At 52.7% G+C, this 57671-nt stretch carries 39 protein-coding genes and 1 pseudogene (1 of these 40 running past the window's edge); 27 read left to right on the top strand and 13 right to left on the bottom strand.

Going from position 1 to position 57671, the window contains the following annotated elements; translation table 11 throughout:
- Positions 1-26: 26 nt before the first annotated feature.
- Positions 27-3815, top strand: coding sequence for an NACHT domain-containing protein (locus JMI88_RS14220; protein ID WP_201362525.1), 3789 nt, complete (start codon positions 27-29; stop codon positions 3813-3815).
- Positions 3816-4012: 197 nt separating this feature from the next.
- Here JMI88_RS14220 and JMI88_RS14225 read toward each other — a convergent pair whose 3' ends face one another.
- Entirely contained in the window at positions 4013-4690 is a 678-nt protein-coding gene (locus JMI88_RS14225; RefSeq protein WP_201362526.1) for a hypothetical protein, read from the bottom strand.
- Positions 4691-5663: 973 nt separating this feature from the next.
- Between JMI88_RS14225 and JMI88_RS14230 the strand changes: the two genes are divergently transcribed.
- On the top strand, positions 5664-7421 hold the full coding sequence (locus JMI88_RS14230; RefSeq protein WP_201362527.1) for a serine/threonine-protein kinase: 1758 nt from the start codon (positions 5664-5666) through the stop codon (positions 7419-7421).
- Positions 7422-7525: 104 nt separating this feature from the next.
- Here JMI88_RS14230 and JMI88_RS14235 read toward each other — a convergent pair whose 3' ends face one another.
- Positions 7526-9616, bottom strand: a complete 2091-nt coding sequence (locus JMI88_RS14235) for a UvrD-helicase domain-containing protein (protein WP_201362528.1) — start codon at positions 9614-9616, stop codon at positions 7526-7528.
- 498 nt (positions 9617-10114) lie between these two features.
- Here JMI88_RS14235 and JMI88_RS14240 point away from each other — a divergent pair, with 498 nt between their 5' ends.
- From JMI88_RS14240 to JMI88_RS14280, 9 genes and pseudogenes are all read left to right on the top strand, one after another.
- Positions 10115-15325: a DEAD/DEAH box helicase gene (locus JMI88_RS14240; RefSeq protein ID WP_201362529.1), complete on the top strand. Its 5211-nt coding sequence runs from the start codon at positions 10115-10117 to the stop codon at positions 15323-15325.
- Positions 15322-18156, top strand: coding sequence for a DUF8741 domain-containing protein (locus JMI88_RS14245; protein ID WP_201362530.1), 2835 nt, complete (start codon positions 15322-15324; stop codon positions 18154-18156). The genes JMI88_RS14240 and JMI88_RS14245 overlap by 4 nt, the downstream gene beginning before the upstream one ends.
- A 36-nt stretch (positions 18157-18192) precedes the next feature.
- The gene (locus JMI88_RS14250; RefSeq protein ID WP_201362531.1) at positions 18193-22215 is read left to right on the top strand and encodes an Eco57I restriction-modification methylase domain-containing protein; all 4023 of its coding nucleotides are present in this window, start codon (positions 18193-18195) and stop codon (positions 22213-22215) included.
- 73 nt (positions 22216-22288) lie between these two features.
- Complete coding sequence (locus JMI88_RS14255) at positions 22289-22603, top strand: metal-binding protein (protein WP_201362532.1); 315 nt, start codon at positions 22289-22291, stop codon at positions 22601-22603.
- A gap of 91 nt (positions 22604-22694) precedes the next feature.
- Complete coding sequence (locus JMI88_RS14260) at positions 22695-23147, top strand: HNH endonuclease (protein WP_201362533.1); 453 nt, start codon at positions 22695-22697, stop codon at positions 23145-23147.
- Between the two features lie 279 nt (positions 23148-23426).
- A pseudogene (locus tag JMI88_RS14265) lies at positions 23427-24038 on the top strand (IS607 family transposase).
- Positions 24004-25419 (top strand): zinc ribbon domain-containing protein, encoded by a 1416-nt coding sequence (locus tag JMI88_RS14270; RefSeq protein WP_201362534.1) that lies wholly within the window; start codon positions 24004-24006, stop codon positions 25417-25419. Before JMI88_RS14265 ends, JMI88_RS14270 begins: the two are co-directional and overlap by 35 nt.
- A 172-nt stretch (positions 25420-25591) precedes the next feature.
- Positions 25592-27493 carry a sensor histidine kinase gene (locus JMI88_RS14275; protein WP_201362535.1) on the top strand — a complete coding sequence of 634 codons (1902 nt, stop codon included), beginning with the start codon at positions 25592-25594 and terminating at the stop codon, positions 27491-27493.
- A 234-nt stretch (positions 27494-27727) separates the two neighbouring features.
- Positions 27728-28696: an alpha/beta hydrolase gene (locus JMI88_RS14280; RefSeq protein WP_201362536.1), complete on the top strand. Its 969-nt coding sequence runs from the start codon at positions 27728-27730 to the stop codon at positions 28694-28696.
- Between the two features lie 183 nt (positions 28697-28879).
- On the opposite strand, the gene JMI88_RS14285 is transcribed toward JMI88_RS14280, so the two are convergent.
- Positions 28880-30460, bottom strand: a complete 1581-nt coding sequence (locus tag JMI88_RS14285) for a phytoene desaturase family protein (RefSeq protein ID WP_201362537.1) — start codon at positions 30458-30460, stop codon at positions 28880-28882.
- Positions 30461-31188: 728 nt separating this feature from the next.
- Between JMI88_RS14285 and JMI88_RS14290 the strand changes: the two genes are divergently transcribed.
- The 3 genes from JMI88_RS14290 (at position 31189) to JMI88_RS14300 (ending at position 35794) form a co-directional block, all read left to right on the top strand.
- A complete protein-coding gene (locus tag JMI88_RS14290) occupies positions 31189-32958 on the top strand; it encodes an ABC transporter ATP-binding protein (RefSeq protein WP_201362538.1) in 1770 nt (589 codons plus the stop codon).
- Positions 32959-33114: 156 nt separating this feature from the next.
- On the top strand, positions 33115-34272 hold the full coding sequence (locus JMI88_RS14295) for a hypothetical protein (RefSeq protein WP_201362539.1): 1158 nt from the start codon (positions 33115-33117) through the stop codon (positions 34270-34272).
- 151 nt (positions 34273-34423) lie between these two features.
- Positions 34424-35794 carry an MFS transporter gene (locus JMI88_RS14300; RefSeq protein WP_201362540.1) on the top strand — a complete coding sequence of 457 codons (1371 nt, stop codon included), beginning with the start codon at positions 34424-34426 and terminating at the stop codon, positions 35792-35794.
- Positions 35795-35896: 102 nt separating this feature from the next.
- Here JMI88_RS14300 and JMI88_RS14305 read toward each other — a convergent pair whose 3' ends face one another.
- Positions 35897-36709 (bottom strand): cyclase family protein, encoded by an 813-nt coding sequence (locus JMI88_RS14305; RefSeq protein WP_201362541.1) that lies wholly within the window; start codon positions 36707-36709, stop codon positions 35897-35899.
- A 289-nt stretch (positions 36710-36998) separates the two neighbouring features.
- Here JMI88_RS14305 and JMI88_RS14310 point away from each other — a divergent pair, with 289 nt between their 5' ends.
- Together JMI88_RS14310 and JMI88_RS14315 are read left to right on the top strand one after the other, a co-directional pair.
- Positions 36999-38315 carry an amidase gene (locus tag JMI88_RS14310; RefSeq protein WP_201362542.1) on the top strand — a complete coding sequence of 439 codons (1317 nt, stop codon included), beginning with the start codon at positions 36999-37001 and terminating at the stop codon, positions 38313-38315.
- A gap of 29 nt (positions 38316-38344) precedes the next feature.
- Positions 38345-39214: an FAD binding domain-containing protein gene (locus JMI88_RS14315; protein WP_201362543.1), complete on the top strand. Its 870-nt coding sequence runs from the start codon at positions 38345-38347 to the stop codon at positions 39212-39214.
- A 54-nt stretch (positions 39215-39268) separates the two neighbouring features.
- On the opposite strand, the gene JMI88_RS14320 is transcribed toward JMI88_RS14315, so the two are convergent.
- The gene (locus tag JMI88_RS14320) at positions 39269-39496 is read right to left on the bottom strand and encodes a hypothetical protein (protein ID WP_201362544.1); all 228 of its coding nucleotides are present in this window, start codon (positions 39494-39496) and stop codon (positions 39269-39271) included.
- 37 nt (positions 39497-39533) lie between these two features.
- Here JMI88_RS14320 and JMI88_RS14325 point away from each other — a divergent pair, with 37 nt between their 5' ends.
- The 3 genes from JMI88_RS14325 (at position 39534) to JMI88_RS14335 (ending at position 43346) form a co-directional block, all read left to right on the top strand.
- On the top strand, positions 39534-40109 hold the full coding sequence (locus JMI88_RS14325) for a (2Fe-2S)-binding protein (protein ID WP_236022920.1): 576 nt from the start codon (positions 39534-39536) through the stop codon (positions 40107-40109).
- A gap of 102 nt (positions 40110-40211) precedes the next feature.
- Entirely contained in the window at positions 40212-42590 is a 2379-nt protein-coding gene (gene cutA / locus JMI88_RS14330; RefSeq protein WP_201362545.1) for an aerobic carbon-monoxide dehydrogenase large subunit, read from the top strand.
- A 234-nt stretch (positions 42591-42824) separates the two neighbouring features.
- Positions 42825-43346 (top strand): hypothetical protein, encoded by a 522-nt coding sequence (locus JMI88_RS14335; RefSeq protein WP_201362546.1) that lies wholly within the window; start codon positions 42825-42827, stop codon positions 43344-43346.
- A gap of 149 nt (positions 43347-43495) precedes the next feature.
- On the opposite strand, the gene JMI88_RS14340 is transcribed toward JMI88_RS14335, so the two are convergent.
- The 3 genes from JMI88_RS14340 to JMI88_RS14350 form a co-directional block, all read right to left on the bottom strand.
- Positions 43496-43822: a GYD domain-containing protein gene (locus JMI88_RS14340; RefSeq protein ID WP_201362547.1), complete on the bottom strand. Its 327-nt coding sequence runs from the start codon at positions 43820-43822 to the stop codon at positions 43496-43498.
- A 133-nt stretch (positions 43823-43955) separates the two neighbouring features.
- Entirely contained in the window at positions 43956-44135 is a 180-nt protein-coding gene (locus tag JMI88_RS14345) for a hypothetical protein (protein ID WP_201362548.1), read from the bottom strand.
- Between the two features lie 39 nt (positions 44136-44174).
- Positions 44175-44636 (bottom strand): hypothetical protein, encoded by a 462-nt coding sequence (locus tag JMI88_RS14350; protein WP_201362549.1) that lies wholly within the window; start codon positions 44634-44636, stop codon positions 44175-44177.
- A 497-nt stretch (positions 44637-45133) separates the two neighbouring features.
- Here JMI88_RS14350 and JMI88_RS14355 point away from each other — a divergent pair, with 497 nt between their 5' ends.
- From JMI88_RS14355 to JMI88_RS14380, 6 genes are all read left to right on the top strand, one after another.
- Positions 45134-45523: a MerR family transcriptional regulator gene (locus JMI88_RS14355; RefSeq protein ID WP_201362550.1), complete on the top strand. Its 390-nt coding sequence runs from the start codon at positions 45134-45136 to the stop codon at positions 45521-45523.
- A 70-nt stretch (positions 45524-45593) separates the two neighbouring features.
- Entirely contained in the window at positions 45594-46418 is an 825-nt protein-coding gene (locus JMI88_RS14360) for an NAD(P)-dependent oxidoreductase (RefSeq protein ID WP_201362551.1), read from the top strand.
- A gap of 244 nt (positions 46419-46662) precedes the next feature.
- Positions 46663-47601: an NAD(P)-dependent oxidoreductase gene (locus JMI88_RS14365; protein WP_373323839.1), complete on the top strand. Its 939-nt coding sequence runs from the start codon at positions 46663-46665 to the stop codon at positions 47599-47601.
- 12 nt (positions 47602-47613) lie between these two features.
- Positions 47614-48375 carry an SDR family NAD(P)-dependent oxidoreductase gene (locus JMI88_RS14370; RefSeq protein WP_201362553.1) on the top strand — a complete coding sequence of 254 codons (762 nt, stop codon included), beginning with the start codon at positions 47614-47616 and terminating at the stop codon, positions 48373-48375.
- An 11-nt stretch (positions 48376-48386) separates the two neighbouring features.
- Positions 48387-49817 (top strand): four-carbon acid sugar kinase family protein, encoded by a 1431-nt coding sequence (locus JMI88_RS14375; protein ID WP_201362554.1) that lies wholly within the window; start codon positions 48387-48389, stop codon positions 49815-49817.
- Positions 49818-49833: 16 nt separating this feature from the next.
- Positions 49834-50697: a class II fructose-bisphosphate aldolase gene (locus tag JMI88_RS14380; protein WP_201362555.1), complete on the top strand. Its 864-nt coding sequence runs from the start codon at positions 49834-49836 to the stop codon at positions 50695-50697.
- Between the two features lie 219 nt (positions 50698-50916).
- On the opposite strand, the gene JMI88_RS14385 is transcribed toward JMI88_RS14380, so the two are convergent.
- The 5 genes from JMI88_RS14385 to JMI88_RS14405 form a co-directional block, all read right to left on the bottom strand.
- Positions 50917-51816 carry an aldo/keto reductase gene (locus tag JMI88_RS14385; protein ID WP_201362556.1) on the bottom strand — a complete coding sequence of 300 codons (900 nt, stop codon included), beginning with the start codon at positions 51814-51816 and terminating at the stop codon, positions 50917-50919.
- Positions 51817-51915: 99 nt separating this feature from the next.
- Positions 51916-52995 (bottom strand): cytochrome d ubiquinol oxidase subunit II, encoded by a 1080-nt coding sequence (cydB, locus tag JMI88_RS14390; RefSeq protein WP_201362557.1) that lies wholly within the window; start codon positions 52993-52995, stop codon positions 51916-51918.
- Between the two features lie 12 nt (positions 52996-53007).
- Positions 53008-54372 carry a cytochrome ubiquinol oxidase subunit I gene (locus JMI88_RS14395; protein WP_201362558.1) on the bottom strand — a complete coding sequence of 455 codons (1365 nt, stop codon included), beginning with the start codon at positions 54370-54372 and terminating at the stop codon, positions 53008-53010.
- A 411-nt stretch (positions 54373-54783) separates the two neighbouring features.
- Positions 54784-55230 carry a nitroreductase family deazaflavin-dependent oxidoreductase gene (locus JMI88_RS14400; RefSeq protein WP_201362559.1) on the bottom strand — a complete coding sequence of 149 codons (447 nt, stop codon included), beginning with the start codon at positions 55228-55230 and terminating at the stop codon, positions 54784-54786.
- 14 nt (positions 55231-55244) lie between these two features.
- Positions 55245-55949 carry an NAD(P)-dependent oxidoreductase gene (locus JMI88_RS14405; RefSeq protein ID WP_201362560.1) on the bottom strand — a complete coding sequence of 235 codons (705 nt, stop codon included), beginning with the start codon at positions 55947-55949 and terminating at the stop codon, positions 55245-55247.
- A 612-nt stretch (positions 55950-56561) separates the two neighbouring features.
- On the opposite strand from JMI88_RS14405, the gene JMI88_RS14410 reads away from it, so the two are divergent.
- A complete protein-coding gene (locus tag JMI88_RS14410) occupies positions 56562-57146 on the top strand; it encodes a winged helix-turn-helix domain-containing protein (protein WP_201362561.1) in 585 nt (194 codons plus the stop codon).
- Positions 57143-57671, top strand: partial view of an MFS transporter gene (locus JMI88_RS14415; RefSeq protein WP_201362562.1) — the beginning only. The gene runs 692 nt beyond the window's last position; the window shows 529 of its 1221 coding nt (coding positions 1-529); its start codon is at positions 57143-57145; the stop codon falls past the right edge of the window. Before JMI88_RS14410 ends, JMI88_RS14415 begins: the two co-directional genes overlap by 4 nt.

Genomic DNA, 57671 nt, shown 5'->3' on the forward strand with positions numbered 1-57671 from the left:
CTTTAAGTCGTTCAGGAGATAGTCCAATGGAAAAAGCCGACTTTGAAGAGTTTATTTTAGCACATATGCCTTCGTTCATCGCGGTCAATTACCAACGCCTGCTCGAGACACAAGAACCACAGGAACAAGTCACGTTGCAATTACATATCTACAACCTTGGGCTTCACATCTTAACCATCAATCTCGTGAGTCAATATCTTTTTCGCGACCGCGATCTGGTGAGAGATGCTTATTTAGACAAGCTCCTGGAGCAAAAATTTTCTCACTTAACTTCTGATACCTGGGAAAAGATTTTCTTTGCCACCTTGCGAGCCTACAAAGACAATCGCGATCTTATCTTCATGCCAGAGCTGTATGATTTCTACTGGGATACCTCAACTTACCCCCATAGAGAGCAAACTGAAGTAAAAGCGTCCTTCAAACGGCTGACCAGAGCAACCCAGGATCTCCTGTTGGAACATCCGTCGCAAGACAGCGCCTACTGGCAAATGTTAGCCCAAGAGTTACATGGACACCTGCGTAAAATCCTGAAGGCTCTCTCCTTCATTGGCCAATATGACTTCATCCTTGTGCTTGCTCAGGATGAACAGTCCTATACCTTCGAATTGCACAAAGGCATACAGGTTCTGAAGAGTCAAAGACCGTTGCCTCAACACACAGCTCTGACCAATGGGCAGTTCTACTTACGAGCAGCCACAGAAGAGTTTCTCTCCCTCCATCCGTTACTGGCCTTTTGGGACGATACCATCGAATCAATAAATATAGGAGTATTTGATCGCTGGATTGAGCGTCGATTAAAATATTTACTGCCTGCCCCAGCTCAAAGCCACTTCGACGAGAAGTATTTCAAGGATTTTGTTTATTTGATACTGGACGCCATAGAAAACACCAGGCAAGAACGTCAAAAAGCTGACAAGCTGACATGGGAAGATTTGCACGACATTTGCGAGAAGATTACCACTGGACGGATGGCAACCGTACAAAGCAAGTATCATCACAAACTCTATCTTCAACGTGACACAGTCCAACAACACATAAAGGCCTTCTTAGCAGATCCGAAGAAACGCGGTTTTGTCCTGGTCGGCAAGTCGGGGGTAGGTAAGAGCAACTTTCTGCTTGCTTTAGCCGAGGAACTACAACAAGTACGACAGGATGTCTGTGTGCTCATGTATGATGGGGCTAACCTGCCTGTGACCTCTTCCACACTCACGGACATTATCAGTCAGGATTTTAGTGATTACTTCCAGCAACCTATACCACAGATCTGGCAGGAGATCTCTAAGATCGATGGTATCAGTGATCGACAGGTCATTTTGTGTGTGGATGCCGTGAATGAGAATCCAGACGCCGCAAAATTGTTGCGCCAACTCGATGAACTTGTCCAAAAAAACTCCAGGCAGTGGCTCAAGGTTGTGTTGAGTTCTCGTCCTGAGACCTGGAAGGAGATCAAGCGGGGAGTAAAACTCGCCGAGGCACTCTATTATCGAGAGCCAGGCAATGGAACAGCGGTCGTGGGATTAGAATCGTTCAGTTATTCCGCACAGATGGACCCATTTACCCCGCAGGAACTCTCTGAGGTCTACAGCAAGTATGAACGGGAATTCGATCTTAAAACGCCATATCGAGTATTATCGCATCAATTACGGGAAGCATTGCGAGATCCGCTGCAGTTGCAATTACTCGCAAAGACTTACCGGGAACAAGCTATCCCTGAGCATGTGACCGTTTCCACCCTGATCGAGCAATATATACATACCGTCCTGGACAGGAAGGAGCAGCGGTTTTTAGAACAACAGTTGGTCTCACTAATGGTGAGAGAGAACTACTACAGTAATGCGATCACCGAGGCCGAGCTTGATGCGGCTGGTGGTGCTCTCTATGAAATGATCTACAATGACCAATTGAATCAGTCGTTTCGTACCTTGTTGGACGCCGACATTCTTGTGCTTCAGGAGCAGGGACGTGAACAAAAAATCGCATTCAAATACGAACGGTTCTATGAGTACTTCGCGGGTAAGAGACTCGCGAGCCTTAGTGAAACCCAGACTGATCGATACTCCTTTTTCCTGAAGTTGATTGATGAGATAAACGGCAAGAAAGAGACCACCAACAAACCATTTCTGTGGGGGGCGGTCAGAAATGCGCTGATAGAAGAGGCCAGGAAGTCAGACGTTGAGATATTTGTGAAGCTGTGCCACACAACAGAGCAACATGTAAAAGAAATAATGGTCAATGTACTCATTATCCTCGGGACTGGTGATCCCGAGCGGGTTGAAGATATTCTGAGGTACCTGCTCCCTCAGGAAGAGAAAACTGGCGAGATACAGAAAATTCGACAGATGGTAAGCAAGTCTACGGAGGGAGCCGATCTCCGAACACGCAATGCTCGAAAAATCGCCATCGAGGTTGCAAGCCAGTTGAAGTTGGGCTGGGTTCTGCAAACTGCAGCCCTACAAGCGGATTCAACTGTGAGAGCGGTGGCTGTGCGCTATAGTTACTACCTCTGGCAGCGCGATCAAGACGCAGGATTTGAGATCATTGAATACCTGGCGAAGAAGGCCATTACTGGTTTGCTTCCACATTTGATAGCTTGTGAGTCAGTGGTTGTCCTGTCGGTAGTCATCTTCTTCGACCACTACCAGAATGCAATGGTTCTCAGCAGATTACACGACATCTGGCATGCGATGATTGCCAGATTGTTTCGGATTCACGAGAACAGTAGTCCATGGAAGAACGTTACCCGAAACTTCATCCGCGAGCAGATTATCTCCTTCGCCATTACTGTTGCTTTCCGCCTGATTCGTGAGTTGCCCACCTACAATATGGTGAGCTATCCAGCCCTTGAGTCCTTTTTTAAGCTTGAGGTAGAAACAAAGGCCCTTTATAGAAATCTGATTCACTACCTGGATATCGATGGGGACTATGCCAGGGAGCAGATGGAGCAGGATTACCTTGCCGCGCTTAAGATTGACAATGTCCTGGTAATTCTGACTGTCACCCTGGGGCTTACAGCACATGCCTGCGCTGCCCCTCATAACTTTTTGCCTTTTCTCAAACAGCTCTTTGAAGCTGCGAAAAGCGATGTTGCATCCTACCCTTATGTGGCTATGATTAATCATGTGGCTCCCGATGTTTTAGATCGCGATCCAACGAATGATGAAATGTTTGACTTTTTCGTGTATACCACTGAGGTCGCCCGAGAATGCTACATGCGCCATCCTGAAAAGCACCATAGTCGTAGTGCTGAAGCTCCACAAATACTATCTACAGCACCTTATATCCTCCATCAGTATAGAAGAACAGGAACAGTCAGAACCGCCTGGCTAGAAGCCCCCATTCTAGCAGCGCTTTCCCAGCGCAATCTCAAATACTTTGAGATCATGCTTACCACGGATTTACCGTATGTAGGAATTGATAGGCAGGAACCACAAGCAGCCTTGGAGGCCTTGGAGGTGTTTTTCAAGAGCGGGGATGTTCAGATCGATCATATGATTCAAGTGTTTTTGTCTCGCTTGCATATCTACTATCCCGATGCAGTGGATGAGTTCCTGGAGGTGCAAGGAGCTTCAGAGGAGTTTTGCTTGCAGGTGCGCACACATGAGCCCAGCGAAAAGGTTGGTGACCTGATTGCACAAAAACCCTGGTTTTTCGCACGTGATGGTTTATTGTTGAGTCCATCGGGGCTGCGGTTGCAATTCTTAGATCTTTTTGAGAAAGCTGCTGAATGCAAAGATGCACGAACGTGGATAGAGTATATGTTTCGTGAGTTAATAAATATGGTTTATGGGAGCCAAATCTTACGCCAATCGAAATGAGAAGATGGGCAGCTTTATCCGCCGCCAAACGGTGTTGCCACAGCGCTAAAGAACTGAAAGAAGGCACGAGAACGAGCCTGGCAAGAGACGACAGCGGGAGGGAAAAGACGTGTTCCACTCCCTGTCTCTCTCATACGAGATATTGTGCAGAAAATATGCCATAATCAAGAAGGAGAACACAAATACAGGAATCATTATTAGAAGGATGTACTTCCATTAGCAACTGAAAAGCCTGGTGCCGCTACGGAAAACTGCCACTGACTCACCAGCCCTGAACACATTGGAAGATTCAAAAAGCTCTGCGTAAACGGCTGCCAGCTAAAATTCCCTGTTCCAGTAAACTCTCCATCTACAGGCACAAAATTGCTACACGTATAATAGTAGCGAAAGTTCCCCAGAGCTGCTGCCGGTGCTTCGACATTCACCAGCGGACCAATCCATTGCAACGAAATCAAACGATCCACTGGAACCTTTGGCGCAACGACAATATGTAGAGCAGGCACATGACCACCAAGAGGATCAAAACTGGTATAGATGTTCTGATTATCTTGCTTGTTTTTGACAAGGTGTATAAATCTTACAGCAAACGCTAACGTCATCGATCCACTCATCGTCAAAGGGAAATCCTGGAGTATAGAAACCGTTTGCCCAGGCTTCAAAGATGACATCATGGGAGGACAACTCATAAAGGCATTGTTGGACGGAATAAGATACTGAGGCTTACTTCCACCCGTAATAGCCACGCCAAGAGCACCAGTACATGGAGCGTTCGCAAGAACCCCCTGTACCTCAACACTCGTCTTGTTATGATTGGTTAATGTTAAACGCGCTTCAAGCAATTCGCTCAGGAAATAGGGGCCCGGTATAATTTGCATAGACTCCTCTATACCATTTTTCTGCGCAGTAATGGTTGTTGCTGGGCCTACGGCACCGATCGCCGCTGAAGTACCCAGTGTACTGGCCGGCGATGAGGAATGATAAAAAAAGAGCCAGGTACTGCTAAAAAGAAGAATTATTATAAGCAAAGTTATCCATAGTCGAAGGGGCATTACATTGCGCACACGTAGAAATGCTCTCTGCACATGCTGAAATACTGTTTTAAGCATCACCTCTGCTTCTCACTTTCGAGATTGTTTAAAGGACATTGAAATTTTACGATGCCCTCCTCACTACATGATATTTAAAATGATGCATAGCAACTCTGGAATAATACAATAAATTGACGAATTTCACAACAAATACAGAATTTTAATACATTTCGTAGCCACCACAATAAGAACAGAAGAGGTGGCAACCACCATTGGAGAAAACCCTCAAAAATGTTCCCGATCGAATCGGGAACCTCTCCCTATGACAACGAGAAAGCTCACCAGTTATGCTCCAGAAAGATTGGATTAGCCTGGCTCGGTTTTGAGGCGTGGTTGCACGCCCAGATGGCTCAGTACAGCGAGGACAGATTCCAGCTGCGACATATGCCCTGTTCGATAGGAACAGAGGTTAGCCTACGATGAGGTATGGATGGGAGTGGAGAGCGGTGATGCTGAACGAAAGGCAATTTGCATCTGCGTGCGATGAGCAAGCAAGAGGAGCCCTACGAAGCTAAGCGGGCTGGTTGCGAAGAGCGAAATGGTGCCTCCAAAAATAAGATAGATGAATAATAACCTCTACTTGCTCAAAAGTCAAGCCTGCCGCCTTATTTCATCTCTTAAACAGAACAATTAAACCTAATGCTCTTGAATAGTTACAAAAATGTTTTTCCTCTAGTATTGCATTTTACAATTCTATACTGTAAAATCATATAAGGGTGGATTGTATTGAAGTAGCAAAAAACATGCAAGGATTTATATTATGGAATCTTCCCGCATATTGTGCCATGTGTGTAAGGCGCCAAATACTCTCCATGATGAGTTTTGTTGTTCTTGTGGGGCTGCCCTATCACAGCAACATGATACTGATGATGATATTTATGCAGCCAAAAATGCATTCATATCTCATTCCGGTGCGGCAGATGAGCCTGTGGCTGGAATGCTTTTAAAGGGGCGTTACCGCATTCGCCAGACCATTGGACAGGGAGGCATGGGATCAGTCTACCGTGCAGAAGACACGCACCTCGGGAACCGGCTGGTAGCAATCAAAGAATTAATCTATACTGAACTATCTGCACAGGAAATGCACACTTCAGCAGAACAGTTTCAGCGTGAGGCCCATCTGTTAGCTGGTCTACAACACCCTAATCTTCCAAATATCTATGACTATTTTGAAGAAAATAGCCGTTGGTATCTGGTTATGAGTTTTATTGCAGGCGAGACATTGGAGTCTTATCAGCAAAAGGCTACACATGGACAATTGCCAGTGCGTGAAGTGATTGGGATTGGGATTGAGCTCTGCAAGGTGCTGGAATATTTGCACTCACACCATCCCCCGATTATCTTTCGCGATCTGAAACCTGCCAATATCATGCGTACTAGCAGTGGGCAACTCTACCTCATTGACTTTGGTATCGCACGCCACTTCAAACCTGATCAATCGCGTGATACCGTGAGCTATGGCTCAGCAGGATTTGCTCCCCCCGAACAATATGGAAGGGCTCAGACAACACCGCGCTCTGATATCTACAGTCTGGGTGCCACATTATATACGTTGCTCTCTGGCTATGATCCTTCCCTCTCTCCATTTCGTTTACCTCCATTGGAAACGTTGGTATCAGATGTGCCTCCTGCGTTAGTACAGCTCATTACTCAGATGCTGGAAATGCAAGAGGAGAAGCGCCCTGCAAATGTTGAGGCGGTACGGCAGATGTTGCAAGGAATCGACACACGGGTTGAACTTCCGATTGCGCCGCCATCTCCGTGGGCTTCACGCCAGCCGATTGCGCCGCCATCTCCGTGGGCTTCACGCCAGCCGATTGCTGAATACGTCCCAGTTGGAGCGCATGGACAACAACAGATGCTGATGCCAGCCTCGACCCAGGCACCAGTGAAGTCGACAGGAAATGGCTTTTTAAAGGCTTTGGGTTTTCTAGGCACCCTGGTCAGCTACGGACTACTAGGCTTTGGCATTCTAGGTTCATTTATGATATTCACAGCTTCTCCTAATTATGCTTTCTTTGCCACTGAACTATGGGTTTTGGCTTTTTTCATCATAGTAGGATGGATCTTGTTGCGCGTATCATTGTGGCCATTTCGTAAGCCAACGAAGCGTGATGCACCTGTTTCTTTTTGGCGTCATGCAGGTACCGAAGGTGGGATTTTCCTGGGTGGAGCTATGGTGCTAGCCGGAGTCGTATGTACGTTCTTTTTAATATATACATACTACCTCGTAAATCATAGAGGTGATGTGTATAGTGCCGGAGTTGGTGGCAGCGTACTCTATGCGACGAGTGGTCTGTATATTCTATTAAATTCCAGGCTCAAGCCACCTCGAATTGACTTCTCTTCTCAACGCCAGAAGGCTATCGCGCTCACAGGAAGCCTGATCGGTGCCAGTTTTGGGGTACCTGGCTTGTTGATGACGTTGTCCTTTGCGGGAGGAACGATGGTTCCTGGCGTTATTCTGCTAGTAATAGGGGTATTTTTGACTTTTATTACGCGCTTGCGCACAAAGTAAGGGCTATCGCAGAATATGCAGCCCTAAAGTTTTGCTATCACAGTTACCTGACCTGGATGTATAAAGTCCCAGTCGTGTGACTGTGATAGATAACTCTAAGCTTGCTATGATTGTTCACCGACATTCCAGTACTGCCTATCAAAGCCCTGCATGAGTGGTGAGGTGCTATCCTCGGGGGTGACCACCAGGAGGGCGCGCATGGCACGTGTCATGCCGACAAACATGGTGCGGCGTTCAAGTGAGAGATATTCTTCGCGTTCCTCATCACTGGGTGTGTGTGGCATCGTTGTATGCCAGGTGCTCTCCAGGAAACCGGCCAGGGCGACAATAGGAAATTCCAGGCCTTTGGCTGAGCGCAGGGTGATGACTTTGATGCAGGAGCGTTTGAGGTCGAGCTCCTGGCCAGTCATAAAGGTGGCATCCAGACCTTGCCGAGTGAAATCTTCGGCAATGGCGCGGCCGGACTTGATGGTGGGACACAGGACGGCGCAGGCTCCCGAGCTCATGCGGTAGGCGCTGCGAGCCTGCCGGAAGAAACTGACGAGCAGTTGTAATTGCTGACGTTGATCCTGGATGCGGCGCATGATGGGCTGGGGACCATTATTGACGTAGAGGCGCTCTTCGGTATCTGTATCTAACGCTCCTTCGGCAAGATAGTTCTGGGCCGCCTCGCCGATTTCACGTGTTGAGCGGTAGTTGGCGTGCAAAATAGCCGTACGGCCCTGGAATTTGAGATCCTGGTGAACGTCGCTCCAGTTGAAGCCGCTACCGTAGATAGATTGGTTGGCGTCGGCGGTCACGAAGATACGGTTGGACTGTTTGCAGAGATGAACGAGGAGCCGAAGGGAGCTAGGGTCGAGGTCCTGGGCTTCGTCGATGATGACGGCATCATAGAACTGCGTATAGGCTCCCTGCGCAACATAGGCCTCGGCCATTGCTCTGGCCTGGCGCCAGGTGATTTTGCCCTGTTGGGCTAGACTCTGCTGCAAGGTCTCGAAGATGCTCCAGACGGCGCGGCGCTGGATACCTCTGAGGGGAAGCTTACGGCCCGGTCTGGCTGCGGTGAGATAATCTTTGAGCGTGTGGAGCTGCCGGGCTACGATCACCTGGTTGATCTCCTGGAGCAGATAGTCCAGGCTCATCTGCTCAATCGTTTGCTTCTGGCTCTGTTTCTGCTGCTCGCTGCCATCAAAGCGCGTCTTCTGGATAGCATGCTGCAGCAGGGTATTCATTTCGCTGTCATTCATAATATGCGGAGTCCTGCCAGCGTGGCTCAAGAGCTTGATGGCGACTCTATCGGCGGTCTGGACATCGACGAAGCGTATGTCTGTACCCAGCAGTTGCTCGAGCAGTTGGAGAGAAGAGTTGATGAGAGCATTGGTGTAGGTGGTGAAGAGGATGCGAATATCGTCGCGTCCCTGTTTGCGTAGCTCGGCAATAATCGAGCGCACACGATAGAGAGCGATGGTGCTCTTTCCCGTTCCTGGCAGGCCTTTGAGAAGCGTCGGGCCGCTAGCCTTCATACCCCAGTTGACATATTTTTCTTGTTCCGGCGAGAGTTTCAGCAGAAAGCTGATTAACTCACCTTCTTTGAAGCGCAATAGATCGTCAAGATGCTGGACATGGAGGTCTGGCTGCTGCATCACCTGCTGGAGGGGACGTGGGAACATATATTCCAGCAATTTATCAAGCACAGCCGAGGGGACGTCAGGACAATCGAGCAGATCGTCTTCGGTTTGCAGATGAACCAGGCGCGGAAAATACTCTCCTGGTATCTGTAAGCGGGTGAGCAATTCTTCTGTGATAGGTTGGGGAAGGCGTTTGGCGGTAGGCTCGTTTGTGTATGGTGCTTCCCAGCCAGGGATGCCTGGTTGAGCAAGGCGCAGTTCTGGTACCAGGCCACCTAAAAACTCTGCGTCAATCTCTTCGTCATAGGTATCGTCATCTCGTCGCCGTAGCGCCAGCAAACTGACATGAGGCTTTTCAAAGGTATAGAAGATACGATAATGTCCACTACGGATACGATGCAGGCGTGGATGGAGATGCTTCAATTGCTTTTTCACTTTGGCATCCGGCGTGGGATCTTGTTCAAGGAGCTTGATCTTTTCGTGAATCTGCTGGACCTCTTTGTGTGGAAGGGCCATCCATTCATCTCTGAAACTGGGCTTCATAGTTGTATACCAGCCACTATCCATAGCATGTACCTCTTCATTATGTATTCGTTTTTGAAGCGCTCATGTCTCTGACGTGAGGAGGAGAAAGTAGATATGAGCAAGAATGAGCTGCTGATACCGTATTTTATCCGAAAAAGATAAATTTTGCAATGTATGGTATCTATAAATGCCGCTGGCAATTTTTAATTATGGAAGAGGATAACTCGTAAGAAATGCGTAGAGCATAGCTGGCTTTCTAGTGGTTTTGCAAGGGAACAGTGGAAAAGATAGCTGGACTATTAGCAACCAGACTTTTTTTGTATCTTCCTTGTTTTTCGTTCTTGAAAGAATTTAGTAAATTGCGGTGCTTTTTCGTCCTGCAACGAAATTTAGAAATTTTAAGGTTTTCTATTGACAAAGATGCATTAAAGCTCTAAAATGGCGGTGCACTACATACGTAATTATAGGTAGTTCCTGAACAATATCTTTTCACTCCTGAGTTTATTTCTTGTGCTTCGTGCATAGAAAGAACACCCGATCATGCCCAGTAAAACTATATTTCAATTTCGCGACCAGCTTATTCAGGATTATGCCTCTTATATTGATAGCTTTATCCAGATACGTGATACTACCATCAAGACCTTTGTGGAAGGGAAACTGCGTGAGGGGGTGCTCTGGCCGGAGCCATTGATTCAGCTTAACCCGCTTTTTGATCCAGGGGAGCCGATTGATGAGCTGGTGGCCCAGGGGATCTTGCATCGCGAATGCGCGCGCATCTTTCGCAATGGGAAATCTGCCTCTAACGATCTCGGGTCGCCACTACGGTTGCACCGCCACCAGTCCGAGGCTATTCGAGTCGCCCAGCAAGGAGCCAGCTACGTCCTGACTACCGGCACTGGCTCCGGTAAAAGTCTCTCTTATATCATCCCTATTGTTGATCATGTCTTGCGCCATGGCAGTGGTAAAGGGATCAAGGCCATTGTGGTCTATCCCATGAACGCGCTGGCCAATAGCCAGTTGAAGGAGCTTGAGAAGTTTCTTCAGTATGGCTATCAACATGGTAGGAGTCCAGTTACGTTCGCGCGCTATACCGGGCAGGAGTCCGATGAGGACCGTCAGCGGATCATTGCCCAACCACCTGATATTTTGCTGACCAACTATGTGATGCTGGAGCTCATTCTGACCCGTTCGGTTGAGCGTCCGCTTATTTCTTTCCCTACCTTGCAATTTCTGGTGCTGGACGAGCTCCATACCTATCGTGGCCGCCAGGGTTCCGATGTGGCGCTGCTGGTCCGGCGCGTGCGGGATCGCCTGGCGGCTGGCGAATTGCAGTGTATTGGCACGTCGGCGACCCTGGCCGGGGCTGGTCGTTATGAGGAACAACAGGCTGAGGTGGCGCGTATGGCTACGCAAATCTTTGGTACCCGGGTCAAAGCTGAGCATATCATCGGTGAGACACTGGTGCCTACGACCCGTGTAGCCGAGCGGGATGAGCAGTTTCAGCGCCGCTTAACGGAGCGTGTCCTCGATAGCTCCTATCAACCTGCAAAAGACTACCAGAGCTTTATCCAGGATCCGCTTTCGATCTGGATCGAGAGCACGTTTGGGATTACCGAGCGCGGCGGTCGCTATGTGCGCACGGTTCCGAAAAGTATTGAGGGCGAGCGCGGAGCGGCTATCGAACTCAGTAACCTTACAGGAGCACCGGTTGAGCGCTGTATTGAGGCCATTCAACAGACGCTGCTGGCAGGCTATGAGTGCGAGCCACATCCTGAAACCGGACGCCCTCCGTTTGCCTTTCGCTTGCATCAATTTATCAGCAAAGGGGATACGCTCTATGCCTCGCTGGAGGCGAAACGCCATCTGACGCTGCAGCGCCAGCAGTTCGTGCCGGGTACACGTGAGCAGATGCATGTGCTCCTCCCGCTGGTCTTTTGCCGGGAGTGTGGACAGGAATATTACTGCGTTCGCATCCGCGATAAACACTTTGTGCCCCGCGCCCTCAATGATCAGGTGGATGATGAGAGCCAGGTCGGCTTTCTCTACTATAGCCCTGAGCATCCCTGGCCGCAGGATGGCGAATCGCTTATGGAGCGACTGCCCGACGGCTGGATTGAAGAAGTCAGATCTGGCGTGCGCGTGCGCAGCAGCCGCCGGAAAGATCTGCCGCTGGCGCTGCGCGTGCGCCCCGATGGAACCTTTAAAGAGAGCAGCGATACCTCGCCCGATGGTGAGGAGCTGGCCTGCCATTTTGTGCCCGCGCCGTTCCGCTTCTGCCTGCATTGTGGCGTCACCTATGGCTCGCGCCAGTCGGATGATTTCGCGAAGCTGGCCTCGCTCAGTTCAGAGGGACGCAGTACGGCGACGACGATTCTGAGCCTTTCGGCTATCCGGCGCTTGCGCGAGGACCCGCAGCGAGCGATGCCCGCCAAGATGCTCAGCTTTACCGATAATCGGCAGGATGCGTCGCTGCAGGCGGGCCACTTCAACGATTTTATTGAGGTGGGCGTGCTGCGCGCCGCGCTCTATCACGCGGTGCAGCAACGCGGAAGCGAAGGTCTGCAGCATGATGAGCTGACCCAGATGGTCTTTACCTCCCTCGCGCTGCCGCTCGATCGCTATGCCAGCGACCCGGCCGTGAAATACCAGGCCTTAAATGATACCAAACAGGCCTTACGGCAGGTGCTTGGCTATCACCTCTATCGCGATCTCAAGCGCGGCTGGCGCATTACGTCGCCGAATCTTGAGCAGTGCGGTCTCCTCAAGATTCAGTATCGCTCGCTTGAGGATGTCTGCCAGGATGAAGAGGTGTGGAGCAAGTGTCATGGAGCCCTGAGCATGGCTTCGCCGCAGACGCGCGCCAAAGTGGGCAAGGTCTTACTCGATTATATGCGCCGGGAGCTGGCGATTAAGGTCGATTATCTGGACCAGGAATTTCAGGAGCGGATACAGCAGAGAAGCAATCAGTTCCTGGTCACGCCCTGGGCCCTTGATGAGAATGAAACCAAGGTCCATGCCTCGATCCTCTTTCCGCGTCCAGCTGGACACAAAGATTATGGTGGCAATGTCTTCCTGTCGGCGCGTGGTGGCTTTGGCCAGTATCTCCGTCGCCAGACGACCTTCCATGAGTTTAAAGAGAAGCTGCGCCTGGAAGATACGGATCAAATCATCTGTCATTTGCTGGAAGGGTTGCGCGTGGCTGGCCTGGTCGAGCGTGTGATTGAGCCACGCTCCAAGGATGATGTGCCGGGCTACCAGTTGCCCGCCTCGGCGATGATCTGGCTGGCTGGCGATGGGACGCAGGCGTTTCATGATCCGATCCGCGTCCCCCGCGCATCGAGCGCGGGACATGGTACCAATCCGTTCTTCGTGGAGTTCTATCGCGCGACGGCGACGAATCTCGAGAACCTGCGCGCCTATGAGCATACGGCCCAGGTCCCCTACGATTTGCGTGTGCAGCGCGAGGAGGACTTCCGGGAAAATAAGATCCCCATCCTCTATTGTTCACCCACGATGGAGCTTGGCGTGGATATCGCGGAGCTGAATGTAGTCAATATGCGCAATATTCCGCCAACGCCCGCCAATTACGCGCAGCGCAGTGGTCGCGCCGGCCGCAGTGGTCAGCCCGCGCTGGTCTTTACCTATTGTTCGACGGGTAGCCCCCATGATCAGTATTTCTTTAAGCGTCCCGAGAACATGGTCGCCGGGGCGGTGACGCCTCCGCGCCTTGATCTGGCGAACGAGGACCTGGTGCGCGCCCACATCCATGCTATCTGGCTCACCGAGACAGGATTGAGCCTGGGACGCTCGCTCAAAGATCTCCTCGATGTCTCGGGGGAAGAGCCGACGCTTGAGCTTCAGGACTGGGTACGCGATAGTATCGAGGATCTTTCGGCGAAGAAGCGTGCGCGCAGGCGGGCCGCGCATGTGCTGCTGATGCTGCGCAATGAGCTGAGTGGCTCGGGATGGTACACAGAGGATGAATGGTTGGAGCGCGTGCTCGACCAGGTGGCAAAGCAGTTTGATGATAGCTGCAAGCGCTGGCGCACCCTCTATCGGGCGGCGCTCGATCAGGCCAGGCAGCAGAGCGCGATTATGCTGGATGCCTCGCGCAGTCAGGCCGATAAGGACCAGGCGAAGCGGCTGCGAGCTGAGGCCGAGTCACAACTGGCGCTGCTGACCGATATCTCGAGCCTGGAACAATCGGACTTTTATAGCTACCGCTATTTCGCGACCGAGGGCTTTTTGCCGGGCTACAACTTTCCGCGCTTGCCGCTGTCGGCCTATATTCCCGGACGACGCGTGCGCCAGCAGGCACGCGATGAGTATCTCTCGCGCTCGCGCTTCCTGGCTATCTCCGAGTTTGGTCCGCGCGCGATTGTCTATCACGAAGGTTCACGCTACCTGATCAATCGCGTCATTCTCTCCCTGGATGATAGCGAGAAGCTCACCACGAGCGGTGTGAAACAGTGCGAGCACTGTGGCTATCTGCATCCGTTGCAAGATGGCGTGGGCGTAGATGTCTGTGAGCAGTGCGGCGCGCAGCTCCCCATCCCGCTGCGCAATCTCTTCCGCCTGCAAAACGTCGCCACCCAGCGGCGCGAGAAGATTAATTCCGATGAAGAGGAGCGCGTACGCCTGGGCTATGAGATCCGTACCGCGGTACGCTTCTCGCAGCACGAGGGACAGTCTTCGGTGCGCGTTGGTCTGGCGATGCCTGCCGCGGATGCGGCCAGCGGTGATGAGGCGGCCGAGGCACTGGCAAAGCTGACCTATAACCATTCGGCCCGGCTCTGGCGCATCAATCTTGGCTGGGTGCGACGCAAGAATAAGGAGCAGCATGGTTTCGTGCTGGACATGGAGCGGGGCTACTGGGCCAAGAGCGAGCAGGCGGTTGACGAGCCTGATGATCCGCTGTCGCCGCGTACGGCCCGCGTGATCCCGTATGTGGAGGATAGCCGGAACTGTCTGCTCTTTGAGCCGACACTGCCGCAAAGTCTCAAGGTGATGGCCTCGCTGCAGTCAGCGCTCAAGAGCGCCATTCAGATACGCTATCAGCTCGAAGATAACGAGCTGGCCGCCGAACCGCTGCCACACGAGATGATCCGGCGCTCCATCCTCTTCTACGAGTCGGCAGAGGGTGGCGCGGGCGTGCTTCAGCGCTTGCTTGAGGAGCCGGGCGCAATGCGTGAGGTGGCGCGGGAGGCTCTGCGGCTCTGCCACTTCGATCCCGATACGGGCGAGGATCTGCGGCGCGCACCCCGCGCACAGGAGGATTGCGAGGCCGCCTGCTATGATTGCCTGCTGTCCTACTACAACCAGCGTGATCATCTGCTGCTTGATCGCTTTGAGATTCGACCGTTCCTTATCCAGCTGGCTCAGGGCCAGGTGGCGATCTCGCCAACGGGGAATGTGCGCTCGGAACATCTGGAGCAGTTGTTGCGCCAGGCCGGTTCTGACCTGGAACGGGAGTGGTTGCACTTCCTGAATGATCGGGGCTGCCGCCTGCCCTCACATGCGCAGCAGCTCGTTGAGTCCTGCGGCACGAGGCCGGACTTCCTCTACGATAGCGAGGGGGTGGCGATCTATATCGATGGGCCGCACCATCTGTATCCCGAGCGCCGGGCGCGCGATACGATGGTGACCGAGTGCCTGGAGGATCTGGGCTATTTCGTTATTCGCTTTGGACATCAGCAGGATTGGGCGGCGATTGTCGCGCAGTATCCACATATCTTTGGGAGGCCGGAATGAACTTCGCGGTTGGGTCATTGGTTAAAGCACGCGGACGAGAGTGGGTCGTGCTGCCGGAATCGAGTGAAGAGGTGCTGCTCTTGCGTCCGCTGGGGGGCACCGAGGATGAGGTCACGGGTATTTCTCGCCATCTGGAGACGGTGGTTGAAGCATCATTCATGCCTCCCGATCCTGACCTTTTGGGCGATTATCGGTCCTGCCGCCTCTTGCGCGATGCGGTACGCCTGGGCTTTCGTTCAAGCGCCGGTCCGTTCCGTTCGTTTGCCCACCTGGCGGTCGAGCCACGCCCCTATCAGCTGGTGCCGCTCCTGATGGCGCTGAAGCAGGAGCCGGTGCGCCTGTTGATCGCGGATGACGTTGGTATCGGGAAAACCGTGGAGTCGTGCCTGATCGCGCGCGAGTTGTTGGACCGTGGCGAGATCTCGCGCCTGGCGATCCTGTGCCCGCCGCACCTGGCGGAGCAGTGGCAGGCCGAGCTGAGCGAGAAGTTCCATATCGATGCCAAACTGGTGCTCTCCAGTACAGTTTCGCAGCTGGAACGCGACTGCCGCCTGGGACAATCGCTCTTTGATCGCTATCCCTTTGTGATTGTCTCCATCGATTTTATTAAATCTGATCGGCGACGCGATGAGTTTCTGCGTACCTGTCCCGAGTTCGTGATTGTGGATGAGGCCCATACCTGTACCGAGGCTGGCGAAGGGCGCGGTGGACGCCACCAGCGCCATCAATTGGTCGCCAGCATCGCCGCTGATGCGCAGCGTCACCTGATCCTGGTGACGGCAACGCCCCATAGTGGCAACGAGAGCGCGTTCCGCTCGCTGCTGATCCTGCTCGACAAGGATTTCGCGCGTTTGCCGGAGGATCTGAGCGGGCGCGAACATGAGCAGGCCCGCCGTCAGCTGGCGGCCTATTTTGTGCAGCGCCGCCGCGCCGATATCCGGGCCTACCTGCACGCGGATACGCCGTTCCCAACCAGGCTGGAACAGGAACAGAGCTATAAGCTCTCGCCGGAATATCGGCGGCTGGTGGAGAAGGTGATGCGCTTCGCACGCGAGACGGTAATTGATCCAAACGATAGCAGCAAGCACCGCCAGCGGGTGCGCTGGTGGTCGGTGCTGGCACTGCTGCGCTCCATCGCGTCCAGTCCCGCCGCCGCAGCCGCGACGCTGCGCAGCCGGGCCGCCACCGCCGATACGGAGACGGAAGAGGAGGCCAATAGCATCGGACGCCATACGCTGCTGGACCTGATGGATAATGAGGCGACGGAGGGCGTGGACCTGGTGCCGGGCAGCGATTTTGAGCAGGAGCAGAGCAGCGAGACACGCGTGCGCCGCCGCTTGCAGGAGATGGCCCGCGAGGCCGAGGCGCTCAAAGGGGCAAAGGACGAGAAGTTGCAGCAGGCAATTAAGATGGTCGGGAGCATGCTCAAGGATGGCTTTCAGCCGATCGTCTTTTGCCGCTTTATCCCGACCGCCGAGTATGTGGCGCAGGCGCTGCGCGAGCGCTTGCCGAAAGGCGTGCAGGTGGAGGCGGTGACTGGCCTGCTGCCTCCGGTGGAGCGCGAGAATCGCATCGCAGAGCTCTCCGAATATTCACAGCGCGTGCTGGTGTGTACGGACTGCCTGAGCGAGGGCGTGAACTTGCAGGAACACTTTAACGCGGTCATCCACTATGATCTGTCCTGGAATCCGACGCGCCATGAGCAGCGGGAGGGACGCGTGGACCGCTTTGGTCAGCCCTCTAAACAGGTGCGCGTGGTGACGTACTACGATGGCTCGGCGGACTCGATTGATCGCATTGTGCTGGATGTGCTGATCCGCAAGCATCGCCAGATTCGCACTTCGCTCGGTATTTCTGTTCCGGTCCCGGCCAATAGCGAGCAGGTGATTGAGTCTATTTTTGAAGATAAGATTCTGCGCGGTCGCGAGAACCTGATTGAGGGCGATCAGATGGCGCTCCCAGGGATGGAAGATCCACGCGAGAAGGAGCTTTCCCGGCAGTGGACCGATGCTTCGGAGCGAGAGAAGCGCTCGCGCAGTATGTTCTCGCAGGAGACGATCAAGGTGGATGAGGTGGCCCGCGAGCTGGATGCGATGCGCTCGGCGATTGGCTCGACGGTCGATGTGGCGACCTTTACGCGGGATACCTTGCTGGCATATGGCGCCTCCGTCAGCCAGAATAGCAAGGGAGTCACGCTGCTTGATCTCAAAGAGACGCCCCGTGCCCTGCGCGATACGCTCTCGGTCCATAAATCCAGCTTGAGGGCGCGCTTCGAGTTGCCGGTGAGCGATGACGAGATCTACCTCAATCGTACGCATCCCTTTATTGAAGGCCTGGCCACCTATGTGATGGATGCCGCCCTTGATCCTGAAGGGGATAGCGTGGCGCGGCGCTGTGGGGTGATCCGCACCAGCCGCGTCGCCAGGCGTACGACCCTGCTGCTGACACGCATGCGCTTCCACATTGTGACGCGGCAGGCTGGCGAGGAGCGTATCCTGCTGGCCGAGGATTGCCAGATCCTGGCGTTTAGCGGCGCACCGCAGAACGCCACCTGGATCGATGATCAGACATGTATCAACGAACTGGTCGAGGCGAAGCCGGAGGCCAATACCCTGCCTGAGCAGGCCCGCAACCTGCTGCGCCAGGTGATCGAGAATATCCCGCTGCTCCAGCCGCACCTGCAGGAGGCCGCCGCGATCCGTGGCAATGAGCTGCGTGAAGCGCATCGGCGCGTACGCAGCGCCTCGCAGATGCGTGGTGTGCGCTACGAGGTGAAATCCGAATTCGCCCCTGATGTCCTGGGCATCTATGTCTATCTGCCAAAACTGTGATCTCAGCTGATCTTTATTTAGAGAGGAACACCAAGGATGGTCGCTTACCGCAAACGCCAACAAGCCATCTTCGCCACTGTGCATACCGAAGGGGCAAATCTGCCCATGGACCTGCTACAGCGCATCGCGCAGAATGACGCCCAGATCGCCGGCCTGACCCCGGAAGCCTATCATCTGAGCGCGGAGAAACTCAACGAGGCCATCAACCGCTCCTGGATTCGTGTCCTGAACGCGTGGAATACCTTTAAGGCCATGCGGGCCAGACTGCCTGAACATGATGCCGGAACCACTTTGACCCGCGAACGCTGGCTGCTTCCCCTCTTCAGTGAGTTGGGCTATGGTCGCCTGCTCACGGCGAAGGCCGTCGAGATCAATGGCAAGAGCTACGCTATCTCCCATAGCTGGCAACATACCCCGATTCACCTGGTAAGCTACAAGGTCGATCTCGACCATATGACCAGGACCTCATCGGGAGCGCCGCGCAGCAGTCCCCATAGCCTGCTGCAAGAGTTCCTTAATCGTTCCGATGAGCACCTGTGGGGCATCGTCTCCAATGGCTTGAAGCTGCGCATCCTGCGCGATAATGTCAGCCTGACGCGCCAGGCCTATGTGGAGTTTGACCTTGAGTCGATGATGAATGGCGAGGTCTACTCCGATTTCGTGCTGCTCTGGTTGCTCTGCCATGAGTCGCGCGTCGAGGCCGAGCGCCCTGAGGAGTGCTGGCTGGAGAAGTGGTCGCGCACGGCGCAGGAGCAGGGGACACGCGCCCTGGAACAGCTGCGCGTCGGCGTCGAAAGTGCGATCCGCGACCTGGGCAGCGGCTTCCTGGCGCATGCCGCCAACCGCCAGTTGCTTGAGAAGCTGCGCAGCGGCCAGCTCGAAGCCCAGGACTACTATCGCCAGATCCTGCGCCTCGTCTACCGCCTGATCGTGTTCTTTGTGGCCGAGGACCGCGAGATCCTCTTCCATCCCGACGCGCCCACGGCGAGGCGTGAGCTCTATACCCGCTACTACTCGACCACGCGCCTGCGCTACCTGGCCGAGCAGCATATCGGCACGCGCCACACCGACCTCTTTCAAGGACTGCGCCTGGTGATGGACAAGCTGGGAGATCCCGCAGGCTGCCAGGAGCTTGGCCTGCCCGCGCTGAACGGCTTCCTGTTCTCGCGTGACGCCACAAGCGACCTCAACGACTGCGAGCTCGCCAACTACGCCCTGCTGGCGGCCATTCGCTCGCTGGCCTATACCTCCAGTGGTCAGACGCGCCGCGTGGTCGACTACAAAAACCTGGGCTCCGAAGAACTGGGCAGCGTCTATGAATCCCTGCTCGAACTGCATCCCATCCTGCACATCGAGAGCGCCAAATTTGAGCTGGACAGCGCCAGCGGCAATGAGCGCAAGACCACCGGCAGCTACTACACGCCGACCAGCCTCATCAACTGCCTGCTCGACTCCGCCCTTGATCCGGTGCTGGATGAAGCCGCCAACAAAGCCTCGAAGGAGGAAGCCGAAGCGGCCATCCTCAATCTCAAGATCTGCGATCCCGCCTGTGGCAGCGGCCACTTCCTGGTTGCCGCCGCCCACCGCATCGCCAAGCGCCTGGCGGCCGTGCGCACCGGAGAAGAGGAGCCCGCGCCAGAAGCGCGCCGCCATGCCCTGCGCGACGTCGTCAGCAAATGCATCTACGGCGTCGATATCAACCCCATGTCGGTCGAGCTCTGTAAAGTCAGCCTGTGGATGGAGGCCATCGAGCCGGGCAAGCCGCTCTCCTTCCTCGACGCCCACATCCAGTGCGGCAACAGCCTGCTCGGCACCACCCCCGCCCTGCTCAAGAGAGGGATACCTAATGAAGCGTTTGAGCCAATCGAGGGCGACGATAAAAAGGTGTGTAGCGACTTCAAAAAACTGAACAAGCGTTTTCATGAAGGGAATAGGACACTCAGAAGTGGAGAAGGGAGTGTATTTGGTTATCATCATATGCTCAGTACAGACATGGCACAACTAGATATGATGCAGGAAAATACTGTTGAACAAATCCACAACAAACAAAATCGCTATGATAAATATCAAAAATCCAATGAGTACATACACAGCAAATTGTGGGCCGATGCGTGGTGCGCGGCTTTTGTCTGGAAAAAGATCAAAGGTTATCAATACCCTTTCACTGAAGATGATTTCCGAGCGCTTGAAGAGAGCATCGATAATATCGACAATAGTAAATATGAGGAGATACAACGCCTAACTGAACAATACCAGTTTTTTCACTGGCACTTGGCATTCCCTGATGTATTCCGCATACCAACGGTGGATCAGGAGCCGGAAAACGTACAAACTGGTTGGTCCGGTGGCTTCGATGTCGTGTTGGGGAATCCACCATGGGAACATGCAGAATTGAAAGAGCAAGAATGGTTTGCAATACATAAACCTGAGATAGCCAATGCGGTGGGATCAGGGCGCAAACATCAAATAGCAGCTCTAGCCACAACTGACCCTGAGCTATTTGCAGCTTATCTCAATGCAAAACGCAAACAAAACGCTTTGAGTCACTTTATACGCAATTCAAATTACTATCCATTGTGTGGCCGCGGACGCATTAATACATATGCCATTTTTGCCGAAATCATGCGCAACGTTATGGGATCACGTGGAAAAGTGGGCTGTATTGTGCCGTCTGGAATTGCGACAGATGAACCAACAAAATTATTCATCCGAGATTTGATGGAAACGCGATCTCTTGCCTCGCTTTATGATTTCGAGAATAGAGAGGCGATTTTTCCAGGGGTTCATCGCAGCTATAAGTTCTGCTTGTTCACATTGACCGGTCCAAGTTGCCCAGCAATGAAAGGAGCGAAGTTTATTTTTTTCGCGCAGCGAGTCGAAGACCTACAAGAGGAAGAGCGCCGCATCACATTAAGTGTCAACGATATTAGGCTGTTCAATCCCAATACGCGTACCTGTCCAATTTTTCGCACCCAACGTGATCTAGCACTAACAAAAGCGATATATGAGCGAGTACCGGTGCTGATTAAAGATGGACCACCAATGGAAAATCCATGGAACATTTCTGTAAATAGAATGTTTGATATGACAGCTGCCTCACGCCTGTTCTACACGCATCAGTCATTGGAGACGGCCGGATGGCAGCTCATAGGCAACGTTTATTATAAAGAAGATGAACAATACCTGCCACTCTATGAAGGTAAGATGATCTGGCACTTTGACCATCGTTTTAGCACATATAATAACGCATCAGAAGATTTTGGTGATCTCAACCTAGCGCAGCACCAAAATCCTCATGAATTGCTTATTCCACGCTACTGGGTTCATGAATCTCACTTATCCAATTTTGCCAAAGATGGGCGCAAAGCATTGCTGGCTTTTCGGGATATAGCTCGTTCTACCGATGCCCGCACCGCTATATTTAGTATTATTCCTGCTATGCCTTGTGGTAATAGCCTTCCTATTGCATTGATTGATGCTAAATATATTCGTGAAATAACCTTTTTAGCAGCTTCCACTTCATCTTTTGTGTTTGATTATGTTACTCGTCAGAAAATTGGCGGAACGCATATGAATTCCTTTATCCTTCATCAGCTTCCTGCCCTACCCCCAAACAGCTACACAGCAGTCTGTGAGTGGGATGCAGAAGGTTCGATAGGTGATTGGATATTCCCCTACGCCCTCGAACTTATCTACACTGCTTGGGATCTTGAAGCCTTCGCAAAAGATTGTGGTTATGCCGGACCGCCATTCAGATGGGATGAAGAACGGCGTTTCCTTTTGCGATGCGAACTGGATGCAGCGTATTTTCACCTCTATGCCATTGCGCGGGGCGATGTGGACTATATCATGGATACCTTCCCCATTGTGAAACGCAAAGATGAGAAGCAGTATGGAGAATACCGCACGAAGAGCGTGATCCTGGAGATCTATGACAGGATGCAGCGGGCAATGGAGAGCGGCGAGCCATATGAGACGCTGCTGGTGCCGGGTCCGGCTGATCCGGCGGTTGCTCATCCTCCACGCACGGTAGAGGGGATCATTGGTGAACCAGCATAGCAAATGATGTGCGGGGTTTCTTTTGTCTGATCACTAAATAAAATAACATCTAAAGATATGAAGGGTTTTAAACATGAAAATGTATACATTGATTGGTGCTGATGGGAAGCCATATCAGAGTGAGCAGAAGGGTACATTTGGGGGTAATAAAGCAGGGAGAATATATGGCGGCTTCGATTGTCCAGACGCGAATCGTGCCATCGCCAAGGGTCAGTATGTCCAGCATCGCGTCTTTTTCGCCGATGAGCTAACGGCTATCCTGGCAGGCTATCGGCCCTGTGCCAGATGTATGAAAGAACGCTACCCCCTCTGGAAGCAGGCTACAAGTCAGGCACCAGGAGATAGGAAGCATGCACTACAAATCTATCGTTCGCTGTGTGGGTATTGATGCGCGCGCACAAGTCACTTTCCGCACGCCAACTATACGAAAATGATCTCGTTGGCTGGATGTTTCTCATGGCTTGAGGAAAAAGGGCATCATGGTCTATACAGAGAAGCGCTGCTGGGTCTGCAATGCGGTGATTACCTGGGGTCAGAGCGACACTGCCTGTAAAGTGCAGTGTCGCAGCCTGCTCTATGCCGAAAGCTATCGCATCGAGCGCCATAAAGAGGAGTCCTATCGCAAGAACCGTCCCTGCCGCCTGCAACTCGGCGAGTGGGCCGAAACCTTACGCCACTATAAATGGCGCTGCGCCTTCTGCAAAGGTCCTTTTGAGAGCCTGGACCATTTTGTCCCTGTGAGCCAGGGTGGCGCGACCAGGGTCGGAAACGTCGTTCCCGCCTGCCTCCAATGCCAGATCGCCAAAGGCGGCCTGCTCCCCGAAGAGGTAGAGGCCATCCCCCGAGACGTCATAGAACGCATCGCCCGTTACCTCCAGAGGCGAGCCATGCCACAGACAGGCAAAAGCCTTCCAGTTTCAAGAAAGAGTTAACCATGATATTGGTATACACTAAAGGGATATCGGAAAACACTCAAACCACTTTACTCAAACCACTTTACAGGAGGCTGGACCGACTCTCAAGGACGATTTCAAGATTCTACGCAGGGATATTGGTAAACCCAATGAACGCTATGCCATCAAGCTAACCGATCAGGGGATACAAAAAGCCATCGAATTGCAGCAAGTACTGGAAAGCAAAGGTATTGAAAACGTTCACTCAATCTGTGAACAGCTATAGACAAACACGACCACGTATGTTAGAATAGTGGCATGAAATTGATCGATTATGCAAGGCTCCAAGGCATCAGCTATCGTACGGCATGACGATGGTACAAGGCAGGCAAAATTGCTGGCCAACAGATGGACACCGGCACTATTCTGGTGACAGAACCATTGCCAGTGAAGGAGCGACCTGCCACATCCAAAGTCGCGGTGTATACGCGGGTTTCCTCATCGGAAAACAAGTCGAACCTGGACAGCCAAGCGGAACGGTTGGTTGCCTACTGTACCATGCGTGGCTATCAGGTGAGTCAAGTCGTCAAAGAAATTGGCTCTGGCGTCAATGACAATCGACCCAAGTTTCTGGCACTGCTGGCTGATCCAAGCATCGGACGTATTGTGATTGAACACCAAGATCGTGGCACGCGTTTCGGTTTTCGCTACATCGAGACATTGCTGAAAGCCTATGGGCGGGAGATTGAAGTGGTCAATCAAGCGGAGAACGGAACCGAAGACGTGCTCGCTGATCTCACCAGCATCATTTACTCATTCTGCGCCAGGTTGTATGGGCAGCGCCGAGCGAAACACAAAACGGAACAGATTGTTCAGAAATTGAAGCAGGGAAGCGATGAAGAAGCGCAAGAAACGAGCCAAGAAGGGTGAACCGCAAACCATAACGAAAGCGGTCACGCATATCGGGCTGGAAGCGGCCAATCCAGGGAAGCTCATCGCCCTGGATCAGCTTGCCGAGGTGTATCTCGAGTTGACTCAGCAGTATGTCACCCTGTTTTGTACCGATGAGGTGCCGAACGGCTTTCGGGCTCCTTGCTTTCTCACATCTCTCTCCGAGCGGTGGCATCGCAATGCGATCCAACAGGCGGCAGGCGTCGCCAAATCATGGCGGAGCAATCGGGCCAATGCCTATCAAGACTCCCTCGACGCGCTTGCGGATTACCAGGAACAAAAAGCAGACGGCACACTTGAAGAAAACGCCAAAGAACCGGAGTGGCGGGAGTGGAATGTTCCAGTCTTGCGGAAGGTGTGCATTCAAGCGAATGGCAATGTTGTCAAACTCGAAGAGGCCACCGATACCGCCTTCGACTACTGGCTCAAGGTTTCAACTCTCGACAAAGGCAATCCGCTGCTCATTCCGGTGAAGCTCGCTGGCTACCACAAAGAGCAGTTCACTGATCCCGAAACGGGCAAACGTCGCACGATCAACAGCAGCGTGACGCTGAACAAACGCAACGGGACGTGGTGGGTAACGCTGTCGTACGATGAGACGGTCGCGGCCCAGATCGATGCTGATGCACCTGTGATCGGCGTGGATGTGGGGATCGCCAACTTCATCACCACCTCAGATGGGAAGCAGTACGGATCATTCAATGGGCGTCTGAGGGAGCGCCAGAAGCGGGACCGGGAGAAACGCCGCCGGAAGGCCAAGCTCAGGAAGTGCCTGGAAAAGAAGGGCATGGCGAAGGAAAAGCGCCCATCAACGTCGAGCGCGACGGGGCAGCGGCTCATTCGTCATGTGCGACAAGAGATCAACCGAGCCGTCAACCTCTGCTTTAGCGAGCATGAGGGCTGCCAATTTGCCTACGAACAGCTTTCCGTGGCTTCCATGCGCTTCAAAGCCCGCGCTATGAATGCCTACATGCGCGCATCGAATCTTGCGCATATTCCCGCGCAAATCGAGTGGAATGCCACCAAACGCGGGGTCGCCGCAACGAAGGTCAAGAGCGCCTATTCTTCGCAAGAGTGCCACGTGTGCCATTACGCGGACCGCAAAAACAGACCGAATCAGCAGACGTTCTGCTGTCGGGTGTGCGGTCACACGGCCCACGCGGACACCAACGCCTCACAGAATATTGCGTCGCGGCTCGGCGATCAGCAATTACGCGCGTGCCAGAACCAAAAGGAAATCAAAGCCCTGCTCTTGAGCAGACATGAGCAGTGGAAGCAGAAATTCAGGTTCCTCGTAGTGGAACCTCCCGTCCAGTTGGATCTTTGGGCGTGCTCAGAGATGTCAACGGACGTAGGTTAAGGCTGGCGATGTGGGCATGGAATACCTGTCCATAAAGTTAGCAACTATTATGGCACATATCTCAGTGTGATGAGATTGCAGCCTTTCTCCACGACGCATACAATAGCCTTATAATAGGTGTTCTTTTTCTCAGCTTGCAGAGCAATTGAGCATTCCTGAAAGGAGCTCTGAGGTGGGTAAAAGCTCACGACATGTCACACCACACAAACAGGAACGGGATGGGATGCCTGCAGGGAAGTCGATTCCTCACTCCCGCTCTTTGAGGATCACACCCCACGACCAGATGCAACTTCACCAGTTGAAAGCCGTCTGGGAGTCTTTCCCAGAGGGTCTCATTGCGTGTGATCGCAACCAGAGGATTGTGCGGATTAATGCCGCTGCTTGCAAGCTCTTTGAAGTGGCTTCCGAGGCCCAATGTCAAGGAAAAGACTACCAGCAATTTCTCAAACACTACATCCATTCTGATGAGCCTTCACCATTCAGTCCCTCGGGGCAATGGCTGATGAACTTCTTCCTTGCTGGGAAAGGAGGAACCAGCCCGCCAGAACAAACGCTTCTGCTGGATCTCCCTTCCGGGCGCAAGATCTCAGTCTCTGTCCGCTCCTTTCCCGTGGTTGATCAAGAGCGCGACATAAAAGAAACCGTCTTTGTCTTCCAGGAGCTCACTCATTGTTCTCAGGCAATCTCCCACCTCCAACGTGTCCACGAGTCGATGTTGGATCTGCTCACCGCGATCGCGCAGATTCCTGAGCAGATGGATTACACCTTGCCAGAAGAGACCTTCCTCCTCTCGCCGCCGGTGCTCTTCGTGGCCCAACAGGTTGTGGATGTCGTCCGGTCTGTCCTGGATTGTCGCCGGGTGAGTATGCTCGCGCCCAGTCATCGAACGGGCCATCTGTATTTTGTCGCGGGAAGTGGCTATACCGCTAAACAAGAACAGCACTGGCGAGACATTGGGGGACGCTTCCATCCCCTAGAAGCGCTTGACGACGCCGCACTCGCTCGCCTCGGCGCCAACCAGGAGGTGGTGCTTACGACTGATCAGTTGCGCACCATTGAACGTTTCGGGAAACAACTGCCTTTTCCTGGGTATCCTCGCTCTGCATTTCCTGGCTCCGAGGCCTTTCTGTTCATTCCTCTGTTTCTGGAGCAGCAGCAGGTTGGCGTGCTGATGGTCATCAAAGCGAGTTCGGAGGGAACGTACACGCCAGAGGAGATCACGCTCGTCAAAGCAGTCACAGCGCAGACCATGCTGCTCATTGAGGGGATCCACTGTTTCTACGCGCAGGAAGGGAAAAAGAACAGAGCACTTGCCCAGCAAGAAGTGAGTCGCCTGGCTGGCGACTTTCTGACCCTGGCCACCCATGAACTGCGCACCCCACTGACGGGGATCCTGGGCAATCTGCAATTAGCACAGCGCCGATTGCGGGCCTTCAAAGGGCAGCTCGCTCGTCCGTCTGTTCAGGTCCGCGAACCCCTTGCCCATGTTCAGCAACCCCTGGCAGCCGCCTCGCAGAGTGCCCAGCTTCAGCAGCGGACGATCAATGACTTGATCGATGATGCGCGTATCCAGAGCAATACGCTCCCATTTTCCCTGAACCCTGAGGATCTGGGCACCCTGCTCAGAGAGGTGGTGGCCGAGCAGCAACACGCCGCACCAGAGCGCACCATCGTACTGGATGCTCCTTCTGCAGAACAAAGGGTACCCATCCTCGCCGATGCCGGGCGGATCAAGCACGTTCTCAACACCTACCTGACGAATGCGCTCACCTATTCTCCCCCAGGAAAACCTGTGGTGGTGCAGTTAAGCGTTGCGGAAGCACTCGCCCATGTCTCCGTCCATAACGAGGGCGCAGGCATTGCGAGAGAAGAGCTCGATCATATCTGGGAACGCTTCTATCGTGCCAAAGGCAGCGCTGTCCAGAATGAACTGGATCTGAGCTGTGGATTGCCCCTCTATTTGTGCCGGGTGTTCATTGAACGGCATCAGGGGAGCGTTGGGGTACAGAGTGCTCCTGACCAGGGAGCCACGTTCTGGTTTATCGTGCCCATCACACCGTCTCTGGGAGCGTGACACAAAAGCTCCCCATTTACCAGCTCTACAAGGAGTAGAGCAGATGGGAAGCCGTTTCTCCAGATGCTGCATGGTCCCTTCCTATGTTTCGCGCTGATTTTTCGGGTTCGCCTCAAAGCAGCATCACAAACCCATGATAGCTTCGGTCGCACCAGGCCCGGAGGCATTTCCTTGACAATAAGCTCATGTTCCAGCTATATTCTGAAGGAAGAACCTGACGAAAAGGAATAGATAATGACAACCAGACCTCTTGTTGATCCTGAGCTTGCAGCTATACTTGATCAGATCCCCACCGTAGAGCTGACTGAAGAAATCGTAAAGCAGGTGCGGGCGATGGAGCGGACAACGAGCTCTCAACAGCTTCCGAACCTCCCCACATTCCCCGACATTGAGGTGACTGAGCGCTTTGTGCCCGGTCCAGAAGGGGCACCCGAGGTGCGGGTACTGGTCTACCGACCGATCACGGTGGAGGGGCCAAGATCTAGCTTGCTCTGGATGCACGGGGGCGGATATATTATGGGGACTCCTGAGAATGAAGATCTCCTGGTAAAGAGCATGGTGTCAGCCATTGGATGTGTGGCTGTTTCGGTCGACTACCGCCTGGCTCCTGAGACACGCCATCCTGGTCCAGTTGAGGATTGTTACGCCGCTTTGAAGTGGCTGCATACGCATGCGAGCGAACTCGGAGTCGATCCGACTCGCATCGCGACTGGGGGGAGTAGCGCAGGAGGGGGATTGGCCGCTGCACTTGGGTTGCTCGCTCGTGATCGGGGAGAGATTCCCCTGGCGTTCCAACTCCTGATCGCTCCCATGCTCGATGATCGCACCTGTACGTTGGCAGAACCTCATCCATATACTGGAGAATTCATATGGAGACGGGAAAACAACCGCTTTGGCTGGACCTCCCTGTTAGGTCAGGAACCAGGCTTGCCAGATGTTTCGCCATATGCGGCAGCGGCACGCGCTGAGCATTTAGAGGGCCTCCCTCCCACCTTCATCAATGTCGGTGCCCTGGATCTGTTTTTGGAAGAAGATCTGGAGTATGCTCGTCACCTCACGCGAGCAGGGGTGCCAACGGAGTTCCATATCTATCCTGGGGCCTACCACGGCTTCAGAATGGTCGCTGACGCACAGGTGACACAGACCGCCGCCCGAGATCAGCTTGCAGCTTTGAAACGCGCCCTTGGTGATCCTAACCACTAACATGGATGTTGTTCATGCTTGCGTATCTCAAAACAGAACCGAGAGGTGAAGGATGTTCTCGAATCCTTCGCCTCTTAAAGCAAATCATCCAGGGAGGGAGTGCAACATTCAACAGTAGAAATCAGAGCCGCACGTTTTTCTGTGCGGCTCCAGGTTCCTATCGGAATGATGTGGTCTCTTTCTTTAGAGGGTGCGAAGAATCTGATGTGCAACAATGTAGCCCGATCCACCATTAATTCCATGTCCTGGCCACGTTGCTGCTCCCAGCATAAAGAGATTCGGTACTGAAGTAGCATGCCCGGGCTGACCAGGCAAAGGATTGAAGAGATAGCTTTGGGCAAGGTCGTGTGCGCCACCGTATGGGTCACCGGGTCCCTGATTCGGGCTAAACCGCGCCAATGTGTCGGGAGTAATCACAGTATGGCCGATGATCGCACTGGGAATATTCGGAATATGCCTGCTCACAAGGTCGATCACTCGCTCCGTAAAACGTTCTGTGAGATCTGGAGTCCACGTTCCATTACCTACCTCGATCAAACCGGCAGCATCACCGTCAGGGTGACATGGAACCTCGAGAACCTGGATGCGCATGATAGCCTTGCCTTCGGGAGCGCGTGATGGATCGAGGTTGGTCGGGTAGTCGACTGTAAATGTCGGCTTCGCTGGAAGTAATCCCGCCATGCTCTGAGCGATAGCAAGGGTACATCCATTGAGCCCATCAGTCAAGTGTGGCTGTCCGACACGGTTGAAGCGCTCATCTGGCCAGCGGGGAGGTTCACTGAGTGCGAGGTGAATCTGCACACAGCCACGTCCATACCTGTATTGTTTCGCCTGCGTACGCAAAGAGGCATCAACATCCGACTCCGCCAGCAGCGAGAGGTAGAGTTGATCAGGATTGGTCGATGCGACGATGGCCTGTCTGGCTTGAAACTCTTCGTGGTTAGAGGTCCGTACTTTCGAGGCTCGTCCCTGTTCCACAATGATACGGCTGACCTGTGTATTAGTGCGAATCACACCCCCTTGATCTACCACCAATTGCGCTAGCGCGCGCGCGAGCATTTCGCTACCACCTTCGGGTATTGGCATTCCAGCTCCCATCACTGCCAGGATAGCGAGTTTGACCCAGATACCACTTCCAATCTCGTCGGGAGTATGACCCAGGTGCATCACCCACGGCGCCAACATTGCACGCAATACGGGTGACTGGAAGGAATCGACGACCGTTCGCGCCGTATCAAACAACGAAGCTGCGAAAGATGAATAGCCAGGGCGATCTCCATCATGCACCAACCGTGCAATAATCTCCTTCGCCTCAGAAGAGGTAAGATCTAAGCTAAGCAGAGCGAAAACATCATTCATATAGGGGTTCAGCGAGTCCAAAAGGCGAATGAGGGTTGCCCCATCACCAGGAGCGAGCCGTTCAGCTTCTGCAACAAACGCCTCCAAAGCACATGGAAAGACAGCGGTCTGACCATCTTCCATCGAGACACCCGTCGGCAGATCGGTATTTAAATATCGTAGCCCTCTCTCTGCCAACGCACCTCCAAGATCAGCATAGGCAGGGCCAGTGAGAAAGAGTGGGTGAGCAGCTGAATACACATCGTGTTTAAACCCGGGAAGAGTCAACTCATCCGTGCGAACCAGGCCGCCTGGACGGTCGTTTTGCTCAAGTATCAGGACACTGCGCCCTGATCGGGTCAGATAGGCAGCAGCAACGAGAGCATTGTGACCGCTACCAATAAGAATAACATCGTATGTTTCCATCGTTTCCTTTCCCTTATCCTGGCTATAATGCTACCGAAAAGCCCGGTGAACAACCTCACCAATACCCCGGTGAACAACTTCACAGGTAGCGACACCCCTAACTCCTATTTCTAGGATACATAAAATCATATGTGCCGATGTAAGGAACACATTATGAAAAATGCACAAAAGATCAGCAAAACAATCCTGGACACTCCGTTGTTACTTACATGTTTTTACTGATTTTAGATGGTTACATGGCAAAAAAGATATTTTGTCCGGTGCAGTGACAGTAAAGGGAAACGAGCGAAAGTGAGTATTATAATCGAAAAAAATGCGTTCAAATGGCGCTATTTCCAGTTATACAGTATTCTTTTGCATATGAGAGCATATTTATATAATTTCTTCGCATATGCGAACTAAGAACAGCGTAACTAAAGTATAGCGTATCTTGGTGATAAAAACAATCTCTGATGTATCTTAAGTATAAATATATTGATATTAACGTCTAATTCTGCTATTATTCTTATTAAATCATATAATCATCAAGTCTGGCAGTGAAGCCTGGACCCTGGTTTCTCTCATTCGAATACTCATGACCGAAGCCGTCTTATTAGAAGATTGTGACTTGCACTATGAAAGTTTTGTGGTTATCGAGAATCTCGGGCTGGAAATCGCCCATACGCTTCCGTCCAATCGTGCGTGCTTTGCAGCTTGTCATCCAGACTGCTCCTGGGGAGTTCTGGAGCATGACGGTGTTCAACCTTGCCGTTGGAGCCGGGCCTGCGGTGCTGCTCTGGCTCGGGAAAGTCGTGATTGATCAGATCGCTTCCTTTGGTCGAACCACATCGCTGGATTGGGGGCTGCTCACCGGGAACCATGCGCCGTTGATGTGGAGCATGGTTGGCTTTGTGGTGATCAATCTCATCCTTGACAGTGTTGAGACGTTTGGCAGCTTTCAGCTCTCCTCGCTGCGTGATCAACTGAACGCGAGCAGCCAGCAACTCCTCTTCACGAAGGTTTCCAGCTTTACTGGTGTTGAGATCTTCGAGAGCCCACAGCTCCTCAATCTGATTACACTGGCTGAGAACAGCATCCCAAAACTTCAGTACCTTGCCATCGTGGTCTACAACCTGATGACAGGTGCCTTTGTCCTGGTTCCGACGATCATCCTGTCCGCGTCTCTGGCCTGGTGGGTCCCCTTGCTCATCTTCGTGGTTTCGATTCCCTCGGTGTATGTCCAACTGGACTACGAAACGCGCCAATGGAGTGTGGAGTCGGCGCAAGCAACAACGGTACGCAAAATGAATGCGCATGCCGAAGTCCTGATCAAACCCGCGTTCGCCAAGGATCTGCGCATGTATGGTCTGGCTCCCTACTTTCTGCAAAGCTGGCGAACGCTGTTCATGGCCGCCTTCGCTGAGATGCGCGCGCTTCGTCGTCAGGGGACTACCAGGACGCTCTTCTGGTCCCTGCTGAGTGGTATTGGGACAGGGCTGCCCTATCTCTTCGTCGTGCTTGAAGCGCTCCAGGGCCACTTAACCATAGGTGATGTTGCCCTCTATGCCGGACTCGTCTTTCAGGTACGTCGCAGCCTGTATATGTTGATTACCAACACCACGCAACTTCAGCAGATCTCGCTGGGGGCAAATGCGTTCTTCGAACTGCTTGACTACGAAGACACGGGGAACGCGAACGTAGCTCGTGAGAGTGAGGAAGAAAGGAGCGACAAGGTCGAGGGCGCACCTGGTATTGAGTTAATTGATGTCTCATTCACCTACCCAGGAGCTGTTCAGCCAGCACTACGCGAGATCAATCTGAGCATCGCGCCTGGCGAAACGCTGGTCATTGTCGGCGAAAACGGCGCGGGAAAGACGACCCTGGCAAAACTGCTGTGCCGGCTCTACCGGCCTTCGGCGGGGAAGATTCTCTGGAATAGCAATGACTATAGTTCCATGGATATCCATGCATTTCGCCAGAATGTAGCGGTTGTGTTCCAGGATTTTGCCCGTTTCCCTGCCACACTCAGAGAGAACATCGGGTTCGGCAGGCTCAGCGCATTATCAGATGACGAAGCAGTGCTTTCTGCAGCTGGAAAAGGAGGACTGCGTGACCTGATTACGGGTCTGCCTCGGCACCTGGAAACGCCACTGAGTAAACAACTGGACGATGGGGTGGAACTATCGGGCGGTCAGTGGCAACGCGTAGCGATCGCACGAGCACTGATGCGCCCTACAGCGCAGTTCGTCATCCTGGACGAGCCCACTGCCGCACTTGACCCACACACCGAGTATGAAGCCCTGGAAGTATTTCGCAATATGGCACAGGAGAAGACGGCGCTCATCGTCAGTCATCGGCTCGCCCTGGCACGAATCGCGACCAAGATCATTGTGATGGAGCGCGGTCAGATCGTCGAGCAAGGAACGCACGACGAATTGATGAAGGCCGGTCAAAGGTATTGGTCGATGTTCACTCGCCAGGCTTCTAGCTACCTTGAGTCAAACGCATCGGCCGAGTAAAAAAAGGGGAGTTGGGAAACAATGGAAACAAGAATGATCGTGAGTATGATCTAGACATGTTCTAGATATTGTTGTAGTATTTAGCATGCAAACACTTTATCAGCATAGTCTACCAGTTTAAGGCTGTAGTAAGAGATGGTCTGGGAGGTCTTAAGCATGGAGGAACTGAGTCCTATTCAGGATGTGGATGAAATCCCGGTTATGCAGAGAGCATCTTTGCTGCGAGCTCAAGAGCTATATCAAAACGATCCTTTACTCGTTCTGCTGAAAGACAGGCTGGCGTTGAACTCGTTTATGCTACTTGCGATCGGTATTGTCGTTGGCTCAGTGTTTTTCTATGGTCTCTATATACTTCCAGGAACCGGTCATGGACTGGCAAATCAACCTCTGTTTGCTGTCTTAGAAATAGCAACCGCCACCCTACTTTTGATTGCTTATCTCTGGTTGCCGGAGATAGTAGCGACCCTTTTTCATACACTCTGGAGCACGGGGGTATTGAAAGAGCCTGTCAGCGGAGAAGATGCGACAACTTTTTACGCCCACTTCTGCAAAGAGCTGCAGAAGTGGATGAATCAGCCTGTATGGCCTATTGGCGCCGCTGTCTTTATTATTATCTATCTCTTGAATCGCTTCATTGTTAGCGGTCCACCATTTCTGAACTATGTTCCATTCTGGTTGCAATTAACAACAGCAGTGATTGATGGCCTGATTGCATATACAGCCGTCCTCAGCATCATCCGTCTTCTGATTGCATTGATTGCCATGAATAGAATTTTCCATCTGTTCACCATCTATATCAACCCCCTGCATCCCGATGATGTTGGTGGCTTAGGCATTATGGGAAGTATTGTATGGCTCAGTGTCTGTATTATGCTAGCCACAACCCTCTCCTTCCTGCAAACCATTGAGCTATTAACGCATCGCAGCATATTTTCTTCGACGCTGGATCTGCTGGTACTGATAGTTGTTTATATCGTCGTTACCCCCGTCGTCATTTTAGGCTGGTTGGTTACGCCACATGGAGTAATGGTAAAAGCCCGGGATGCAGTCCTCAAGCCATTAGTAGACGAGTTTGCAGCCATTCTGGATCATCCCCAACAGCTAACGAAAGAAGATGTTACCAGCATTTTAGCCGACAATGATCGTCTTTCCGCCATCAAGCGGCGTTATGACCTGATTATCGATATGTTTCCAATCTGGCCGATAGAAGTCAAGCAGATCCGCAGGATCATTGCCACCCTGACCTTACCTGCCCTGCTCTCAGTGATTCCGAACATCATTGATTTTGTTAACCTCATCCTGAAGCGAATGTAGCTCACATCAACATGATGCCTGATTTAGCAATACAAATTCATTACAATAAGCAGAGGAAATGAGTTAGCAGAAAGAGGATTTTTTGATAAAATTCTCTTATCGCATCACATAATGGAACGACGGTATCTTCTCTGAAAAGGATTTTCAAAAGATGGAGATTTCAAAGCAGCCCGAAGGCATCAATGTCGATGCCGTTACCAGGCCAGTTCAGCGTCCACTCTCCTTCCTGGGTATGGTAAACCTGAATCTCTTCTGGTTCGCGAACCAGTTCCACTGGCAGGCATTGCTGGCCGTGGTTATCCCCAGTATGGTCGCCAAGTTCCTTGATCCCGCACAAAAGAGCATCAACCTTGCCCTGGTGGTGAACTGGGGGACGCTGGTTGCCGTCGTTGTGAATCCGCTGGTCGGTGCGATCTCCGACTACGCCGGATTCCGCCTGGGTCGGCGCCGTCCATTTATGTTGATCGGGACCGTCCTCAATGTCGTGGTTCTGCTCATTTTTGCTTTCTCGCCGACGATCTTTCCGCCGGGTCTGCTGCTCGTGGCCTTCGCCCTGTTGTTTTTACTGCTGCAATTTAGCAACAATTTTGCCAATTCTCCCTGGAGCGCTATTATTGCCGACAATGTGCAGCCTCAGCAGCGCGGTCTTGCCTCGGGCTTCAACGGTCTGTTCAACTTGCTGGGAACGGTCGTGGGGTCGATTGTAGCTGGCGTGATCATCAACAAGAACGATCCTTTACCCCTGTACCGCAACCAGGTCGTGCAGATCTTTCTGTTGATCGCACTGGTACAGAGTATTGTGGTCATCTATACCATCCTGACCGTGAAGGAGACGCCTTTGCCCGTCAGTGGACGTCCACCCTTCAATCTACGGCCATTTCTGCGCAACTTCTTCTTCAAGCCCACCACCTATCCCAACCTCTCCTGGGTCCTGCTGGCACGCTTTCTGGTCATGATGGGCATCTGGAGCGTCTACTATTTTCTGCAATACTATTTTGACGATGTGTTAGGTGGACGCGCCGTCAAAACCATCTTTTTCAACAACTCCTTCTCAGGAGAATTTTTCAACGGCACCCTCTTCCAACCAGCGGTATTGCTGCTGGCGTTGCCAATGTCGCTACTGGCTGGCTGGGCCTCGGACCACTGGGGGCGCAAGAAACTGGTCTACCTATCGAGCGCAATGATGACACTGGTCTGTTTTATTTTCATTGGTTTTCAGAATCAGTATGCCGCCCTGCTGGCTGGAGCCTGTTTTGGTATTGGTTATGGTGCCTATACCAGCGTTGACTGGGCACTCACGACTGATGTATTGCCACTCACCGATGAAGCTGGCAAGTTCATGGGCATCTGGTCCGCCGTGGGTATTCTGCCCCAGGTAGTAGGCATCACCATCGGTGGCGTCATCCTGCAACTGCTGCGCACCATCCCCAATCATTTCGGCTACACCTCACTTTTCGTGTTCACCGTCATCTACCTGGTACTGGGCACCCTGGCCATTCAACGCGTGCGAGGTATACGCTGAACAGGACCCGAGCTTGAACCACTTTTGTAGAGGCTCCAAAAACTTGGATGAACACATAAGTTGCTCGTAGATAATGTAAGAACGCTGCTTGCTCTGGTCGGCTTACTGCTGATTCTCGACAAAGGCTACGAGGCGGCAGAAAGCCGCTTCACCACCATTAAACTTCCAGGGAAAGCAGCCGATCCATATACGTTGGTCGAGTACTTCATCGATCATCCCACCGGCATTCTCTACATGGAAAACGCCATGAGGGAACATATCATAGTGCATGAGTTGCAAATCGTCGTCGGGCCAGATCTCTTCAAGTGGTTTGCCCAGTTTCTGCGCGCACTTGGCTGCAAGGTCCGGGCGCACTTTGCGGATGACGGTATTCATGGGATGATCCATTGAGCCCGCGTCGATGGCGAACCAGGAGATCTTGCGCTCTAATACCCAGTTGACAAACTCGCGTGTTGGTCCGGGATGCTTGATAAAGTAGCGTGTTTCATCTGGTTGTGTTTCACCATACCAGTTACTGGGATAGTATTTGTGATAGCCAGTGTGTACGACAACGATATCGTTGGGCTGAATGCGCTGTCCCGTTTTGCGCTCCCACTGCTCAAAATGGGCCGAGGTATAAATATCGTAGTCGCCGATACCCAGGGCTTCAAGATCCACGACGACTGCCGGACCTACCAGCTTATCCAGGGGAATGCTGCCAATGTCTTGCCCATTTGTTATAAAGTGTAGTGGTGCGTCAAGGTGTGTCCCAACGTGAAGCGTTGATGAAATATGCTGACCACCGACCTTGTCAAAGGCGACCCGTTTGATCCATTTAATCGTTGGTCCTTCGTAGGTTGCAAAGCCTGGTGTATGCATATCCCAGTTTTGTGAGAGATCAAGCACGCGCATGTTACTCAGATCAGTCTGCTTCATCTCGTGCCCTCCTTTGGCATGGCGCTTACGCGCATGGAAGCGTTTTTGAATAGTGTAGCTTTCAGTATATGTGATATACTTTTTATTATATCATCTCTTGCATTCTCATGCTTTCCTTATGATACAATTTATGCATGTATAAGCATTTAGATCATGTCTAAAAAACATAGGGGGGTCGCGCCTTCAAGCTGCGGCAAGGAGGAGGAGGAGATCATGCCCCCGGCATGCTCGTCAGCACCTATTTGGCGGCTTTGTATGCTAGATGTAGTAGTTAAGAGGAGGCAAGCCCTTGATTCTTTCCACATCACTTACGGCGACAGCAGCTGCACTTCGTAGTGGTCAGTTGGATCCGTTTGCGTATATTGATACTATCTGCGAGCGGCTCGATACTGTTGATCCACAGTTGCACGCGTTCCTTCCTGAGAAGGACCGCCGTGGTCGTTTACAAGCTGAAGTAGCCGCTTTACAAAAGCGTTTTCCTGATCCCTTGAACCGTCCTGCGCTTTACTGCATTCCTGTTGGGATCAAAGATACCTTTCGTGTCGATGGTTTTCCTACCAGGGCAGGATCGCAGTTACCGGCGGAATTATTCGCGGGTGCCGAAGCCTCATCTGTAGGTATGCTCAGAGCGGCCGGGGCCTGTATTCTTGGCAAGACTGTTACTACAGAATTTGCCTATTTTGAGCCGGGGGAAACACGCAATCCTCATAACGTTAACCATACTCCTGGTGGCTCCAGTAGCGGTTCGGTTGCAGCGGTGGCTGCAGGACTTTGTCCACTGGCGTTGGGAACCCAGGTCATTGGCTCGACTATTCGTCCGGCTGCTTTTTGTGGCATTGTTGGTTTTAAGCCAACCTATGGCCGTATTCCTACTGATGGCCTGGTACAATGTGCTCACTCTGTGGAACATGTGGGGTACTTTACGCAAGATGTCGCGGGATGTTCCTTTGTAGCACCACTACTCTGCCGTGATTGGCGCAGTGAGTACAGCGGCCAGGTTGAACCTTTACCTGTTCTGGGTGTCCCTGATGGACCCTATCTTGCTCAGGCCTCCGCTGAAGCCCTGGCTGCCTTCGAAGATCAACTCACACTCCTGAAAAAGGCAGGCTATAGAGTACGTCGTATACCTGTTTTCCCTGATATCGAGCGGATCAATCGTCTTCATATGCGTATGGTGTTCGCTGAAATGGCCCGGGCACATGCTCCATGGTTCGCGCGCTACGAAACGCTCTATCGACCGCGTACGCTAGCCGCGATTCGTGAAGGACAGACGGTGAGTGAGGAAGAACTTGCGCAGGGACGTGAGGGTCGCGCTACGTTGCGCGCGGTTTTAGAAGCTCTTATGCAAGAGGCGGGCATTGATCTATGGGTCTGTCCGGCAACGCAGGGTCCGGCACCCGAGGGATTAGAATCGACCGGTAGCCCGCTTATGAACCTTCCCTGGACCTATGCCGGATTACCCGCGATTACCGTTCCAGCCGGGCTGGCGGCGAATAAGTTGCCTCTCGGTTTGCAGTGCGTGGGCGCGTCTATGGCGGATGAGCAGCTGCTTGCATGGGTTGCCCCCATGGCGGATATACTCGCTAGCCATTGCAGTATCCTCTAAGTGGTGAGAAAACACGAGGAGTGCAAAGCATGAAACCACCGCATTTTCAGTATTGCGCGCCAGGTGTGCTGGATGAGGCGCTGGGATTGTTGGCCCAATGTGGCACGGATGCGAAGGTGCTAGCGGGTGGACAGAGCCTGATCCCGCTCTTGAATATGCGCCTGTCCGCCCCACTTTACCTGGTCGATATCAACCGCGTTGCCGCGCTGGATTACATTGCGGCCGGGGAGAGCTATCTATCGGTCGGGGCCATTGTGCGTCAACGCAGCGTTGAGCAATCAACAGTAGTGCGGCAGCGGCATCCGCTCCTGATAGAGGTAATAGAACATATCGGGCATATGCAGATCCGTAATCGTGGCACCCTTGCGGGCAGTATTGCCCATGCCGATCCTGCCGCGGAGTTGCCAGCGCTGCTTAGCTGTCTGGATGGTGAGGTTGTGGCACGTAGTAGCTCTGGTGAGCGTGTCATCAAAGCCGGGCAGTTTTTTACCGATTATCTCACGACTGCATTGGACGCCCAGGAGATAGTCACGGAAATTCGTTTCCCCTGGCTTCTTCCGCAGGCTGGCTGGGCCTGTATTGAGTTCTCGCGCCGTGCTGGCGACTATGCGCTTGCGGGAGCTATTGCTGTCGTGATTCCTACTCCCAAGGGAACATGTCTGTCGGCACGCATCAGCTATTTTGGTATCTCCACTACCCCTGTGCGCGGATATGAGATTGAGCATATGCTTGCAGGTACATCACTTGATGACGCAGTATTGCAAGCTGCCGCACATGCGGCAGAGCGCCTGGTCGATGACAAATTCCGTGATATCCATGCTACGTCTACGTATCGTCGCGCTCTAACGGCAGAGGCGACCAAACGGGCCCTGAGCACCGCCTGGCAACGCTGCACGTAGGTTTGACCGCCGTGGGTCAATATATTTCATTTATGCAAATGGGAGACAAACCCATCATGAAAAAAGGACCCCTAATAGGTGCTGGGCTTGCCCCAGCTTGCCCCACCGTTTGTGGGGCCCCGTATCCCAGAGATTATGCCCTCGTGGGAGGATACCTCGGCCCACGCGGTGCCCAAAAGGAACCTTCGCTTTTGGGTACCGTGTCACGCCACGAGCGGCCGAACGACGAGGGCACAGGGCCGCCACGCTGCGGCGGGCGGCAAGCTGGGGCAAGCCCAGCACCTATTAGGGGTCCTCACCATGTCTAAGGAGCTTGTCTATGGTTATGATCAAACAAACACCCATGCCTGCCTTATGTGATACGTGCTCGCTGAGCTTGACCGTGAATGGCCAGCGCTATGAACGGTGTGTACCCGCGCGCTTACTCCTCTCGGATTTCCTGCGTCACGAACTGCACCTCACTGGTACTCATGTCGGATGTGAGCATGGTGTCTGTGGCTGCTGTACAATTCTCCTCAATGGTGAGCCCGTCCGTTCCTGCCTGATGCTGGCGGTGCAGGTCGATGGGATGGATCTCACTACTATTGAAGGCTTCTCCGGGCCAGAAGAGCCATTGCATCCCATTCAACAGGCGTTCCGTGAGAAGCATGCTCTACAATGCGGTTTTTGTACACCTGGCATCATTGTCTCAGTGCACGCGCTGTTGCGTGAGCATCCCATGCCTACAGAGGAAGAGATTCGGCACGGCCTCTCCGGGAACCTCTGTCGCTGTACCGGATATCAGAATATCGTTGCGGCAGTCAAATGCGCGGCCGTGTATCTGGCTGAGCAAAGCCCAATACATTCATTTAACGAAAATAACGAGCGAAAGCAACACGAAAGACGAAACACGTAGGTGCGACCGCAAGGGTCGCACCTACGAATTCCTCTTTTCTTGTTGATCCCTTTGGTTTGTCCTATTCATAAATAAGCAGAATAAAAGGAAGGAAGGGGAAACATGGCTACGCGCTGGTTTGGCGCTTCTGTTCAACGTAATGAAGATCCCCGTCTTCTCCGTGGGCAGGGCGTCTATGTCGATGATATTGACTTGCCGGAGATGCTTCATGCGGCGGTTTTACGCAGCCCTTACGCGCGAGCAAAGATTGTGCGTATCGATGCGAAGGCAGCCAGCAGTTTTCCAGGCGTGCACCTGGTTCTTACCGCCGCTGACCTGGGTGATGTGCTGGAGCCATCGCCACTGCTGATACCGCATCAAGCGCTGACGCAGCCCCGTACACAGCTTCCCCTGGCTCTTCACGAGGTACGTTATGTGGGAGAAGCGGTCGCTTTTATTGTGGCGGATAGCCGCTATGTTGCCGAGGATGCTCTAGAGTTGATCGATGTAGAGTATGAGCCGTTGCCCGCTGTTCATAGCCTGGCGATAGCATCCGCTCCGGATGCCCCACTCGTGCACGAAGGCGTCCAGGGCAATGTAGCGGCCCACCTGGTACAAAGCGTTGGCAATCCTGATGAGGTGCTGGCCAATGCCCCCCATGTCATACGCGAGCAGTTCCAAATGGAACGGGGTGCGGCCATGCCGATGGAGTGTCGCGGTATCGTTGCTCGCTGGGATCGCTATGAACAGATGCTTACCTGCTGGATATCTACGCAAGCTCCCATCCCGATTCGCAATGGCCTGTCTGCAATCTTCCACCTGCCAGAGCACAAAGTACGGGTTATTGCCCCTGATGTTGGTGGTGGGTTTGGCGCAAAAATTATGCTCTTCTATCCTGAGGAGATCCTGGCTCCATTTGCCACTATGCGCCTGGGCAGGCCCGTCAAGTGGATTGAGGATAGGCGAGAGAACTTTATCTCGACCAACCAGGAACGCGGTCAGCTGCACGAGGTGGAATACGCCTTCGATGACCAGGGATTGCTGCTCGCTGTGCGCGACGTATTTCTACACGATACGGGAGCCTATACCCCCTACGGTATTATCGTGCCCATTATTACCGCCTGTTCATTGCCAGGTCCCTATCGACTCAAACACTATGCCAGCGATTGCCGGGTCTTATATACCAACAAAGTCCCGGTGAGCCCATATCGTGGAGCTGGTCGTCCCCATGCTGTTTTTGTGATGGAGCGTATCATGGATCGGATCGCCCTTGAATTGCAGATGGATCGCCTGGAGGTACGCTCACGCAATTTTATTCGCCCCCATGAGTTTCCCTGGGACGTTGGCCTTGTTTACCAGGATGGCGGACCAACACGCTATGATAGTGGGAACTACCAGGCCGCCCTTGATAAACTCAAGGTTTTACTCGATTATGACACCTTTGCGACGCGACAGGCACAGGCCCGGTCGCAGGGGTGCTACCTGGGACTTGGGATCGGCTATTACGTTGAGGGAACGTCGATTGGTCCTTACGAAGGGGCCCACGTACGTGTCGAGACCGATGGTCATGTCTTTGTTTCTACTGGAGTTACGTCACAGGGACAGGCCCACCAGACGGTTTTCGCGCAGATCGTAGCTGAGCAACTTGGGGTTGAGCCGCAAGATGTCCTGGTAACGACGGGAGACTCGCAGGCTTTCTACTGGGGTGTAGGAACCTTTGCCAGTCGTGCCGCCACGGTCGCTGGTTCGGCGGTACACCTGGCAGCTGTCAAAGTGCGTGAAAAAGTGAAGGCGCTGGCTGCTGATCTGTTTGAAGCGTCATCGGAGGATATAGAACTGGCTGCAGGCAAGGTGTTTGTCAGGGGAGCGCCTCAGCGATCTCTGACATTGGGACAGCTGGCCATTAAAGCCAATCCGTTGCGCTATACGTATGGTGAAAACGCACGCGCGCTGGCCGCGATGAACCTGGCTGCCGCACGACCTGGAGCCGCCCTACCGCCAGAACGTGGCGCGCCTGGACTGGAAGCCGATGGATTTTACAGTCCACCTCATGGAAGCTTTGCTAGCGGTGTGCATGGGGCTATCATTGAGGTCGATCTGCCCACCGGTATGGTCTCGTTTGTGAAGTACGTAGCGGTTCACGATTGCGGACGACTGATCAATCCGCTGATAGTGGAAGGACAGGTACATGGTGGCGTAGCGCAAGGAATAGGCGGAGCCTTTTTTGAGCGTCTGGTCTATGATGAGACGGCGCAGTTGCTCAGCTCTACCTTTATGGATTATCTCATCCCAACTGCTGCCGAGATCCCTGATATCACCGTTGAGCATATCGAGACACCATCACCGCTCAATCCACTGGGCATGAAGGGGGTCGGTGAAGCTGGCGTCATTCCTGTAGCTGCCCTCTTTGCGTCGGCACTCGATGACGCGCTTTCACCATGGCATATACGCATCCGCGAGATGCCTTTGCACCCATGCCGCTTACATGAAATCTTACAATAGGTTCGGAGCTTGCCTCCGATTATCTCTCTGCCATTGAGAATAATTGGGAGCATGGTCATGTATCCGATTATTGTCCTCGGCGAAGAATAATAATCGGAGGCAAGCTCCGAACCTATGTCTGTTACACTTTTCCCCATCACCATACGTGTTGATGGCAGGGGGTATATCTCTTACACAACAGACCGTATAAAGATTTTATGCAACACAGAAGTGGGGTGCTTAAGGAGAAACCTCTTGTTGCTGATTAAGACAAAAGCAGATTTGTCATCGTGCTTGAGCAAAGTCTGCTGGATTCTTCCCTTGATCGTTCTGCTCGTCGGGCCTATCACCACTAGTGCCAGCGCCGCGACGCGTTCAACTTCCATCGCAACTGCTTCATCAGAGTCAGGGGATATACCTGGTTTCAGCAGATTTGTTGGTTCCTGGTATGCTCATGGGGCAGGCCTGGCTGTTCATGCGGACGGTCAGGCGCACTTTAAAGCGCGCGTTTACACCTGGTGTGGTCCTGGTGTGAAGCCACCGTGTGATTCGTTTCAGGGAGATACCATTGTCAACGGCTACACAGAAGATCTCCTGTTTTCCCGCGTATCCGGTAATGTCGCGTATGGAACCATTACCGCTGGGAATGTGGGGCCCGTTGGTTCAAGTGTGACGATGACACTCATACCGGGAAACCAGTTGCTCTTTTCTGCAGGAAAAGGTATGGGCAATCATCTTTGTGGTCCACAGGCGCCCGTAGGGGCGTGCGGCGCGTAGCTCTTTCGCGCCAAGAGAAGCGCCCCCGTACGGGGGCGCTGTAAGCGCATAGCGTCAGGAGTCGCAGGCGCGAAATGTCTGGCTTTCAGACACACTCTGAGACGAGAGGGCAGGCGGGCAGAGAAACCACAAACGGGGTACAGGGCGCATTATACTGTTGGAAGCGCGAATGTGCCGCCGCCCGCTTTGCGCATCGCCTCCATCCCCTCGTTCATGGTAAAGAGCCGGGTCACCTCATTCACCTTCATGATGCCCGATGCCTTCACGGCCAGGTTGACTGCAGACGCCGTAATATCATCAGGCACCTCGAAAAGCGCTATGCCATCGTACGCCCCCAGGGCGTAATACAGACTGAGCAGTCTGCCACCCAGGCTCTGCACCAGCTCCTGGCTGGGAATGCTGCGGTCCTGTGGCTTCTTAATCATTGTTGCCCAGGCCTCAGGCGTGTACGTAAATTGCACCATATACGTTGCCATTGGAGATGTTTCCCTTCTGTATTCTCACCAGGGTTGTCTCCCTGGATGATCAAGCAAATCTGTAATGAGGGAAGAATAACTATTCACATCTTCAGTATAAGTGCGTGTACAAACTGCCGGGCGCTGCGTTTTTCTAGGGGCTCTCGTTTGTATCAGCGATGCGGTAGTCCTGCGTGGCAAAATGAGCAAGATCCTCGAGCAATACACGCAGCGGATGAAACATGTGGGCCTGGTCGGTCCGAAAGTGAACGTGGACCAGGCCCAGACCGTTTTCGCCAGGACTACGCTGCCAGACCGGATCTATGGCTTGCATGTTGGCTTGATCATGTGGCGAAAATTGTGGTATCCCGCCTTAGACTTTCTCCAGGCTTGCGACGCCTTGCAGTACTGCTGCCATCGGTTTGGTGAGGGGAGCACTGTGTATATAGCAACATGGGTTGTGGAGGTCGCGAGTGGGATGCCAGAGGAGTATTCCTCCCTGCGTCGTTCGCAGAGGCGTTAAAATATCTTCAGGCGTAGAGATGAGGAGGTGACGTTGTGCCTGATGACAAAAATGCTCCCAGCACCAGGCAGTGGTGGTAGTAATAGTATACGTTCCCTCCGCCTGCTTCCGCGCGACGCAGGCGGCTGCAAGCTGGGTAATCCGCTGTTCGCTAACGTTAGTCCACCTGGATGCCCGATCAATTGCCTCAATAATGTCAAAATAGTGATCAATTTCACAGCAGGCCGGATATCCGCATTCCAGGCAGGGCTGCGCTGGTTCATGATGGCGCTGCCATGGACGGTAATGGGCCTCAACTAAAACAGTGTTCATGCTTACGTATCCTTTCATATTCGCCTGGACAGCGTTGTCCAGAGAACATGTTCCTGAGTTTCCCCGTGTGGGATAAGAGCAAAAATAAAGAAGAAAGGAGTGACGCCAGGCTGCATCTTCTTGAATCTGGAAGATAAATAGCAGATTTAGCCGACATGAATGTGTTCTAAAAATACATTGCTAATGCAATTTTACATTCTACGCCAGGTTACAAAATTTTCTGATTCAAATTGAATTTCTACCTCCTTATACCTTTTTAAGCTAAAAGCAAATTTTTATCTTTTTGCATTAATAAATATAACATAGTAATTTTGGATATTCAATGTTCTATAAATTTTTATTAGCTCTTCAATAGTTTTAAAACCACTGAAGAGCTAATAAAAATTTATGCATGTTATGCGCAAAGCAACAAAATTCATAGCGTAAGGCCCTTGACAATGCTTCGCTACGATGATAGGCTATCAACGTGACGTTAACGTAACATTTGGGAGCGAGCGATGAATGACCGCATGCGCATAGGTGATTTGACGGAACGAGCCGGGGTAACACCTCGCACCGTTCGATACTACGAGAGCATTGGCCTGATACCACCAGGTGAGCGTGAAGGCCACGGTCAGCATTACTACACTGAAGAGACAATTGCCCGCCTGCAGAAAATTGATCAGTTAAAGAAGCTTGGACTCAGCCTGGATGAAATACATGACGTTATTGACCTCTACTTCATTGACCCAAGTGGCATACAACCAAAACAGAAAGTCCTCGCCATCCTGCGCCAACATCTCGCTGAGGCGGACCAGAAGATCGGTGCGCTACAGCAATTTCGTGCCGACTTACAGACCAATATCGAACGCTTCGAGCGCTGGATTGAGGAAAAAGAACATCAGTAGGCTTTTTTTTATCCCAAACATGACGTTAACGTTATGTTTGAGAGCAAATCATTCAGGAGGATTGATACACATGAGTGAAATGATCGGATTTATCGGACTCGGCCATCTGGGTCTGCCAATGGCTACCAATCTTCTCAATGCTGGATATGCGCTCCGGGTGTACAACCGCACTGCGAGCAAAGCGGAATCTCTGGTTGCTCAGGGCGCGCAACTGGCAAGCCGACCGGTGGACGCGGTGATGAGCGGGGGGATTGTCGCAACCATTGTGTGGGATGACGCGGCCCTGGAAAGCGTCGTCATGAGCGATGGTTTTTTAGAGAAACTGGGGCCAGGCGGTATCCATCTTTCGATGAGCACAGTGTTGCCTGAAGCAGCAAAGAAGCTCGCAGCCATCCATGCTCAACATGGCAGTGTCTATATTGAGGCTCCCATCTTTGGCAGACCCGAGGCAGCGGTCGCCCGGAATCTCTGGATTCCCATTGCAGGTCCACACCAGGCCAAAGAACGCGTCCGACCGCTTCTTCAGGCGATGGGGGGACAGGGCATCTTCGATTTTGGCGAAGAGGTCGGCGCGGCTACGCTTGTCAAACTCGTTGGAAACTTCCTGATTGTTTCAGCAGGACACTCTATGAGAGAAGCACTCTTGATGGCCAGGAACAACGGAGTCGATCCAAAAGCAGTGATCGATATGCTGACACAAACGTTATTTCCCGCACCAATCTATCAGAGTTATGGCAAGAGGATTGCCGAAATAACTGCGCCTTTCACCCAGAATGCGATACCGCTGAAGGATATCGGCCTCTTCAAAAAGACAGCGCAACAGGTGGAGTCACCCACACCCATCGCAAGCCTTTTGGACGATCTCTTGAGGGGCGATGAAGAAAGAATGCATTGATGGGATAATGTATTGTATTATATACGCATATAAATATGTGAGCGCGGGCATTTATTCCTTTGCATTCTTTCACTTTCTTTCACGATGCACATTGTCACGCAATGATTCGTGAGGAATTCGGCATCACGCTTTTGCCTCGCATGATGCTCCCGAAAAAAACGAGAGGGAGTGGTCGCACATCCACTTGATCAACCGCACCATTTGCAGAGAGGATCAAATCCATAATTGGCGCTCTCTTTCGAGATTGATACGAAGAAGCACTACAACCGGAAAGGAGGCAATAATGGCAGAGAACGAAAAGCCGCACATTGGCTTTATTGGGGTGGGCGTTATGGGCCAGCCGATGGCAAGCAATCTGTTGAAAGCTGGCTATTCCTGTACCGTGTACGATGTGAACCCAAAGCCTGTTGCTGCACTGGTCGCTGAAGGGGCAAGCTCAGCAGAAAGTGCGCAAGCAGTGGCCGCTGCAAGCGACATCTTGATTACGATGGTTGTCAATGATGCGCAATTCTCCGCCCTTCTCTTCGAGCCTGGACAGGCTATCCTGGCATTGAAAGAGGGTGCTATCGTGATGGGCATGAGCACCATGAGCGTCAGCATGGTGCAGAGCGCGGCGGCACGCTTGCAAGAACATGGGATTTTGTATCTGGATGCTCCTGTGAGTGGAGGAGAAGTGGGAGCGATCAACGCTACGCTGAGCATCATGGTCGGAGGACCAACCGAAATCGTGGAGCGATGCCAACCAGTCTTACAGACAATGGGATCGAATGTGTATCATGTGGGACAAAAGGTCGGTGATGGTCAAGCGGTCAAGATGATTAATCAGTTGATGGTCTGTGTGCATAATGCTATTGCCGCTGAGGCCCTGGTATTTGGTGAACGCGCCGGATTAGACAGGACTATGCTCTATGAGATCATCACCAAAAGCGCAGGCAACAGCTGGATCTTTACTGATCGCGGACAGCGCATGGTTTCCGAGCAGTTCACTCCACCCAAGAGCGCGCTCAAGATCCTCGTCAAGGATCTCGGTTTTGTGATGGATACCGCCAACGACATGGGCCATCCCCTGCTGCTTGGCAGCGTTGCGCATCAACTATACAAAATGGCCCACGCAAGAGGATGGGACAACCTGGATGATTCCATCCTCATCAGACTTATGGAAGAAATTACAAGCAAGCAATAGGAAGGGCACACCATGCAGGAGAGATTTACGAACAAGGTTGCGCTGGTCACAGGAGCAGGTTCGCAGCGTGGCATTGGACGTGCTACGGCGTTAGCACTGGCTAAAGAGGGGGCAAGCGTCGTGATTACTGATGTGGTCGCTGACAACGTCCGTCAGGTCACGGAGGAACTGCAGGCGATAGGACCAGCGATAGGGGAAGTGGCCGATGTGCGCGATAAGAACGCAATGCAACGAGTTGTCCAGTCTCTCACTGATCGCTTTGGCGGCCTGGATATTCTCATCAATGTTGCGGGTCTTACGCGTCCTACATCGTTTCTCGATATTACTGAAGAAGAGTACGATCTGGTGACTGGCGTGAATCTGAAAGGAACATTTCTGGCCACACAGGTAGCCGTCCCTGCCATGCTCCAACGTGGTGGTGGAGCGATCGTCTCGCTCTCGTCCGTCTCTGGTCAGCGTGGCGGCGGCGTATTCGGCTCGTCACACTACAGTGCCGCTAAAGCAGGGATTATGGGCTTTACGAAAGCCATCGCACGCGAATTGACTCCGCGTGGCATTCGCGTCAATTGCGTTGCGCCCTCTATGGTCGATACTGACATCACAGGTGGATTGCTCACGGAGGAGCGCAAGGCTGAACTGGGCAGAGGAACACTGATGGGGCGTATCGCCACTGTCGATGATATCGTGAAATGTATTCTCTTCCTGGCTTCTGACGAAAGCTCTTATCTTACAGGGGTGACGCTCGACATCAACGGCGGCATGCACCTGCATTGAGGCATACAGTTATGTTGACACTCGCCGAATTAACAGCCCACTTGCCACCACAGCCCGACGAAGCCGTGTTCTTCCCGCATATTCAGCGTCTGAAGGCTGAGAGCAAACGCGTGCTTGTCGTCATTGATGATGATCCAACGGGGACGCAGACGGTTTCCGATGTGGAACTGCTTACTACCTGGAACGAGTCACTCCTCGCAGAGACATTAGAGCGTGAGCAGCGACTCTTTTATCTCCTGACGAACTCGCGCAGCCTGCCCGAACAAGCAGCGGCAGATCTGAATGAGACGACCGCGCGTCAACTGATGGCAGCTTCACGGCGCACTGGTAGAGCATTCGTCGTTGCCAGCCGTAGTGATTCTACATTGCGTGGGCATTATCCAGCTGAACTCTTCGCGCTTGAGCGTGGCGTTGGCAGGGCATACGATGGTCATCTCATCGTGCCAGCCTTTTTTGAGGGGGGACGCTATACCATCAACGATACGCACTACGTTGCCACTCCGACGGCATCCTCCGAAACGCTTCAGCCAGCGCACGAAACGCCCTATGCGCAGGATAGCGCCTTTGGCTACAACACAGCGTATTTACCAGCGTGGATTGAGGAGAAGAGCAAAGGATATTGGCAAGCGCAGCAGGTAGTCAGTCTCGATCTGAAGCTGATCAGAGAAGGTGGGCCAGAGGCAGTAGCGGCCCGGCTACGCACCGTCAGGGGAGGATTGCCAATCGTGGTGAATGCCGTCGGCTATGGCGATCTAGCGGTGGTCGTTGCGGGCGTGTTGCAGGCGGAAGCAGAGGGAAAGCATTTCGCCTATCGCACAGCAGCCAGCTTTGTACGCTTGCGCGGGGCCGTTGCCGCGCGCTCATTATTGCAGCCGCGCGAGATTGTTGGAGCATCACCCTCGACAAACGGCGGCCTGGTCATCGTCGGCTCTTATGTGCCTGCAAGCACAAAGCAGTTAGAGGCTTTACTCACTCTGCCATCTGTACAAGGAGTAGAACTCCCCGTTGAGCAGGTCATCCGGAGCGAAGAGGAAGCACATGCGATCAGCATCGCTCTCGGTCAGCGCGTTGATACGCTTTTACAGGCTGGCGTGACTCCCGTCGTCTTTACCAGTCGCGCATTACTGACAGGAGCAGACAGTGCTGATTTTCTCGCGCTGGGGCGGCGTATCTCGCAAGCGTTAACCGAGGTGGTGCAAGCCGTGCAACATCAGCCGCGTTTCATTGTCGCTAAAGGCGGCATTACCAGTCATGATGTGGCCCAACACGGCCTGGGAGCGGAGCGCGCCCACGTGCTCGGGCAAATCTTCCCTGGCATTCCCGTCTGGCGGTTAAAAAAGGGACCTCATGCGCGCTTCGCGGATGTCCCTTATGTCGTCTTTCCTGGCAATGTTGGCGGTCCCGACATCCTCAAAGATATAGTACAGGCATTATCAGTGTAAGGAAAATGAAGAAGCCATGCTAGCAAACACACTGGAATTAGTGAGTGAGGCTCGCCGGCGCGGCGTCGCTGTAGGGGCCTTCAATACCTACAGCATAGAATTGACACAAGCGATCTTGCAAGCCGCCGAGCACTTAAATCAGCCTGTGATTCTCCAGCTTGGTGTTGCGTCAGTGAAAACGGGTGGAGAGCCGCTCGTCAGAGCAACAGTGGTCGCGGCGCAAAGGGCACACGTTCCTGTCGCTGTTCACCTGGACCATTGCGCAGATTTAGGCATGATCGAACAATGCTTCTCCTGGGGATGTTCTTCCGCTCTGGCTGATGGTTCACATCTCTCTTTTGCTGAGAATGTTGCTTTGACGCGACAGGCCGTCGCCCTGGCCTCATCTTACCATGCAACGATTGAGGCGGAACTGGGCTACCTGGCAGGGACAGAGGATGGCGTCACCGTCGAAGCGGTTAAGGCTTCGCTCACGCAGCCAGAGCAGGCTCGCGCATTTGTCGCTGCAACGGGCGCCTCGATGCTCGCCGTTGCGATTGGCAACGTGCATGGTTTTACCCCCAATCCGCCACCACTCGATTTTGAGCGATTATCCCAGATCGCATCCCAGGTCGATATTCCCCTGATTTTGCATGGAGCGAGCGGACTGGGCAAAGAGAATGTCCAGCGTGCAATCTCCCTGGGTGTCGCAAAGATCAACGTCAATACCGAAGTGCGTACGGCGTTTCTCTCTGCCATTGCCACCTGGGGGCTGCGCGTTGGCCCAACGCCAGATGTACGACGATCAGGCCAGGATTGGCTCGACCTCATGCGTGAGGCAATAGCAGCAGCGCAGATGGTGGTTACAGAGCATATGCAGACGGTTGCCATGATGCCATAGCGTACGGTGCAGCATTATCTCTCCTTCAGACTCCACCCTGCTCAAGTGGAACTTGTGGCAGTGTCGACATGAGTCATCCTGAATTTTTGAAACAAAAGTGTCAAAAACCAGGGTGCAGGGGCGGAGCGCCCTGCCGGGGGTCGGGTGTGTCCCCCGAAAAACCTCTTTCCATCCTTTTTGCGCGCCGCCTGCAGCGGCGCGCGGGAGAAGAAGAGCCTTTTATTGCTTACGGATCTGGTTGATGGTGTCAAACTCCTCCTGTGTCAGTTTGATAGTCGCGCCCATCACATTTTCTTCAAGGTGTTTCACCGAGGATGTTCCTGGGATCGGGAGCATGGTGCTGGAGCGCTGGAGGAGCCAGGCGACTGCGATCTGACTGGGTGTAGCATTATGCCGTCTGGCAATCTCGTCGAGCTGTCCGCCCGGGCGAGCAAGCTCTCCAGTTGCCAGAGGGAACCAGGGGATAAAGCCAATACCCTGGCGTGCGCAGATATCAATCATCGTCTCGGACTGCTCGGGCGTCATATTTTCAGATGCACGATCCACCAGATTATAGCGATTCTGAACGGTGACGATAGGCACGATCTTTTGTGCTTGTGCAAGCTGCTCAATCGTGACATTCGAGAGCCCGACATGGCGAATCTTTCCTTCTGCTTTCATCTTCGCGAACTCGCCAACGGAGTCCTCGAAAGGAACCTTAGTATCCGGGCGGTGAAATTGATAGATGTCAATGCGATCCAGACGCAATCGGCGCAGGCTACCCTCCAGGGCTTCACGCAGATGCTGGGGGCGTCCGTCTGGTACCCACTGACCTGGACCTGGGCGTAAAAGACCACCTTTGGTGGCAATGACAAGACCTTTCGGATAGGGATAGAGGGCCTCTGCAATGAGGCTCTCACTCACCTCGGGTCCATAGGAGTCAGCAGTATCGATCAAGTTGATACCCAGTTCAAGGGTGCGGCGCAAGACTGAGATGGCTTCTTGTTTGTTGGGTGGTGGTCCCCAGATACCTTCACCGGTGACGCGCATTGCGCCAAACCCCAGGCGATAGACATTCAGGTCTCCACCAATGGTAAGCATCCCACTAGCTTCCTCGGGTCGTTGAGTTTTCTGTTGCATTGTTGTTTCCTCTTTCTCTCATTCGTTCATGCTATTTCAAGCAATTACAGGGCATCTCATGTTTCGGCATATTTCTCTTGTTTCACACTCAAGCTTCTTTCAAGAAGTTGCTACTGCCGGGCCTTGTTCGTAGCCTTTAGCACCTGGTGTTTGAATTTTGCCACTGAACTGACGATAGGCGAAGATGAAGTAGATGATCGCAAGGAGCATACCAATGCTCCACCAGACGAGTCCCACGATCAAACCATATTGGGAGGCTGAGGCATTTTGGATCGTCAGGCTATTGGCTGGATTGACAGCTGGTAGCACATAAGGATAGAGGCCAAAGGCTGAGCTGGCGAGCATGCCTAGAATGAAAGCCCCCGATGAGAACAGAGCCGGCAAATCGTGCTGCAGAACATTAAAGTAGATCGCGCCGATGAGCCCGGCTAGCCCAATCAGCGGGAAAATGGCTCCCCAGGGACGAGCCATAAAGCTAGCGAGAATATGTGGTTGCACGGAGAATGTTGCCAGCGTGCCGAGCACTGTAAGTACAACGGTAGCGGCCCATGCCATTCTGGCTATGCGCCGGGCACGAGCCTGGAGCTCCATCTCGGTTTTCACGGCGATGTAGTTAGCTCCATGCAGGGTAAGTGTGGTTAGAGCCATCAACCCGATCAGAATAGTGTACCAGTCCAGGATACCGGGATTTGCGCTAAATGGGTTGAAATCGGTCCATAGTGCCTCGAAGAAGTAGCCAGTTTTGTCCAGGGGAGCACCACGGATGATATTCCCCAGAGCGGCCCCATAGAAGATGGAGAGCAGCGTGCTGCCGATGAAGAACAAACCGTCCCAAAAGGTTACCCAGATATGGCTGGGAATGCGCGAACGCAGCTCAATAGAGACACCTCGCACTATCAGCAGCCAGAGTACCATAATCAATGATAAATAGAAACCACTGAAACTGGAAGCATAGAGCAGTGGGAATGCGAAGAATAATGTCCCACCGGCGGCGATAATCCAGACCTCATTGCCATCCCACACCGGGCCTATAGCTTCTATGATCAAGTGGCGTTCATCATCATTTTTGGCTGCAATCAGGTGGATAACACCAGCACCGAGGTCGAAGCCATCTAGCAAAACATATACAATGAGCATGAAAGCAACCAGAATAAACCACAGTGTTTGTAATGTTTGCATCTTGCTCCTCCTCTAGTCGTAACCTTCAACTACAACTTCTTCGGCATATTTTGGTTGGGGTGTGGGACCACGCAGCAGCACTTCGTAGAGCACGAGAACGACATAAAGTATGCCCAGCAGCAGATACATTCCTACAAACCCGATAAGCGTAAAGAGGATGTTACCTGATGAGAGTGTAAATGATGAACCCTGAGCAACGGGTAACAGGCCGAAGGCAATCCAGGGTTGGCGGCCAAGTTCGGTTGTGAACCAGCCAGCCGTATTAGCGATGAAGGGAAAAGGTATTAACAGCATGAGGATCCAGAGCATCCAGCGTGTGCGAAAGAGCTGTTGCTTCCGCAGTAAGAGGATAAACGCAAGACCCATAAAGGCAATAAAAAAGGTTCCCAGGCCGACCATGATGTGATAGCTATAGTACAGCAGATCAATAGTATCCGGGCGTTGGTCAACCGGAAATGCGTTAAGACCCTTCACCTCGGCTGACCAGCGCCGATAGGTCAGGAAACTGAGCACTTTGGGAACAACGATAGGGTTGTCTAGTCGCCCATGTATCGCATCGGGTTGTCCGATGATAACGATACCTGCTCCTTTCTCCGTCTGGAACAGGCCCTCCATAGCGGCAAGTTTGGTAGGCTGATAGTTCGCTACTTGCAGCCCCTCCATGTCGCCGCTGGGATAAAGCTGAAAAAGGCTGGCAATCAGCCCGGTGATCACCCCCAGCGTGACGAATAGGCGGGCATAGTCGTCATGTCGTCTTGCTAACAGATAGTAGGCTCCTGTGCCAGCCATGGCAAAGGCGCCGGTGATGACTGCGCCGCTCATTGTATGCATATACTGCGCAAGGATCCAGGGGTTGAAGATTACTGCCCAGTAGTTGGAGAGACGCAGCCGACCGTTGGCTACCGCATAGCCAACGGGATGTTGCATCCAGGCACTCGAAGCGATAATAAAGAAGCCAGAGAGCCATGTTCCTAGCCATACCATGAAGGTCGAGACCCAGTGCATCTTTTGTCCGAAACGCTCCTCACCAAACAGGAACAAGCCCACGAATGCTGACTCGAGAAAGAAAGCATACGTGCCTTCCATGGTCAGCGTCTGCGCGATAATATCTCCAGCGTAGGCGGAGAAGCGTGCCCAGTTCGTGCCGAACTGGAACTCCATAGGGAGGCCAGTCACGACACCTACTATAAAAGTAATGGCAAAAATTCGCCCCCAGAAGTGTACGGCGTCGTTGTAGCGCTCATCTTTTTTGAGCAAATAAAGCGTTTTGAGTATCAGCAGCAGCAGAGCCAGGCCCATCGTGAGCTGCGGAAAAAGATAGTGAAACGATATCGTGAAAGCAAATTGTAAACGCGATAGGATTGTTGATGCGTCCATATCCTACACCTCAAAGAACATGAGGATGACAGTTGCACGTTTTTTCCAACGAAATCTGCTTCTCTCACGGCATAAAGTATACGTTACATCTATTGTGTTGTCAAGTATTTATACTACCACATCAATTATTTATTGAAAACAAAAAGAATTTCTATATAGAAATATGGAGAGGAAAGTACCGCTGGTGAGACCCTGAAACTCGGTCATGGTTTCAGGCCACTTCTACATTTGCGGATGTGAACTCTTGAGTTACCCGGAAAACCCAAAGAAGAGGCATCAGGTTTTCGTCCCAGGCCCCAAATTGTGTAGAATCGGACGCACAGGATCTCTACAAAAACGGGTCAAGCTCACGCGTCTTTTTAAGCTAGCGTGATCTCACAATGGTGTGAGATCACGCTAGCTCCACGCCCATTACGCAACGCGCTCCAGGGAAAACACCGGATGGCGTTGTGCCGCACGCTCAAACTCCTCACGTGAAGAGTTCGCAGTAACTTCAAAGTACTTTGCCAGGAAGGGAGGGATGCCATCCTCAAAAACTCTTTTGAGAACAGAACCCGCCTCACTGGCCGGCAGCTCTATCGCACGGATCGTCTCCGAACGGTATCCGCGTTTGATGACGGCCTCTCCCGCTGCCCGCAGATTGCGCACCCAATCTACGACTCCATATGGAGTAATCACATAGCGTTTCTCGTCCTTTTCAACGATTGCTATTGGTGTGGTACGTGGCAACCCGCTTTTGCGTCCACGCACTGTGAGCAGATACATTGCTCCTATTTTGAATCCTGCACGTAGCAGGGTTATGATCAGAACATTGAACAGACGTACCCAGAACGGGACTTTCGATGCTTTTTTAGCCATATCTTTCTTCTTTCTTAGCTTTTGGCAGGCTCTTTGAACGCCTCTTGCAGCATAAACTTCATCATATTGGGCTTCACTGAAAACGTTGCCACCGCTATACACTTGCGCGTATACTGGTCAGTGGTGAGTTGTTTGAGCATGCAGTCGGCCAGATCTGCCCTGGAGGTAAATTGTCCGCGTATATGATCTTCAGCCACCTGATAGTCAGTGACAGCGTCCGTCTCAAAGAGACCAGAGGGCCGAACCACCGTCCAATCCAGTTCGCTATTCATCAACAGCGTCTCCATCTTTTTCATATCCGCATACGTTGTCTTCCCAATAGTAGATATAACGATCGGTTGCAGAACTTTGTCAAAGATAAAACCACCCCCGGTATCGTGATTAGTGCCAGCAGCGCTTGAGGTCACACAGACGGCGCGCCGAACACCGGCATGGTTCATGGCCTGCACAATATTGGACATGCCACGCGAGTAGATGCTAATTGGTTCGCGACTAAATGGGACACCGAGAGTAGAGAGAACGGCATCATGTCCCGCAACCGCTTGTTCAACCAACGCGAGATCAAACACGTCTCCACCCAGCACGTTCAGGTTGGCATCTCGCAGTGGGAAGGCTTCCGGGTGACGCGTGACTGCCGTCACCGTATGTCCTGCTTCCAGGGCTTGCTTCGTCAAAATTCTACCTGTCGCGCCATTTGCTCCAAAAATTACAATATTCATAATATTTTCCTCTTTTTTTATCATTGATTATTTCATGTAAGCGAGAAGAAACACGAAACCCGTAAATGCTGGCGAGGATGTCGGGGACATCATCTCCTTGCCCTAGCTTGCCGCCCGCCCATAGGTTCGGGGCTTGCCCCCGATTGGCGGCCCTGTGTTATGATCATGCCCCCGGCATGCTCGTCATGCCCCCGGCATGCTCGTTCGTCGTTCGGCCGCTCGTAGCGTGACACGGTACCCAAAAGCGAAGGTTCCTTTTGGGCACCGCGTGGGCCGAGGTGATGGGCAAGAAGGGACCTCAACGCTGGGATACAGAGCCCCACAAACGGTGGGGCAAGCGCCCGCGAGGGGCGCAAGCTACGATTCGTGTTTCTTTTTCTTGGTGCGTTTGTCTCCCATTTGCATAAATGAAATATATTCCTTACAAAGAAAGAGGGTTGAGGGGTTCTGTTTAGGACAGCTTTCTTATCTCAATTTGCCCATGCCAGATCTCTTGTACAAACGCAGGGATTGACAACTGTCGTTTTTATAATTAAATTATTAATTATCGATTAAACTTTTGTTTAATCATCGTTGCTTTCCCTGAGCCCCTCATTGAGAGAAGAGACACATATGCGAGATGAAATTACCCTTGAGACACCGGAGCAAATACGAGCGCTGGCTCACCCATTGCGGCAGCGTATCATTCATGCGCTCACTGATGCGCCTTATACCAACAAGCAGCTGGCGACGAGGTTCAATGTTTCTCCGCCACGTCTGTATTTTCATGTGCGCGAGCTGCTAGCCGCTGGCCTCATTGAAATTGTCTCAGAGCAACCAAAGGGTGGCGTAATCGAGAAATATTACCGTGCGGTGGCTCGAGTCATGCGTCTAGGAACCCAGACCCGGCAAGCTGCCAACGAAGAGGACCTGCTGGCGAAGTCGCTTGAGGTGGTACGCCAGGAATTCATGCAGGCAAATGCGTACTTTGATAATCATTTTCCTCAGCTCTCTTTTGCTCACGAGCCCGTACGCATTTCGACAGAGCGTCTGGAGCGCATCCAGGGCCATCTGGCAGCTATTCATGAGGAGATGTATCAAGCAATGCAAGATCCTCAGCGCGAAACACGCGAGCATTTTGTTGCGATTAGCTATCTTTTGCACACCTTACCCACGATAACCGAGGATGCTGTCCCACTTCCAGGAGTTAAGGAATGAAGCTTCGCGCGATCAAACGTGTTTTTCTTCCCCTCAGCTACCGTAATTTCAGGTTGCTCTGGATTGGTCAGGCCATTTCTGCACTTGGCAATCCCTTCCAGAGCGTCGCGCTGATATGGCTCATTTTGCAGCGCAATGGTTCGCCACTTGATCTGACGCTACTGTTGATGGCCCTCAGCGTTCCTCAGGCACTGGTGACCCTGGTTGGTGGCGTGATTACCGATAGGCTTGATGCACGGACAGTTATATTCTGGTCCGATACCACCCGGATGGTCATTTCTGGCGCGATTGCGCTCCTCGCCTTCGTGGGAGTATTACCGCTATGGCTACTGGGCCTGCTCCTCATTGTGTACAGCATCGCCAGTGGTATTTTTAATCCGGCGGCTGGAAGCATTACTCCTCATTTGCTACCAAGAGAGGCCCTCGATGGTGGCAATGCATTGATGCAGTTACTTACACAGATTGGAACATTCCTGGGAGCGGTGCCCGCGGGAATCATCGTGGCCCGCAGTAGCCCTATGGTTG

This window comes from Dictyobacter formicarum (assembly GCF_016587435.1).

Excerpts from the sequence above, each read along its gene's own strand:
- JMI88_RS14220 (WP_201362525.1), top strand. The coding sequence starts at position 27 with ATGGAAAAAGCCGACTTTGAAGAGTTTATTTTAGCACATATGCCTTCG.
- JMI88_RS14225 (WP_201362526.1), bottom strand. The coding sequence starts at position 4,690 with ATGCAAATTATACCGGGCCCCTATTTCCTGAGCGAATTGCTTGAAGCG.
- JMI88_RS14230 (WP_201362527.1), top strand. The coding sequence starts at position 5,664 with ATGGAATCTTCCCGCATATTGTGCCATGTGTGTAAGGCGCCAAATACT.
- JMI88_RS14235 (WP_201362528.1), bottom strand. The coding sequence starts at position 9,616 with ATGGATAGTGGCTGGTATACAACTATGAAGCCCAGTTTCAGAGATGAA.
- JMI88_RS14240 (WP_201362529.1), top strand. The coding sequence starts at position 10,115 with ATGCCCAGTAAAACTATATTTCAATTTCGCGACCAGCTTATTCAGGAT.
- JMI88_RS14245 (WP_201362530.1), top strand. The coding sequence starts at position 15,322 with ATGAACTTCGCGGTTGGGTCATTGGTTAAAGCACGCGGACGAGAGTGG.
- JMI88_RS14250 (WP_201362531.1), top strand. The coding sequence starts at position 18,193 with ATGGTCGCTTACCGCAAACGCCAACAAGCCATCTTCGCCACTGTGCAT.
- JMI88_RS14255 (WP_201362532.1), top strand. The coding sequence starts at position 22,289 with ATGAAAATGTATACATTGATTGGTGCTGATGGGAAGCCATATCAGAGT.
- JMI88_RS14260 (WP_201362533.1), top strand. The coding sequence starts at position 22,695 with ATGGTCTATACAGAGAAGCGCTGCTGGGTCTGCAATGCGGTGATTACC.
- JMI88_RS14270 (WP_201362534.1), top strand. The coding sequence starts at position 24,004 with ATGAAGAAGCGCAAGAAACGAGCCAAGAAGGGTGAACCGCAAACCATA.
- JMI88_RS14280 (WP_201362536.1), top strand. The coding sequence starts at position 27,728 with ATGACAACCAGACCTCTTGTTGATCCTGAGCTTGCAGCTATACTTGAT.
- JMI88_RS14285 (WP_201362537.1), bottom strand. The coding sequence starts at position 30,460 with ATGGAAACATACGATGTTATTCTTATTGGTAGCGGTCACAATGCTCTC.
- JMI88_RS14290 (WP_201362538.1), top strand. The coding sequence starts at position 31,189 with ATGACGGTGTTCAACCTTGCCGTTGGAGCCGGGCCTGCGGTGCTGCTC.
- JMI88_RS14295 (WP_201362539.1), top strand. The coding sequence starts at position 33,115 with ATGGAGGAACTGAGTCCTATTCAGGATGTGGATGAAATCCCGGTTATG.
- JMI88_RS14300 (WP_201362540.1), top strand. The coding sequence starts at position 34,424 with ATGGAGATTTCAAAGCAGCCCGAAGGCATCAATGTCGATGCCGTTACC.
- JMI88_RS14305 (WP_201362541.1), bottom strand. The coding sequence starts at position 36,709 with ATGAAGCAGACTGATCTGAGTAACATGCGCGTGCTTGATCTCTCACAA.
- JMI88_RS14315 (WP_201362543.1), top strand. The coding sequence starts at position 38,345 with ATGAAACCACCGCATTTTCAGTATTGCGCGCCAGGTGTGCTGGATGAG.
- JMI88_RS14325 (WP_236022920.1), top strand. The coding sequence starts at position 39,534 with ATGGTTATGATCAAACAAACACCCATGCCTGCCTTATGTGATACGTGC.
- cutA (WP_201362545.1), top strand. The coding sequence starts at position 40,212 with ATGGCTACGCGCTGGTTTGGCGCTTCTGTTCAACGTAATGAAGATCCC.
- JMI88_RS14340 (WP_201362547.1), bottom strand. The coding sequence starts at position 43,822 with ATGGCAACGTATATGGTGCAATTTACGTACACGCCTGAGGCCTGGGCA.
- JMI88_RS14345 (WP_201362548.1), bottom strand. The coding sequence starts at position 44,135 with ATGCAAGCCATAGATCCGGTCTGGCAGCGTAGTCCTGGCGAAAACGGT.
- JMI88_RS14350 (WP_201362549.1), bottom strand. The coding sequence starts at position 44,636 with ATGAACACTGTTTTAGTTGAGGCCCATTACCGTCCATGGCAGCGCCAT.
- JMI88_RS14355 (WP_201362550.1), top strand. The coding sequence starts at position 45,134 with ATGAATGACCGCATGCGCATAGGTGATTTGACGGAACGAGCCGGGGTA.
- JMI88_RS14360 (WP_201362551.1), top strand. The coding sequence starts at position 45,594 with ATGAGTGAAATGATCGGATTTATCGGACTCGGCCATCTGGGTCTGCCA.
- JMI88_RS14370 (WP_201362553.1), top strand. The coding sequence starts at position 47,614 with ATGCAGGAGAGATTTACGAACAAGGTTGCGCTGGTCACAGGAGCAGGT.
- JMI88_RS14375 (WP_201362554.1), top strand. The coding sequence starts at position 48,387 with ATGTTGACACTCGCCGAATTAACAGCCCACTTGCCACCACAGCCCGAC.
- JMI88_RS14380 (WP_201362555.1), top strand. The coding sequence starts at position 49,834 with ATGCTAGCAAACACACTGGAATTAGTGAGTGAGGCTCGCCGGCGCGGC.
- JMI88_RS14385 (WP_201362556.1), bottom strand. The coding sequence starts at position 51,816 with ATGCAACAGAAAACTCAACGACCCGAGGAAGCTAGTGGGATGCTTACC.
- cydB (WP_201362557.1), bottom strand. The coding sequence starts at position 52,995 with ATGCAAACATTACAAACACTGTGGTTTATTCTGGTTGCTTTCATGCTC.
- JMI88_RS14395 (WP_201362558.1), bottom strand. The coding sequence starts at position 54,372 with ATGGACGCATCAACAATCCTATCGCGTTTACAATTTGCTTTCACGATA.
- JMI88_RS14400 (WP_201362559.1), bottom strand. The coding sequence starts at position 55,230 with ATGGCTAAAAAAGCATCGAAAGTCCCGTTCTGGGTACGTCTGTTCAAT.
- JMI88_RS14405 (WP_201362560.1), bottom strand. The coding sequence starts at position 55,949 with ATGAATATTGTAATTTTTGGAGCAAATGGCGCGACAGGTAGAATTTTG.
- JMI88_RS14410 (WP_201362561.1), top strand. The coding sequence starts at position 56,562 with ATGCGAGATGAAATTACCCTTGAGACACCGGAGCAAATACGAGCGCTG.